Annotated in this window: 54 protein-coding genes (1 of these 54 running past the window's edge); 37 read left to right on the plus strand and 17 right to left on the minus strand. The window is 40.6% G+C overall.

All coding sequences use genetic code 11. The features are described 5' to 3' along the window. Positions 1 to 201 (plus strand): hypothetical protein (locus B879_RS23140; RefSeq protein ID WP_238542084.1); only part of this gene is annotated, 201 nt, incomplete at its 5' end. Between the two features lie 17 nt (positions 202 to 218). Here B879_RS23140 and B879_RS22580 read toward each other — a convergent pair. Further along, positions 219 to 386: a hypothetical protein gene (locus B879_RS22580; protein WP_157231537.1), complete on the minus strand. Its 168-nt coding sequence runs from the start codon at positions 384 to 386 to the stop codon at positions 219 to 221. Positions 387 to 743: 357 nt separating this feature from the next. On the opposite strand from B879_RS22580, the gene B879_RS22835 reads away from it, so the two are divergent. The 10 genes from B879_RS22835 to B879_RS05325 all read left to right on the plus strand — a co-directional run bounded on the left by B879_RS22835 (position 744) and on the right by B879_RS05325 (position 12,878). Further along, positions 744 to 902 (plus strand): hypothetical protein, encoded by a 159-nt coding sequence (locus B879_RS22835; RefSeq protein ID WP_009184119.1) that lies wholly within the window; start codon positions 744 to 746, stop codon positions 900 to 902. A 12-nt stretch (positions 903 to 914) separates the two neighbouring features. Next, entirely contained in the window at positions 915 to 1,109 is a 195-nt protein-coding gene (locus B879_RS05285) for a helix-turn-helix transcriptional regulator (protein WP_009184120.1), read from the plus strand. Between the two features lie 7 nt (positions 1,110 to 1,116). Then, positions 1,117 to 4,332: a site-specific DNA-methyltransferase gene (locus tag B879_RS05290; protein ID WP_009184121.1), complete on the plus strand. Its 3,216-nt coding sequence runs from the start codon at positions 1,117 to 1,119 to the stop codon at positions 4,330 to 4,332. Continuing rightward, positions 4,332 to 5,405 carry a Fic family protein gene (locus tag B879_RS05295; protein ID WP_009184122.1) on the plus strand — a complete coding sequence of 358 codons (1,074 nt, stop codon included), beginning with the start codon at positions 4,332 to 4,334 and terminating at the stop codon, positions 5,403 to 5,405. Before B879_RS05290 ends, B879_RS05295 begins: the two co-directional genes overlap by 1 nt. Beyond that, positions 5,402 to 5,614 carry a hypothetical protein gene (locus B879_RS05300; RefSeq protein WP_009184123.1) on the plus strand — a complete coding sequence of 71 codons (213 nt, stop codon included), beginning with the start codon at positions 5,402 to 5,404 and terminating at the stop codon, positions 5,612 to 5,614. Before B879_RS05295 ends, B879_RS05300 begins: the two co-directional genes overlap by 4 nt. Further along, positions 5,605 to 8,712, plus strand: coding sequence for a DEAD/DEAH box helicase family protein (locus B879_RS05305; RefSeq protein WP_009184124.1), 3,108 nt, complete (start codon positions 5,605 to 5,607; stop codon positions 8,710 to 8,712). The genes B879_RS05300 and B879_RS05305 overlap by 10 nt, the downstream gene beginning before the upstream one ends. Before the next feature lie 9 nt (positions 8,713 to 8,721). After that, the gene (locus B879_RS05310; RefSeq protein ID WP_009184125.1) at positions 8,722 to 10,389 is read left to right on the plus strand and encodes an ATP-dependent nuclease; all 1,668 of its coding nucleotides are present in this window, start codon (positions 8,722 to 8,724) and stop codon (positions 10,387 to 10,389) included. Positions 10,390 to 10,699: 310 nt separating this feature from the next. Continuing rightward, positions 10,700 to 10,915 carry a hypothetical protein gene (locus B879_RS05315; protein WP_009184126.1) on the plus strand — a complete coding sequence of 72 codons (216 nt, stop codon included), beginning with the start codon at positions 10,700 to 10,702 and terminating at the stop codon, positions 10,913 to 10,915. Further along, the gene (locus B879_RS05320; protein ID WP_009184127.1) at positions 10,905 to 11,150 is read left to right on the plus strand and encodes a putative toxin-antitoxin system toxin component, PIN family; all 246 of its coding nucleotides are present in this window, start codon (positions 10,905 to 10,907) and stop codon (positions 11,148 to 11,150) included. Before B879_RS05315 ends, B879_RS05320 begins: the two co-directional genes overlap by 11 nt. A 306-nt stretch (positions 11,151 to 11,456) precedes the next feature. Further along, positions 11,457 to 12,878: a pyridoxal phosphate-dependent decarboxylase family protein gene (locus B879_RS05325; protein ID WP_040400303.1), complete on the plus strand. Its 1,422-nt coding sequence runs from the start codon at positions 11,457 to 11,459 to the stop codon at positions 12,876 to 12,878. 208 nt (positions 12,879 to 13,086) lie between these two features. On the opposite strand, the gene dxs is transcribed toward B879_RS05325, so the two are convergent. Next, complete coding sequence (dxs, locus tag B879_RS05330; RefSeq protein WP_009184129.1) at positions 13,087 to 15,003, minus strand: 1-deoxy-D-xylulose-5-phosphate synthase; 1,917 nt, start codon at positions 15,001 to 15,003, stop codon at positions 13,087 to 13,089. Between the two features lie 185 nt (positions 15,004 to 15,188). On the opposite strand from dxs, the gene B879_RS05335 reads away from it, so the two are divergent. The 4 genes from B879_RS05335 (at position 15,189) to serS (ending at position 20,849) form a co-directional block, all read left to right on the plus strand. Beyond that, positions 15,189 to 15,938 (plus strand): segregation and condensation protein A, encoded by a 750-nt coding sequence (locus B879_RS05335; RefSeq protein WP_009184130.1) that lies wholly within the window; start codon positions 15,189 to 15,191, stop codon positions 15,936 to 15,938. A gap of 4 nt (positions 15,939 to 15,942) precedes the next feature. Further along, positions 15,943 to 17,007, plus strand: a complete 1,065-nt coding sequence (locus B879_RS05340; protein WP_009184131.1) for a lysylphosphatidylglycerol synthase transmembrane domain-containing protein — start codon at positions 15,943 to 15,945, stop codon at positions 17,005 to 17,007. Between the two features lie 23 nt (positions 17,008 to 17,030). Next, positions 17,031 to 19,499 (plus strand): bifunctional UDP-N-acetylmuramoyl-tripeptide:D-alanyl-D-alanine ligase/alanine racemase, encoded by a 2,469-nt coding sequence (locus tag B879_RS05345; RefSeq protein ID WP_009184132.1) that lies wholly within the window; start codon positions 17,031 to 17,033, stop codon positions 19,497 to 19,499. A gap of 78 nt (positions 19,500 to 19,577) precedes the next feature. After that, positions 19,578 to 20,849, plus strand: coding sequence for a serine--tRNA ligase (gene serS / locus B879_RS05350; RefSeq protein ID WP_009184133.1), 1,272 nt, complete (start codon positions 19,578 to 19,580; stop codon positions 20,847 to 20,849). 596 nt (positions 20,850 to 21,445) lie between these two features. Here the strand turns inward: serS and B879_RS05360 are convergent. Further along, positions 21,446 to 22,003 carry a hypothetical protein gene (locus B879_RS05360; RefSeq protein WP_009184134.1) on the minus strand — a complete coding sequence of 186 codons (558 nt, stop codon included), beginning with the start codon at positions 22,001 to 22,003 and terminating at the stop codon, positions 21,446 to 21,448. 74 nt (positions 22,004 to 22,077) lie between these two features. Beyond that, positions 22,078 to 23,601, minus strand: coding sequence for a 2,3-bisphosphoglycerate-independent phosphoglycerate mutase (gene gpmI, locus B879_RS05365; protein ID WP_009184135.1), 1,524 nt, complete (start codon positions 23,599 to 23,601; stop codon positions 22,078 to 22,080). Between the two features lie 181 nt (positions 23,602 to 23,782). Here gpmI and B879_RS05370 point away from each other — a divergent pair, with 181 nt between their 5' ends. Together B879_RS05370 and nadC are read left to right on the plus strand one after the other, a co-directional pair. Next, positions 23,783 to 24,190 carry a DUF4783 domain-containing protein gene (locus B879_RS05370; RefSeq protein WP_009184136.1) on the plus strand — a complete coding sequence of 136 codons (408 nt, stop codon included), beginning with the start codon at positions 23,783 to 23,785 and terminating at the stop codon, positions 24,188 to 24,190. Between the two features lie 27 nt (positions 24,191 to 24,217). Then, complete coding sequence (gene nadC / locus B879_RS05375) at positions 24,218 to 25,078, plus strand: carboxylating nicotinate-nucleotide diphosphorylase (protein ID WP_009184137.1); 861 nt, start codon at positions 24,218 to 24,220, stop codon at positions 25,076 to 25,078. A gap of 90 nt (positions 25,079 to 25,168) precedes the next feature. Here the strand turns inward: nadC and B879_RS05380 are convergent, their stop codons facing one another. Together B879_RS05380 and B879_RS05385 are read right to left on the minus strand one after the other, a co-directional pair. Next, positions 25,169 to 26,401 carry an ammonium transporter gene (locus B879_RS05380; protein WP_009184138.1) on the minus strand — a complete coding sequence of 411 codons (1,233 nt, stop codon included), beginning with the start codon at positions 26,399 to 26,401 and terminating at the stop codon, positions 25,169 to 25,171. A gap of 85 nt (positions 26,402 to 26,486) precedes the next feature. After that, complete coding sequence (locus B879_RS05385; protein WP_009184139.1) at positions 26,487 to 26,825, minus strand: P-II family nitrogen regulator; 339 nt, start codon at positions 26,823 to 26,825, stop codon at positions 26,487 to 26,489. Between the two features lie 294 nt (positions 26,826 to 27,119). Here B879_RS05385 and B879_RS05390 point away from each other — a divergent pair, with 294 nt between their 5' ends. Then, positions 27,120 to 28,025 carry a nucleotidyltransferase family protein gene (locus B879_RS05390; RefSeq protein ID WP_009184140.1) on the plus strand — a complete coding sequence of 302 codons (906 nt, stop codon included), beginning with the start codon at positions 27,120 to 27,122 and terminating at the stop codon, positions 28,023 to 28,025. A gap of 52 nt (positions 28,026 to 28,077) precedes the next feature. Here the strand turns inward: B879_RS05390 and B879_RS05395 are convergent, their stop codons facing one another. Then, the gene (locus tag B879_RS05395; protein WP_009184141.1) at positions 28,078 to 29,199 is read right to left on the minus strand and encodes a TlpA family protein disulfide reductase; all 1,122 of its coding nucleotides are present in this window, start codon (positions 29,197 to 29,199) and stop codon (positions 28,078 to 28,080) included. Positions 29,200 to 29,316: 117 nt separating this feature from the next. Between B879_RS05395 and B879_RS05400 the strand changes: the two genes are divergently transcribed. Then, positions 29,317 to 29,736 (plus strand): DoxX family protein, encoded by a 420-nt coding sequence (locus B879_RS05400; protein WP_009184142.1) that lies wholly within the window; start codon positions 29,317 to 29,319, stop codon positions 29,734 to 29,736. On the opposite strand, the gene recF is transcribed toward B879_RS05400, so the two are convergent. Then, entirely contained in the window at positions 29,733 to 30,839 is a 1,107-nt protein-coding gene (recF, locus tag B879_RS05405) for a DNA replication/repair protein RecF (RefSeq protein ID WP_009184143.1), read from the minus strand. The genes B879_RS05400 and recF overlap by 4 nt on opposite strands. A 105-nt stretch (positions 30,840 to 30,944) precedes the next feature. On the opposite strand from recF, the gene pdhA reads away from it, so the two are divergent. The 4 genes from pdhA (at position 30,945) to B879_RS05425 (ending at position 34,710) form a co-directional block, all read left to right on the plus strand. Next, positions 30,945 to 31,964 carry a pyruvate dehydrogenase (acetyl-transferring) E1 component subunit alpha gene (gene pdhA, locus B879_RS05410; protein ID WP_009184144.1) on the plus strand — a complete coding sequence of 340 codons (1,020 nt, stop codon included), beginning with the start codon at positions 30,945 to 30,947 and terminating at the stop codon, positions 31,962 to 31,964. Between the two features lie 117 nt (positions 31,965 to 32,081). Continuing rightward, the gene (locus tag B879_RS05415) at positions 32,082 to 32,792 is read left to right on the plus strand and encodes a tetratricopeptide repeat protein (RefSeq protein WP_040400305.1); all 711 of its coding nucleotides are present in this window, start codon (positions 32,082 to 32,084) and stop codon (positions 32,790 to 32,792) included. A gap of 85 nt (positions 32,793 to 32,877) precedes the next feature. Beyond that, positions 32,878 to 33,354, plus strand: coding sequence for a 6,7-dimethyl-8-ribityllumazine synthase (gene ribH, locus B879_RS05420; RefSeq protein ID WP_009184146.1), 477 nt, complete (start codon positions 32,878 to 32,880; stop codon positions 33,352 to 33,354). A 36-nt stretch (positions 33,355 to 33,390) separates the two neighbouring features. Then, positions 33,391 to 34,710 carry an aspartate kinase gene (locus B879_RS05425; protein ID WP_009184147.1) on the plus strand — a complete coding sequence of 440 codons (1,320 nt, stop codon included), beginning with the start codon at positions 33,391 to 33,393 and terminating at the stop codon, positions 34,708 to 34,710. Positions 34,711 to 34,749: 39 nt separating this feature from the next. Here B879_RS05425 and B879_RS05430 read toward each other — a convergent pair whose 3' ends face one another. Both B879_RS05430 and B879_RS05435 read right to left on the minus strand, forming a co-directional pair. After that, entirely contained in the window at positions 34,750 to 35,256 is a 507-nt protein-coding gene (locus B879_RS05430; RefSeq protein ID WP_009184148.1) for a hypothetical protein, read from the minus strand. 58 nt (positions 35,257 to 35,314) lie between these two features. Then, entirely contained in the window at positions 35,315 to 35,815 is a 501-nt protein-coding gene (locus tag B879_RS05435; protein ID WP_040400307.1) for a regulatory protein RecX, read from the minus strand. Between the two features lie 74 nt (positions 35,816 to 35,889). Between B879_RS05435 and tpiA the strand changes: the two genes are divergently transcribed. The 3 genes from tpiA to B879_RS05450 are packed head-to-tail and all read left to right on the plus strand — an operon-like array spanning position 35,890 to position 37,685. Then, the gene (gene tpiA / locus B879_RS05440) at positions 35,890 to 36,651 is read left to right on the plus strand and encodes a triose-phosphate isomerase (RefSeq protein ID WP_009184150.1); all 762 of its coding nucleotides are present in this window, start codon (positions 35,890 to 35,892) and stop codon (positions 36,649 to 36,651) included. 18 nt (positions 36,652 to 36,669) lie between these two features. After that, positions 36,670 to 37,500, plus strand: coding sequence for a 50S ribosomal protein L11 methyltransferase (gene prmA, locus B879_RS05445; RefSeq protein WP_009184151.1), 831 nt, complete (start codon positions 36,670 to 36,672; stop codon positions 37,498 to 37,500). Beyond that, positions 37,497 to 37,685, plus strand: coding sequence for a hypothetical protein (locus B879_RS05450; RefSeq protein WP_009184152.1), 189 nt, complete (start codon positions 37,497 to 37,499; stop codon positions 37,683 to 37,685). The genes prmA and B879_RS05450 overlap by 4 nt, the downstream gene beginning before the upstream one ends. Positions 37,686 to 37,693: 8 nt before the next feature. Here B879_RS05450 and B879_RS05455 read toward each other — a convergent pair whose 3' ends face one another. From B879_RS05455 to B879_RS05470, 4 genes are all read right to left on the minus strand, one after another. Further along, a complete protein-coding gene (locus tag B879_RS05455; protein ID WP_009184153.1) occupies positions 37,694 to 38,356 on the minus strand; it encodes an FAD-binding oxidoreductase in 663 nt (220 codons plus the stop codon). 109 nt (positions 38,357 to 38,465) lie between these two features. Continuing rightward, positions 38,466 to 39,836 carry a dicarboxylate/amino acid:cation symporter gene (locus tag B879_RS05460; protein ID WP_009184154.1) on the minus strand — a complete coding sequence of 457 codons (1,371 nt, stop codon included), beginning with the start codon at positions 39,834 to 39,836 and terminating at the stop codon, positions 38,466 to 38,468. Between the two features lie 12 nt (positions 39,837 to 39,848). Beyond that, positions 39,849 to 40,931 (minus strand): chorismate synthase, encoded by a 1,083-nt coding sequence (gene aroC / locus B879_RS05465; RefSeq protein WP_009184155.1) that lies wholly within the window; start codon positions 40,929 to 40,931, stop codon positions 39,849 to 39,851. Further along, positions 40,924 to 42,372, minus strand: a complete 1,449-nt coding sequence (locus tag B879_RS05470; protein ID WP_009184156.1) for a BatD family protein — start codon at positions 42,370 to 42,372, stop codon at positions 40,924 to 40,926. The genes aroC and B879_RS05470 overlap by 8 nt, the downstream gene beginning before the upstream one ends. A gap of 120 nt (positions 42,373 to 42,492) precedes the next feature. Between B879_RS05470 and B879_RS05475 the strand changes: the two genes are divergently transcribed. Continuing rightward, positions 42,493 to 42,684 carry a hypothetical protein gene (locus B879_RS05475; protein ID WP_009184157.1) on the plus strand — a complete coding sequence of 64 codons (192 nt, stop codon included), beginning with the start codon at positions 42,493 to 42,495 and terminating at the stop codon, positions 42,682 to 42,684. 30 nt (positions 42,685 to 42,714) lie between these two features. Here the strand turns inward: B879_RS05475 and B879_RS05480 are convergent, their stop codons facing one another. The 3 genes from B879_RS05480 to ruvB all read right to left on the minus strand — a co-directional run bounded on the left by B879_RS05480 (position 42,715) and on the right by ruvB (position 46,022). Beyond that, the gene (locus B879_RS05480) at positions 42,715 to 43,887 is read right to left on the minus strand and encodes a hypothetical protein (protein WP_009184158.1); all 1,173 of its coding nucleotides are present in this window, start codon (positions 43,885 to 43,887) and stop codon (positions 42,715 to 42,717) included. Positions 43,888 to 44,041: 154 nt separating this feature from the next. After that, positions 44,042 to 44,983 carry a tRNA epoxyqueuosine(34) reductase QueG gene (queG, locus tag B879_RS05485; protein WP_009184159.1) on the minus strand — a complete coding sequence of 314 codons (942 nt, stop codon included), beginning with the start codon at positions 44,981 to 44,983 and terminating at the stop codon, positions 44,042 to 44,044. A 4-nt stretch (positions 44,984 to 44,987) separates the two neighbouring features. Continuing rightward, complete coding sequence (ruvB, locus tag B879_RS05490) at positions 44,988 to 46,022, minus strand: Holliday junction branch migration DNA helicase RuvB (RefSeq protein WP_009184160.1); 1,035 nt, start codon at positions 46,020 to 46,022, stop codon at positions 44,988 to 44,990. A 158-nt stretch (positions 46,023 to 46,180) separates the two neighbouring features. On the opposite strand from ruvB, the gene B879_RS05495 reads away from it, so the two are divergent. The 10 genes from B879_RS05495 to B879_RS05545 all read left to right on the plus strand — a co-directional run. Further along, entirely contained in the window at positions 46,181 to 47,242 is a 1,062-nt protein-coding gene (locus tag B879_RS05495) for an FAD:protein FMN transferase (RefSeq protein WP_009184161.1), read from the plus strand. A gap of 23 nt (positions 47,243 to 47,265) precedes the next feature. Continuing rightward, positions 47,266 to 48,051, plus strand: a complete 786-nt coding sequence (locus B879_RS05500) for a ZIP family metal transporter (RefSeq protein ID WP_009184162.1) — start codon at positions 47,266 to 47,268, stop codon at positions 48,049 to 48,051. A 132-nt stretch (positions 48,052 to 48,183) separates the two neighbouring features. Further along, complete coding sequence (locus tag B879_RS05505; protein ID WP_009184163.1) at positions 48,184 to 48,606, plus strand: transposase-like zinc-binding domain-containing protein; 423 nt, start codon at positions 48,184 to 48,186, stop codon at positions 48,604 to 48,606. A 139-nt stretch (positions 48,607 to 48,745) separates the two neighbouring features. Continuing rightward, positions 48,746 to 50,191, plus strand: coding sequence for a hypothetical protein (locus B879_RS05510; RefSeq protein ID WP_009184164.1), 1,446 nt, complete (start codon positions 48,746 to 48,748; stop codon positions 50,189 to 50,191). Between the two features lie 21 nt (positions 50,192 to 50,212). Then, positions 50,213 to 50,476: a DUF4212 domain-containing protein gene (locus B879_RS05515; RefSeq protein WP_009184165.1), complete on the plus strand. Its 264-nt coding sequence runs from the start codon at positions 50,213 to 50,215 to the stop codon at positions 50,474 to 50,476. 20 nt (positions 50,477 to 50,496) lie between these two features. Next, complete coding sequence (locus B879_RS05520) at positions 50,497 to 52,182, plus strand: sodium:solute symporter family protein (RefSeq protein WP_009184166.1); 1,686 nt, start codon at positions 50,497 to 50,499, stop codon at positions 52,180 to 52,182. Between the two features lie 307 nt (positions 52,183 to 52,489). Next, a complete protein-coding gene (locus tag B879_RS05530) occupies positions 52,490 to 55,234 on the plus strand; it encodes an ATP-binding protein (RefSeq protein ID WP_009184168.1) in 2,745 nt (914 codons plus the stop codon). Next, the gene (locus B879_RS05535; protein ID WP_009184169.1) at positions 55,227 to 55,583 is read left to right on the plus strand and encodes a response regulator transcription factor; all 357 of its coding nucleotides are present in this window, start codon (positions 55,227 to 55,229) and stop codon (positions 55,581 to 55,583) included. The genes B879_RS05530 and B879_RS05535 overlap by 8 nt, the downstream gene beginning before the upstream one ends. A gap of 34 nt (positions 55,584 to 55,617) precedes the next feature. Next, a complete protein-coding gene (acs, locus tag B879_RS05540; protein WP_009184170.1) occupies positions 55,618 to 57,510 on the plus strand; it encodes an acetate--CoA ligase in 1,893 nt (630 codons plus the stop codon). 74 nt (positions 57,511 to 57,584) lie between these two features. Then, positions 57,585 to 57,671: the beginning of a DUF294 nucleotidyltransferase-like domain-containing protein gene (locus B879_RS05545; protein WP_009184171.1), read on the plus strand. It continues 1,860 nt past the right edge of the window; the window shows 87 of its 1,947 coding nt (coding positions 1–87); it begins with the start codon at positions 57,585 to 57,587; the stop codon falls past the right edge of the window.

Here is a 57,671-nt window from a genome sequence, read left to right on the forward strand (position 1 = left end):
CCTTCTGCAGACAGGTTTTCGCTTCACCTGATGATCGGTCCCCGTCCGACTGGTCATCCGGGCGGGCTTCACTACCTAGTAAGTCTTCCCTGTATTTCTTTTCCAGTAGCTACTATGAGCTCTGCTGACTTCTTGGTACATAGAAACCGAGTCTATTCCAAGACCTCCCCAGAGCCTGTCCCGATTTTTTTATCGGGATAAGAGCATATTCCTTATTGCTACCCACAAACCTGGCCCAAAGCTCCCGCTTTGTCCTCTGCGGCATCTACCAAAAAGGGATTTTTGGTTACGGGCTTTACAATGATGTGCTTGCTTACCCTCCCTAATTGGCCTCCGTATGCCGTTTCCCGATGTTCGGGACAGGCCCTGTTCGTCAGTAAAGACACCGCAGTCTGGCTTACTTCCTACCCTACATCCTGGCCCCTCGCTAAAGACTTCCACAGGAAGTCTTCTTTACGCTCAGTCCTCTCGCGGCAACCAGCTTGCGACTTGCTAACAGGCTTCACCATCTTGTCCGCCAGTTGGCGGAGACTTTCACCCTCTGGAATAATTTGGTATCTTCGATACCATATGCCCATGCTGGGCACACACAGCAGCTATACGCAAGTAGGGGTTTCGTGCTTCGCAGGACAGGAAAGTGGTATATTTGAAGCTCAGTTCTTCGTAGGAAGTTCAGTGGTGAAAATCCCTGCCTGCGTATAGCTGAGAAACGTTAGGGCACATGCTAAAAACCCACCGCACAAATGGCACATTTGGTTTTTGCCGACACACAAGCCAAAGCTCAAAAAACCAAAAGAGCCATTTTTTGCCAACGCACGGAAAGACAGAACGACAATATTTCAAACACTTTTTATCTTGAAAAACGATATAATCAAAATATAAAACCTATTTTAGCAGCCTGACTCTTTGACGACATGAACAGAATAAAGGAAGTACTTGAAGAAAAAGGAATTAAACAAACTTGGTTGGCTGAACAGCTTGGCAAAAGCTACAACATGGTGAATGGTTATGTTCAAAACCGACAGCAACCGAGACTTGAAGTACTTTACGAGATAGCAAGGATTCTTGATGTTGAAGTCAAAGATTTACTAATAGAAATTAAGAAATAAAGGCACAATGGCTAATAACAATACACCGCTTGACCAACTAAAAGGCTTTTTAAACCAACTGTTCCAGTTTGACTCTCAGGATCTGGACTTTGGCGTGTACAAAATCCTTCACTACAAAAGAAAGGAAATCGCCAACTTCATTGACCAGCTATTGGTGGATAAGGTAAAGGAACAACTCCAAACACTATCCGCTGATGAATCCAAGCAGATCAAAGAACAAATTGCCGATCTCGAAAAGGACGACATCATCAAAGGTTGGTTGGAAGCTGAAGCGGATGAAAAGAAGACACTAGAGAAGTTTGGGAAGGATAAAATCAATCAGTACGCAGCACTCAAAGCAAAAGCCACAGAAGCCACCGTTTCAGTAGAAACCGAAAATCAGATTTACAACCACCTGACCTTGTTCTTCTCACGATACTATGACAAAGGAGACTTCATCAGCAAGCGCAGGTTTGGCAAGAACGAGAAATACATGGTTCCCTATAATGGCGAAGAAACCCACTTCCATTGGGCAAACCATGACCAGTATTACATCAAATCATCTGAGACGTTCAACCATTATGCATTTAAAGTACAAACTTTAGATGGTAATCTGGTAGTCAACTTCAAGCTGCACAATGCGCAGCTTGAGCAAGGTAACGTGAAGGCTGACGAACCTAACTTCTTCCTATTGGCAGACAAAGCCCCTGAAATCAAAGAAAAAGATGATAGTGAACTCAACTTCGTTTTAGCCAATAAGCAACCGGATGTAAGCGAAAAAGAAATTACCATCTACTTTGAATACCGACCTCTGGCAGATGATGAAAAGAAAAAGGTAAAAGGCAACAGCAAACAAGACAACCTGGATGAAATAGCCTTTGAGTATTTGAAGAAGGAACTTAGCACCAATCCGCTCTTTGCCAACCTTTGGAAAGAACAGGAAGGAAAGCCCCTACTACTCAAAAAACTACAACACTACACCCGTAAAAACAAGCACGATTTCTTCATCCATAAAAACCTAAAAAGCTTTCTGGAAAGAGAGCTGGATTACTACATCAAAAGTGAATTGGTCAATGTAGACGACCTCTATGTAACGGATTCTGACACCCACTTTGACCGACTCAAGCACAACCTGAAAACCATCAAGGTATTCAAGTCCATTGCCGATACCATTATCGCCTTTGTAAGCCAGATTGAAGATTTTCAGAAAAAGCTATGGGAGAAAAAGAAGTTTGTACTCAATACAGAGTGGGTCATTACCATTGACCGACTGGTGGAGTACATCGGAGAAGAAGCTGCCAAACCTATTCTCGAAGAAGTAATTAAAAACGAAAAGCAGGTAGCAGAGTGGAAGGAGTTGTTTGGGGAATATTCAAAATTTGAATCATCCAATGATTTTTTTGATTCTGAAAAAATTCATTTGAATAAGCTTCCAATTGATACAATACACTTTGATAAAGGGTTTAAAAATTCCCTTTTAAATGCAATATCAAAGAAAAATGATTTGGAAAATGTACTGGATGGACTTTTAATAAAGAGTGATAACTTTCAGGCTTTAAGTTCTGTTAGACCAAAATTTGAAGAATCAATATCTGCTACATATATCGACCCACCGTACAATACAGGTGATGATGGTTTTATATATAAAGATGCTTTCAAATCATCGACATGGGTAACTATGTTTCAACCACTTCTTGAATCAAATAAGGATCTATTGAATGATTTTGGGGCTCTTTTTATCAGTTGTGACGAACATGAAGAACTTGCACTAGGTCAGTTACTGAATAAAACTTTTGGGGAGAACAACAGAACAGAAAAGATTACATGGAATAAACGAATACCAAAGAATGACAAAGGAATTGGAAATATCCATGAATATATCTACTTGTATTGCAAAAGTAAGGAGCACAGGAAGGCAAATGATTTGTCTTTTGTGATGCGAAAGGATTCCCTCGAAGAAGTATATGAAATTGTTAAAAAAGCGAAATCTTCAGGTAAATCGATAAGGGAAGCTCAGTCAATTTTAAAGAAGTATTACAAAAAGCAAGGATTTGATCGGGGTATTACTCTCTACTGTGAACTAGATGAAAATTATGAAATTTGGGGTAAGATTAATATGTCATGGCCTAATGCAAAAACCCAAGGGCCGAGATATGAAGTCATAAATCCTGTCACTAAAAAACCTGCACCAGTACCTAATAAAGGATGGCGCTGGAAGGAAGATACTTTTAAAGCTGCAGAAAAGAACGGAAGTGAGTTCATCTTACCAGATGGATCTATGATGAAGGGCAGAATATGGTACGCAAATAATGAAAATACTCAACCTAGCTCAATAACATATTTGAGAGAAGTTGAATCCTTTCTTCTTCGATCAATTATTAGTCAAAAAAGTGATGGTGGCATTACACTCGAAAATTTAGTCTTGCAGGATAAAGTCGACTACCCGAAACCTGTAAAACTTATCGAGTTTCTTCTCTATTCAACTGGTGTAACAAATGGTTATTTCCTAGATTATTTCGCAGGTTCCGGAACTACCTTTCACGCAATTCAAAATTTGAATAATCAAGATAATGGAAATAGAAAATGCATTTTAATTGAGCAGGGCAATTATATATACACCGTTGTTATACCAAGAATCAAGAAAATTGCACATTCCCTAGAATGGAACGTAGGTAGTCCCGTTAAGCCCGTTGGTGGCGGAAATGGAATATTCTTCAAATACCAACGCTTAGAGCAGTATGAAGAAGCTTTAGAAAACATTGCCTTCAAAGCATCAGAAGATACTTTGCAGAAAGCCCTGGAATTTGATCAGTACATTCCCAAATACTTTTTGGAGTTTGAGACCAAGGGCAGCCAAACCCTAGTAAACACAGCCGCCATGCAAGACCCTTGGGATTACAAACTCAAAGTATGGGATGGCTTCACCTACGATACCGAGCAAGCCGTTGATTTGGTAGAAACCTTCAACTACCTTATTGGCCTGCACATGCAAAAGTGCATTACCAAAGAGATTAATGGCAAAAAGTATCAGTTTGTTTATGGGCATAATAATGCCAATAAAAGCATTCTGGTGGTATGGCGTTCGGTTAAGGATTGGTCTTTGGAAGAGTACAAAGCAGATGCAGCAGCACTTAAAGAAGCGTTCAAGGCATTCGCCTATGACCTGCTTTACATCAACGATCAGGCACATATAGAAGGCTACCAGCCCATTGAAGAAGTATTCAGAAACAAAATGCTATCGTAATGGCCTTTCGATCAGATCAACCGTACAATGATTTGCCATTGCTGCCTCCCGCTAAGGAAGCATGGGAAACCTTGGCTGTTTACAAGGTTTTGGCAGAAGCCCGTGCGGCCATGGCCGAGCTAAAAGGTAGAATGCCCATTATTCCCAATCCTTTGATGCTTATCAATACCTTGGTATTGCAGGAAGCAAAGGAATCATCCTCCATTGAGAATATTTTCACTTCCTCTGATAAACTCTACAAAGCATTTGCTTCGACTACCACTGAACCTGATTCACAAACCAAAGAAGTACTCCGTTACCGAACCGCCCTGTATGATGCATGGCAAAAACAACAGGAAAGCGGTATTGACCTGCCGCTTTTAGAAAACATCTACCGAAAGATTAAAGACAAAGAAGATGGTGTAAGGGATACCCCTGTGTATATCGGCAATCGCTTTCAGGTAGTTTACACACCACCATGTTGTCATGATGTACTCACTGAGAAGTTAAGTGATTGGCTAAACTTTGCCCAGGCCGATGATGGCATAGATCCACTGATCAAAATGGCCATGCTTCATTATCAATTTGAAGCCATTCACCCTTTTACTGATGGCAATGGCCGAACCGGCAGGGTTTTGAATGTCCTGTATCTGACCCAGGTGGGAATCATTGATCAACCCGTACTCTATTTATCACAATACATCAATGCGTTTAAATCAGATTATTACAGTCTCCTTCGTGGAGTAACCGAAAATGGCGAATGGGAAGCATGGCTCGTATATATGCTTACGGCAGTCAAAGCCACAGCCAAAGAAACCCTGAATTTGATTAATCAGATTCATGAACTGCTACAAGCAACGGTAGCAAAAGTAAAAACCGAAGCAGAAGACATCTACAGCCGAGAGTTGGTGGACATGCTTTTTGTTCAACCCTATTGTAAAATCAGTTTTTTAGTTGAAAGTGGCATTGCCTCCAGAAATACAGCAAGTAAATACTTGAATCGTTTGGTGGAATTGGGCATTCTCGAATTAGAAAAGATTGGAAATGAATCGCTTTACCTAAATAAGCAACTGTATAAACTACTGAGCAAATGATACTCATTGCACAAAATATTGATAAAACTATGCGCTTGACTTTTGCTATGCACAAACCTTGTGCACAGCGAAAGGCTATTGCACAAAAAGAAGCAAATCCTGTGCGTTCAATAAAAGCAATGCACAGTGCTTGTGCATTCAAGACACCAAATGCACAAAAACTTAGCGCCTCTGCGCCTTTGCGAGAAATAAAAAAGCTATGCAATTAGAAAAACAACTTGTACTATTCAGATACATCTTGCTCCAGTTGGGTTATGAAGCCTTTGAAGACCTGCGGGATGAATTTAACAACAAAGAGTCAGGCACTAGCTCTACCGGATATACCTTTTTTGCCAGTGCTTTAATGGCCAATTCGGAAAAACTGATTGAAGATCGGGCAATCCAACAATATGATGAAGCTATTCAAGGCTATGAAAAAAAGTTAAGGGAAAACCGAGCTGAGCCTTTCCTTACCTTTAAATATTACCAGTGGTTTTCATTGCTCTTCACAGAATATTTCTTTGATGTTTACAGCAACAATCCAACGGTTTTAATCAATTCGCTCAATCAGTATGCTCAGGATAGCCAGGACTTCAAGGATATAGAAGCCTACACGGAGAAGGATTTAAAAAAATTAGCTTATTGGATGGCAACAGGCAGTGGAAAAACCCTCCTGATGCATTGCAACTATTGGCAGATCACCAAATATTTTAAGGAATGGGAAAACATCATTCTCATTACGCCAAATGAAGGTCTGAGCCGACAGCATTACGAAAGCTGCTTGGAGAGTGGCATTCCTGCAAAACTTTACTCAGGAAGTGAAGAAAGCCTAAAAACCAAAGAAGGTGAAATCCTGATATTGGAAATCACCAAGTTGGTAAAGGAAAAGGAAGGTGAAGGCGTTAGTGTGGACGTTGACTATTTCTCAGAATCCAAGAACCTTGTTTTTATTGACGAAGGCCACAAAGGGCAAAAGTCAGAAGAACGTGCCTGGAAAAACCTAAGAGAACATTTAACCCGTGGCGATGGATCATTCACCTTTGAGTATTCAGCCACCTTTGGGCAGATCATCACCAACATTACTAAGGATTTACTTCAAGAATATGGCAAGTCCATCATTTTTGATTATTCCTATCGACATTTCTATACAGATGGCTATGGCAAAGACTTCAGCGTATTCAATTTAGATGCGAAGAACGAGTACAGCGAAGAACAGAATAAATTGCTACTAACTGCCAGTCTTCTGGGCTATTACGAACAGTTAGCCCTTTACGAGCAATACGAAAAGGATTTGCGTCAATACAACATTGAAAAGCCCTTGTGGGTATTTGTAGGTAGCAGGGTAATCAGTTCATCATCAAGCACCTTAACACAAGGCGACAAAGAAAGCATTTCAGATGTATCACGAATTGTCAAATTCTTTAAGTATGCCCTATCTTCTCCTACAGCACTGCAGTCGGATATAAATAAGATTCTAAAGGGCGACACAGGCTTACGTGATGCAGATGGGAATGATATTTTTAAAGGTCGTTTTGAGTATTTGAAAAAGGAAACACCCATTGCTGAATCTATTCTCACAAAAGTTTTCAATGGCATTGGCAATATTGAAGCCTATCAGGTCAAGCAAGCAGATGGAGAAATAGCACTTAAAACAAAAACATCTGATCAATATTTTGCAGTCATCAATATTGGTGATGTACCGAAGTATGCCAAGACATTGGAAGCCGATACAGATGGAGATTTGACTATCCAAGACGACAGCTTTACTAAATCATTGTTTCAGGCTATTTCAGAAACTGACTCCACCATCAATATTCTGATTGGTTCCAAGAAGTTCATTGAAGGCTGGAACTCTTGGCGTGTTTCCAGTATGGGATTAATGAATATGGGTAAAAGTGAAGGCGCTCAAATCATTCAGCTATTTGGCCGTGGGGTTCGTCTGAAAGGAAAGAACCTTTCGCTAAAGCGTGAAGAAGCCAATGCACCCTACCATGTAAGAGCCTTGCAGACCATTTCCATTATGGGCTTAAATGCATCCTACATGAACCGATTCTTAACTGAAATTGAAAAAGAAGTTCCGGATTACACCAACTATTCCATTGAAATTAAGCTCAACCACGAAGAGCAATGGAATGGCCAGATAATGACCTTCCGCAAGCAAAACGATAAATCTTTCAAGGATGAAATCATGGAATTGGAGTACAATGCCGATGTTGCAAAGCGTGTAACAATTGATCTGCGTAACAAGATAAGCATTGCTTCAGGTGGATTCAATAGCCAGTTTGCAGAAGATGCCGCAGAGTACAATGAAAACTTTCTAAAAGGTTTCAGGGGCTTCATCGATTTCAATGCCCTTACTATGGAAGCCAATAGGTATAAACTTTTGAAGGGCTACCAAAACTTAATTATAAATAGTGAAATATTCTCCCGATTGATCGAAGAAGGGAACTTCAACCTTTTCAGTCACAAAGGTCAGTTCGAGATCAATGAAGCTATTTCAGGAAAGGTACAAGCAGTCGCAGTAAGTTTGGTTAAAGACTACATCAATAAGTTTTATGCTGACAAGGAAAAGGCATTCCTTTCAAAATACTTAACCTACGATATGCTGGATCATGCTTCCAATTCAGCCATGTTCCCTGCATCGCATACCATGATTGTGAAAGTGCCCAAAAAGCACGACACATTTATTTCAGAGTTAGAATCAAGAATAAAGGAGATATATGAAAAGGACGACAAAACACTCCCTTCTATTCATTTTGACAAGCACCTATACTCACCAATAGCTTCCTACGAAGATGGTAACAAATTCAAAGAAATAAAGACGGTTCCAGTACGGCTTAATAAAGGCGAAAGAGATTTTATCAATCACCTTCGAGAATATGCCAGGGAGTCAAAGCAATTTGAAGGTAAAAAGCTTTTTGTCCTCAGAAACTTAACTGTAAAGGGTATTGGCTTTTTCATGGAAAGCTCCTCCTTTTACCCAGATTTTATCCTTTGGGTAGTTGATGGTTCCAAGCAGTATATCTACTTCCTTGACCCAAAAGGGATTTTATTAGGAGAAACACACTTCAACAATCCAAAAGTACTTTGGTGTAAAGCCGATGCTTCCACATTGGAAGCAAAAATTCAATCAGATTTAAATAAGGATAAGAAAGAAATTGAAGTGCATATATCAGCCTTCATCTTGTCAGTTACGTCTTTTGCCAAAGTACAAAAGGTTTGGAGTGATGGGAATGTTACAAGGAATGAATTTGCTGAAAATAAAGTGCTCTTTATTGAGAACAATAAGGAGTACTTGGGAAAGATATTTGAGAATTTGAATTTATAAATCAAACTGATGCCACCAAGATTAAGACAAATAACGATTGAAGGTTTCCGATCTGTAAATGACCAGATAGTTATAAACTTTCCTGTCAATCAGCCAGTGGTTTTAATTGGTGAGAACAATTCGGGAAAATCCAATATTATTAGAGCAATAGAACTCATGTTTGGGGAGTTCCATCCAAAATATAAAAAACTAGAAGATTACGACCATTACAATCGAGATACAAATAACCAAGTCGTCATTGAAACAAGTATTTCAGGCTTTAATGGACGTTTGGGCAGGTCTTCTGAATTTTCTTGTGGTGGCTTTAATTTTCGAGCACAAAAAGGAAGTGAAAACCACTTTGCAGCTTATCAAGCAGAAAATGGTGCTGAAAACATTTATGTAAGTACTGCCCTTAGAGAAGAATTACTTTGTGTAGTGGTTAATTCTGAGCAAAATCTAAATTATCAGCTAAGCTACTCTACCAAGTTTACACTATTATCAAAAGTTACTAAAGCATTTCATGATAGACTCACCGAAGATGAAGAAAGGGTAGATCGTCTAAAAGGCTTCTTTGAAAATATAAAAGCAACATTTCTTGAAGTTGATGAATTCAACTCATTTAATACCAATATGTCATCAATAGCTGATAGCATATTGTTTAATATGACACATGCATTAGCATTTGATTTTTCAGCTTATGACCCAAGTAACTATTTCAAAACTTTAAGGGTGCATCCTACTGAAAATGGGGAAACGAGAGCATACGAAGAACTCGGCACAGGACAACAGCAAATACTGGCACTTTCTTTTGCCCACGCTTATGCCAAATCATTTTTAGGTCAAGGATTAATTTTCATTTTAGACGAACCTGAAGCTCATTTGCATCCTTTGGCTCAAAAATGGTTGGCAAAAAAGATGTTTCAAATGGCAGAAGATGGCTTGCAAATCGTTTTAACTACACATAGTCCTTATTTTGTTGATTTAAAATACATCCAAGGAATTAACCTAATTCGAAAAGAAAAAAATCAAACTTTTGCAATTAGCAATGAAGCTTCCTCGCTTTTTAATCATTGTCTGGCAACTGGTGCAAATCCATCAAAAACAAAGGAAGAAACTGTAGTTCCGTTTTATTCAAATCAGGCTACTGCACATGTTTTATCTGGATTTTTCGCGAATAAAATCATACTAGTTGAAGGACTTACTGAAGAACTGTCACTTCCTATTTATTTTGAACGCCTTGGCTTAGACCCAACAGAACATGGTATTGAAATAATTGGAGTAAGTGGTAAAGGTAATTTGGCGAAATGGTGGAGACTCTTCACTCTATATCAAATTCCAACATTCATCTGTTTCGATAACGACACTCGTTCCGGAGATGACAGAAATGGTAATCTGAGAAAAGACGCTTTAAAAGCTATAGGAATAAGAGATGAAGAATTAGAAGGGATTTTGGGAATTGAAAATTGGGCAATTTCTGAAAGGTTCTGTGTTTTCGGAGTTGATTTTGAAACTACAATGCGATCAACATTTACGGATTATGCTGTAATCGAAGAAGGTAAAAGAGAACAACTGGGAAGCAGTTCTAAACATATAGTCGCAAGAGAAACGGCAAGACAAATCAACCTAGAAGAAGAAAGCGAAGGAAGAGAAAGAATGCTTGAATTGATTGAAAAAATAAGAAACTTGACCTTATAATAATGCCAACCCTAAACAGCCACACACATTGCCAAGCCGCACAAGCCAACGCTCAAACCAAAGCTTGGCAAAGAGTGTGTCTGTCCCAACGCACCCCAAAACCGACCGAAAAACCAACGGAAGAAGAAGCACGATGCCCTAACAGCGTGTGAAGTGGTAAATCGAAGGTCTGTGCTTTTAAGAAACTTTGTGCAAAACGGACAGGAAAGCGCTTCTAATCCGCTACTGCACATACACGCAAACCGTTGTGGTGCATGACAAAACGATCTCCTATTTAAAATATTCGTATCTTTAAGAAAGATTAAAAAACATGGAAACAATTAGAATTGATATATTGAATCCTAAAGCCAAAGCCCTTTTGAAAGACTTGGCAAATTTGGATTTGATAAGGATTAGGAAAGAGGATTCTGAGAATGCTTTTTCTGAGGTATTAAAAAAATTCAGGAGTAAGTCAGATGAAGCCCCAAGTTTAGAAGATATTACTAAAGAGGTTGAAGCAGTCCGCAAAGCCCGGTATGAAAAATAGAAGGGTAATTCTAGATACTAATCTTTGGATACGTTTTTTGATCTCCCAAAGACAAAAGGAATTGGATGTCCTTCTTGAATCTGGAGCAGCAACCCTGATATTTTCCCAAGAATTGCTTGAAGAGTTTTTAGAGGTTTCTGAAAGGCCCAAATTCAAAAGATTTTTTAAAAAATCAGATATCAAAATGCTATTGACCCAAATTGAAACTTTTGGGGAATTAATAAAGGTGGAATAAAAAATCACTGCCTGCCCCGCCTTAGCGGGGACACCACAACATCACCTTGGATACATGCCTTTGTCGGCAGAAAGGCTGAATCCCGTGAGCTATCAGGCTGCAACAACCGAACCTGAAAAGAAAATAGACTAACAAAAATGACAATGTAGGACAAAAAAGAAGACCGGACCACTAACCCGGGTTTTGGGTCAAGCGGGGTAATGTACAAACTTGGAGCTTTCTGCTTCTATTAAAGTGTAGTTCTGTTTGATCAGACGCGGCGGATGCTCCGAGACTGTTACCAGAAGCATAAATAACCATGCTAAAATGAACGAACACTTAAAAAATGATTTAATAGCGCTTGACAATTTACTTGAAAAAGTCAAAGAGCAAGGACTTGAATATTTGAACAATATTTCGGAAAGACGAACATCCACTAAAAACATAACAAGTGGAATACTGACTTTATCTGTAAACGGCTTAGGGACAGCAGAAACGCTTAAACAATTTAATAGTAGATTTGATCAGATAATTGTATCTAGTTCAGGACCTCGCTTTTGGGGCTTTGTTACTGGTGGTTCTACACCTGCTTCAATTGTTGGTGACTGGCTAACGACAATTTATGACCAAAATACTTTTGCAACACAAGGACAAGGGGATATTTCTGCATCAATAGAATTAGAAACTATACAATTACTGCTTGACCTTTTTGAATTACCCAATGACTTTTTGGGTGGATTTGTTACGGGTGCAACTATGTCCAACTTTACTTGTCTAGCAGTTGCAAGGCAATGGATAGGAAAAGAAATAGGCAAAGATTTTGCAAAGGAAGGTGTTTCTGAAAATATAAATATTTTAACTGCGATTCCACATTCTTCTGTTGTAAAGTCACTTTCACTATTAGGAGTTGGCAGTAATAATATAATAAAAATTAAAGTATTAAATGACAATAGAGAAGCAATAGACATATCTGATTTAGAGAAGAAGATTGATGAACTCCGTGGAGAACCATTTATACTTATTTCAAGTGGTGGAACAGTAAACACGGTTGATTTTGATGACTTTGTAGCAATAGCAAAACTTAAGGAGAAATATAATTTTTGGTGGCATATTGATGCCGCATTTGGGGGATTTGCTGTGTGTTCCAAAGCTCATAAGTACCTTGTTGAAGGCTGGGAAAATGCGGACAGCATAACAATTGACTGTCATAAATGGCTAAACGTTCCTTATGAAAATGCTGTATTTTTCGTAAAAGAAAAACACAAGCATTTACAAGTTGAAACCTTCCAAAATTCAAATGCACCTTATTTAGGAAATCCACTTGAAAATTTTAGCTATTTAAATTTTTTACCTGAAAATTCAAGACGGTTAAAAGCATTACCTGTTTGGTTTTCCCTTCTGGCTTATGGAAGAAAGGGGTATCAAGATATTGTAGAAAATTGTATTTTGTTAGCTAATCAATTTGGAGAATTTATCAATAACAGCAACTACTTTGAGCTTTTAGCTCCAATAAGATTAAACACTGTTTGTTTTACATTGGCAGGTAAAGAAAATCAACAAAAAGTAATTACTTTTTTAACATTGCTTAACGACACAGGGAAAGTGTTTATGACACCAACTATTTACAATGGAAAAAATGGAATTAGGGCTGCATTTGTAAATTGGAGAACAACTGAAAATGACATAGAAATAGTAACTAAATTAATGACAGAAATAATTAATAAAATAATGCAGCAGGTGATTGAGTAGACGGCCAAGCCAAATTACGCTGACGAGGTGCGCACACGCGGTAGCACACACGATCTAATAATTTACCCCAAGACAGGACAACTTATACCATAACCCACCAGCAAAATTCAAAACCCAAATCCTTCCCAAAAAAAAAGCCCTGATAGGTCTTATATCTACCAGGGCATTTTATTTCGATCAAATGGTATATATGCTGTAGAAGGGAAATTTACTTCTCCACCTTCACTGCTGCCATATCCCTAACTGCTGCAGCTATCCCCTCAGGATCAAAACCACATTCTCTGTGCAGCTCCAATTGATCCCCATGCTCAATGATCGCATCAGGAATACCCAGACGCTTCACTTGGGCGGTATAACCCTGATCAACCATCCATTCCAGAACAGCCGAACCAAAGCCTCCCATCAGACAACCGTCTTCCACTGTAATCACTTTCTTGAACTTACCGAAAACTTCATGCAACAAATCCTCATCCAAAGGCTTCACAAACCGCATGTCATAATGCGCAGGATTGAGCCCATCGTTAGCCAACTGTTCACAGGCAGTCACGGCATAGTTACCGATATGACCTATGGAAAGGATGGCGATCTCTTCACCTTCTTTTACAATCCTTCCTTGTCCTATAGGGATCTTACGCATAGGAGTTCTCCACTCTGGCATAACGCCCTGACCCCTTGGGTATCTAATGGAGAAAGGTCCATTGAACTGTGTCGCTGTATACATCAGGTTCCTCAGCTCCTCTTCATTCATAGGAGCGGAAACCACCATATTGGGGATGCATCGGAAATAAGCAATATCATAGGCGCCATGGTGCGTAGGACCATCAGCTCCTGCAAACCCGGCCCTGTCCAAGCAAAATACTACCTGAAGGTTTTGAAGGGCTACATCATGTATTACCTGATCATAAGCCCTCTGCATAAAGGAACTATAGATATTACAAAAGGGAATCATGCCCTGGGTGGCCAAACCTGCAGAGAATGTGACAGCATGTTGTTCGGCAATACCCACGTCAAATGCCCTATCCGGCATTTCCTTCATCATAATGTTCAAGGAAGATCCCGATGGCATGGCGGGCGTAATACCCATGATTTTCTCATTCTCTTTTGCCAGTTCCACCAAGGTATGACCAAAAACATCCTGGTATTTAGGTGCTTGCGGCGCACTTGGGGTCTTTTTATAAATCTCACCGGTTACTTTATCAAATAAGCCCGGTGCATGCCAAGTAGTTTTGTTACCGTTTTCGGCTGGAGCATAGCCCTTACCTTTAACGGTCACACAGTGAAGAATTTTTGGACCAGGAATATCCCTCAGATCCGCAAGGATTTCCACTAAGTGATTTACATCGTGTCCATCTACAGGACCAAAATACCTCAGGTTGAGGGATTCAAACAAATTGCTTTGCTTCAACACAGCTGACTTGATGGCGCCTTCCACTTTGGAAATTACCTCCTGCGCAGATGTGCCAAACTTGCTGAATTTACCCAGCAGGTTCCAAACCTCGTCCTTTACCTTATTATAGGTATGAGAGGTAGTTATATCAGTCAAATAGTCCTTTAATGCCCCTACATTGGGGTCGATGGACATACAATTGTCATTGAGAATAATAAGCAAGTTGGTATCTGAAACCCCGGCATGGTTCATGGCTTCAAAAGCCATTCCTCCGGTCATGGACCCATCACCTATGACAGCCACATGTTGCTTGCGCTGATCGCCTTTGTATTTGGAAGCCATGGCCATTCCTAACGCTGCCGAAATAGAAGTACTGGAATGCCCAACTCCAAAAGTATCATATTCGCTTTCTTTTCTCTTCGGAAAACCGGATAAGCCCCCATATATCCGGTTGGTGTGGAATCTTTCTTTTCTGCCTGTCAGGATTTTATGCCCGTAAGCCTGATGCCCTACATCCCAAACCAATTGGTCATCAGGGGTATTCAACACATAATGCAGCGCAACAGTAAGTTCTACTACGCCCAGGCTGGCGCCAAAGTGGCCTCCATATACAGAAACATTATCAACAATGAACTGACGGAGTTCATCACAGATTTGTACCAGCTGGTCTTTTGAAAATTTTTTCAGATCTTCCGGGCAGTCGATCTGAGCGAGTAATTTACCGGGTTTGATTACCATTTGCGATAAGTTTCTTTATAAAAGTAATTAACAGCTAAGTTTCCTGAATGTTTTTCAAAAATCCAACTTTTACGTAAACAATAACTTCAGCACGTCTTTTTGACTTTCAGGTACGTTAATTACCTTAATTTAAATATCTTTGGGTTTGAATCTGCAGCAAATTTAACATAAAAAAATTCTTTCCGGTGAGTTTTGAGATCAAATTGCCATTATTTGAAGGTCCTTTCGATCTGATGCTCTTTTTCATAGAAAGAGATGAGCTGGATATTTATGATATCCCCATTTCCAAAATCACCCAGGATTTCCTTGATTACATCCATCAGTTGGAGAAAATGGAGATCGAAGTAGCCAGTGAATTTATCCTCTTTGCGGCTACTTTGATGAAGATCAAATCCAAAATGCTTATTCCAAGGCCTGATCTTGATGAAAATGGGGAAGAAATAGACCCCAGAGAGGAACTGATAAGACATTTACTTGAATACAAAAAATACAAATCGGTTATTGCTGATTTGGCAAATATGGAAGCTGTAAGACTTTCCAAGGAAAAACGTGGAAATTTAGCGGCAGAACTTAAGGAACTTTCCAAAGCGGATAATGTGGAAGCAGAAATACAGGACATAGAACTTTACAAATTGCTGAAAGTTTTCCAAAAGGTCATGTCCAAATATTCTGCAAGAACAGATGAAACCAAACACACAGTAATTCAGTATCCCTATACCATAGAACAACAAAAAGATTTTGTGCTTCAGAAAATCAGCTTCAAGGACCGTATCCCTTTTTCCGATTTTATCAGTTATAAGCCAGATAAGATTTTCGTGATCTATACATTTCTGGCAATTTTGGAACTTCTACAGCTCTCTATGGTTACCATTACCATTGGCGATGGATTCAATAATTTTTGGGTAGAAAAAACAGAACCCGTGCCAACCACCTAAAATTATGAAATTAGATAATAAGAAGATTTTTGCCACCCTTAATCCCAATAAGGTATGGGTTCCAATATTAATTGGTGTAGGCATTGTTTTCTTGATGTTTTACCTGGATCCAAACGTCAATGCCAAAACCTTGAGAGGTATCTTTGATGCTTCTGCCTGGGGGATTGTGCTAGCTATTTTTGTCATTCTGTGTCGTGACGTGGGCTATATATACCGAATCAGGGAAATTACCGACCGTCAACTCACTTGGATGCGGGCGCTGTATGTGATCATTCTTTGGGAATTTGCCTCTGCTGTAACGCCATCCATCGTAGGTGGTACTGCGGTGGCGGTATTTATTTTGAATAAGGAGGGGATAAAATTAGGAAAGGCCATTGCTTATGTGATGGTTACCGCCATTTTGGATAACCTGTTCTTTGTGATTGGGGCACCCATCATCCTGTTTTTTGCACAAGGAAATATTTTTCCGGAAAGCAGGCTGATGGAAATGAGGCTTGGAAGAAGTTTAGAAGTTTTATTCTGGACCAGTTATGGACTCTATGCATTTTATTCATTGGTCATGGCTGCCGCCTTGTTTTTCCGTCCCAGGGTATTCAAATGGGTCTTGCTTAAAATTTATTCCATCAAATGGCTCCGAAAGTGGAAACATGCTGCCAATGAATATGGCAACCAAATTATTGAGGCTTCCAAAGAACTCGTGGGGAAAAATTACAAATATTGGCTGCCCATTATTGCCGCTACGATATTCATCTGGAGTTCGCGTTATTTGATGTTAAATGCCTTGATAGGTTCTTACCAAGGACTGAGTGTTTTTGAGCATGTCATTATATTTGCCAGACAGGTTATCATGTGGATTGTCATGATGATATCTCCGACTCCAGGAAGTAGTGGTACAGCTGAATTTTTCTTTGCCCAATTCTTCTCCCAATTCCTACATGGCTACACTTTCGTTACCAGCATCTTGTGGAGGTTGCTTTCTTATTATCCTTACCTTTTACTGGGAGCCATATTCCTTCCCCGATGGATTAAACAAGTTTTTTTCAAAAAGAAAGAACAGAAAAAAAAGTAAACACTATTCTGTATTTTTAGACTATGATGCAACGTCTTACTCAAGAGGAATTGGCCAGTTTACTTCAAGCCAAAATTGAAGGCATACAGAGCAGTACACCGCTTACAGATGTAGTAATAGATTCCCGGAATATCCTGCAACCTGAGCAAAGTCTGTTTGTTGCTTTGAAAGGTGCAAAATTCGACGGCCATAATTTTGTGCGCGAAGTATTTGATAAAGGTATCCGAACATTTCTTGTTCAGGAAGATTTCAGTCCAACAGCCTCTATATCAAAAAAGGCCTGCTTTCTAAAAGTAAATAAACCGCTTCAAGCACTCCAAAAGTTAGCTTCGCATCAAAGAAGTCTTTTTAAGGGACCAGTAGTAGCAATCACCGGAAGCAATGGGAAAACTATAGTCAAAGAATGGCTCGGGCAGGTTTTGTCCCAAAAATTTTCTGTTGCCAAAAGCCCTAAAAGTTATAATTCTCAGGTCGGGGTTCCTTTATCTATTTTTGGAATGGACCCCATGCATCAGGTAGCTGTCTTAGAGGCAGGAATTTCTACCACCAATGAAATGGATGCCCTTGAAAACATGATGAAGCCAAACTTGGGTATTTTCACCAATATAGGCACTGCCCATGAAGAAGGCTTTGTGTCTAAAAATCAAAAATTGGAGGAAAAGGCCAGGTTATTTCAAAACTGTGAATATATCATTTTCAGAAAAGAGCATGCGATGATCACCGAGTACCTTGAAAAGAGGTTCCCAAAGAAAAAATTGATCATTTGGTCTGATGGCGTAGGAGCAGATTACACCCTGACAGTAAAAAAAGAGCTGTCTAAGTCAAAGATCCTCTTGATGCGGCCGGATTTAAGTCTTTGTACCTTTATGGTGCCTTTTTCAGATGAAGCTTCTCTTGAAAATATCCGTCATGTCATTGTGGCCGCGTTGACCTTAGGCCTGGATACAAAAACCATACAGGAAGGTTTGAATCACCTAAAGGCAATTGATATGCGCCTCACTTTGAAGCCGGGCACCAATCAAAGCTTGATCATTGATGATACTTACAACAATGATCTGGCGGGCTTAAGGTTGGCCCTGGAGTTTATGAATGCCCAAAGGCCTAAAAAAAGAAAAATACTGATCATATCCGATCTGCTACAAGTGGGCAACACAGATCAAGTATATGAAGAAGTTGCCCTATTGTTGACCTTTTATAAAATTGATTATCTATTGGGTGTGGGCAAGGATATCAGCTGTCTTAAAGAGAAATTGATGATTCCCATGCGCTTTTTTCAGGACACGGAGCATTTGCTGGAAAGCTTGCATGATGAGTTCTTTGACAATGACATTATTCTGGTAACCGGAGCCAGAAAATTTGGCTTCGAGGCAGTTGTCAACCGCCTTCAGCAACGTATTCATGGCACCAGCCTAGAGATCAACCTCAATGCCCTGACGCATAATTACAACTTTTATAAAACCAAGCTCGATGCAAAGACCAAAGTAATGGTCATGGTAAAAGCTTTTGCCTATGGCGGTGGGGCAGATGAAATTGCCAACCACTTACAGCAACTCAAGGCCGACTATTTGGCGGTTGCCTATACGGATGAAGGCCTGGCCCTGAGATCGGAAGGAATCCGCCTACCCATTATGGTTCTCAACCCTGTGCAGGAATCCTTTCCCCATCTCCTGCAGCATGATTTAGAACCTGTGGTGTATAGCTTACAATTTTTCAAAGAATTGGCTATTTTTTGTAAAGGGCAAGATAAAAGGATGAAGATACACCTGGACCTGGACACAGGGATGCACCGATTAGGATTTGAGGAACAGGATATGTCTCAATTGCTGTCCATGGTCCAAGAAAATCCTCAACTTGAAATTGCCAGTCTTTATACCCATTTGGCTGCAGCAGATGAGTCCAGGCATGAGGATTTCACAAGGTCACAACTTCAAACTTTTACCGACATGTGTGAGCGCATCATGGCAAAGCTGAATTATAGACCCCTTCGCCATGCATTGAATTCTGCCGGTATAGCAGCCTATTCTGAATTCCAATTGGATATGGTGCGTCTTGGGATTGGATTGTATGGAGTGGAAGTCACAGGGCTTTATGACCAACATTTGCGTGTTATCAGCACCCTTAAGACAACCGTTTCACAAGTGAAAAAACTTAAAAAAGGGGATTCAGTCGGCTACAGCCGAAAAGGAATAATGGAAAAAGACGGACAGATAGCTACTATAGCCATTGGTTATGCTGATGGCTATGACCGACGCTTCAGCAATGGTAAGGGATTTGTACTGATCCATGGAAAAAGGGCCCCTGTTATCGGAAATGTCTGCATGGATATGGCGATGATAGATGTAACAGACATGGAGGTTAGAGAGGGAGATGAAGTAATAATTTATGGCCCGGGCATTTCACTCAAAGAATTGGCAGAAAATATAGGAACCATCCCTTATGAGCTCCTGACCAATATCAGCAGTAGAGTCAAAAGGGTTTATTATTTGGACTGATCAAATAGACCCGGTAAGAAGTGTGGTTTTCATCAACATGCTTATCTTTGTCGGAAACATTTATTTGAGATAGAGAATATGCTACTTGTCAATACCATCAGGGATAACTTTGAAACCGTATTGGAGGGTTTACAGAAACGTAACTTTCCCCATGCAGAGGCGGTACTTCACCAAGTTTTGGAAATTGATAAAAACCGGAGAGATACCCAAGCCCAAAGAGATGGCCTGCAAGCAGAATCCAATAGCATCTCCAAGGAGATAGGGATGCTGATGAGGGATGGGAAAAAAGAACAAGCTGAAAAAATCAAAACGAGAACAACTGAAATAAAAGAGCAGATCAAGACCTTGGAAGAGGCCTACAGCACTTATGAGGAAGACTTAAAGCAGCTTTTATATTCCATCCCAAATGTCCCACATTACTCAGTGCCTAAAGGGAAATCAGCGGAAGACAATGAAGTAGTATTGAGTCATGGAACCATACCCGAGCTCCCTGATGACAAACTGCCGCATTGGGAGTTGATCAAAAAATACGACATCATTGACTTTGAACTGGGTGTAAAAATAACGGGTGCAGGATTCCCTGTTTATAAGGGCAGAGGTGCAAGGTTGCAACGGGCTTTGGTCAACTTCTTCCTGGACGAGGCCATCAAAGCAGGATACACAGAGGTACAACCACCTATCTTGGTTAACGAAGATTCTGGCTATGGAACCGGACAACTTCCCGACAAAGAGGGACAAATGTATGAAGCTACGGCTGATAAATTGTATTTAATCCCAACAGCAGAAGTCCCCATTACCAATATGTACAGGGATGTAATTTTAAATGAGTTGGAGTTTCCTATTAAAAATGTAGGATATACACCCTGTTTCAGAAGAGAAGCTGGTAGCTGGGGTGCCCATGTACGTGGTTTGAACCGTCTGCATCAATTCGACAAAGTAGAAATTGTGCAGATAGCCCATCCTGAAAATTCTTACGATGCGTTGGAGGAAATGAGCGCCTATATTCAGGGTCTTCTCCAAAAATTAGAATTGCCTTATAGGGTATTAAGGTTATGTGGTGGGGATATGGGATTTACTTCTGCATTGACCTACGACATGGAGGTATTTTCAGCTGCACAGGAAAGATGGTTGGAAGTAAGTTCTGTGAGTAATTTTGAATCTTATCAGGCCAATAGACTAAAATTGAGATACAGGGAAGAGGACAAAAAAACACAATTGGCTCATACGCTAAATGGAAGTGCGTTGGCTTTGCCAAGAATTGTAGCTGCCATTTTAGAGAACAATCAGACCGAAGAGGGCATAAAAATGCCGAAAGTATTGATTCCTTATTTAGGCTTTGATGTGATTTAACCCGGATTATGCATTAGAGTTCGTTGTGAGAGCTCAAAACACAAAAGAATCAAGCATTTGGCGAATGAAGCACAATCATCTCTTTGGTGAGTGAGCTAAATGCAGTGAAACGATTGATTATGTCCGCCGCGGCGGATGAGCTCGTAATAACGTGTGGCCGTGGCGTAGAAATTCTAATGCATATTTCAGGTTTAAGGTAGGGCTTGCTGAAAAAGCCTCAGGTATGCCAGCTTCAAAGCGGGCGAGTGAAGATGTATGCTTATACTTCGAATGAGCCCAATGAAGAAGATGGTATGCCTGAGGCTAGCCTGAAAATTTCGAATTTTGAAATTTTCAGGTGCACGCAAATCAAACTGGATCATTGAATAAGTTTGCACCTGCTTAAAAAGACAACGCTTAATAAATGGGGTATTCATCAAAATTTAAAGAAATTATTCTCCAATTGGCGTTTTTCAGCATGCCCTAAGGTACTGCTTATAAAAAAAGAGGCTGTCTCATAAATTAGGACAGCCTCTTTTTTATTCGGGAAGATATCTGAATCAAATTTCAAATGACCAAATCTCAGGGCCTTCATTTGACTAATGATACAACCTCTTTTATTCCCGAAAATGTCCAGAAATGATGATCCTATTGGGTTTTGAAAAAATCACTTCCTGTAAAGTTTCCACAGCAAAATTATCTATCAAACCCGTTACGTCATGTATGATCACAATTCCTCTGGTTTTTGAAGAATAAAATGGGTTTTCTGTAACCGACTGAAAGCTGACTTGCTTAACATCGCCTCTTAAATACTCCACAACTATTTTTTTTATCTTACCCTTCTCCCCTTCTTTTATCTCATGTATCAAAAACCTTTCACTCCTTTGGGTTTCATAGGCATTTGTCAGTGCAGGCTTATTAATATCGGCCTGAATAAAGAAATCTAATTCCTTTAATATCTCCTCAAGGTCGGGAGTACTGTTACTATTCTCCGTCTCCCCATTTACATTTACCGTTTTTACAAGGTTTTTACCAACCAATTTCTCCGCATGAACTTCAATGTACTCCTTGATCGGAAAATAACCGGGCTCCTCGCCTTTAACCCCTGAATTTTCGGAACAGCTCCAAAATACAGCTAATACTAAGACTTGAAATAGGTAAAATTTAACTTTCATGGTGCATAAGGGCTACTATAGTATAGATTAACAGAAAATAAGCCGGTTTACTAGGAAAACCGGCTCCAAATATATCACTTCAAAAGAATTTCTCCAGTCATTTCTTTGGGTATTTCTACACCCATCAACTTCAGGATAGTTGGAGCAAGGTCTCCTAATTTACCATCCTTCACATGAAGTCTGTCCTGCTTATCTACCATTATAAAGGGAACAAGGTTAGTCGTGTGTGCGGTATTCGGACTGCCATCTTCATTGATCATCACATCACTGTTACCATGATCTGCAATGACGATGGTCGTATATTCATTGGCGAGCGCTTGCTCAATCACTTCTTTTGCGCAGGCATCTACTGCTTCACAAGCTTTTACAGCTGCTTCAAAAACACCCGTATGCCCTACCATATCCGCATTTGCGAAATTCAAACAAATGAAATCAACTTCCCTTTTTCTAAGCTCAGGACCTATTTTATTGGAAATTTCATGGGCACTCATTTCCGGTTTAAGGTCATAAGTGGCCACTTTTGGTGATGGACACAAAATCCTGCTTTCTCCATCAAAGACTTTTTCTCTTCCTCCTGAAAAAAAGAAAGTAACATGGGGATATTTTTCAGTTTCAGCGATTCTGATCTGCTTTTTGCCGTTCGCAGCCAATACCTCTCCCAAGGTATTGCCCAAGTTGTCTTTCTCAAAAAGTACTTTCACATCACGAAACGTCTCATCATAATTGGTGAAAGTGATGTAATGCAGTGGTAACTTCTTCATGTTGAAATCTTCAAAGTCCTGTTGAGTAAGCACTTGAGTGATCTCTCTACCACGATCTGTCCTGAAATTAAAATTGATCACCACATCGCCTTCCTCAATTACAGCGAGTGGCTTATTTTCTCCATTCGCTTGAATGATTGGACGAATAAATTCATCTGTGACACCATTGGAGTAGGACTTTAATACTGAGGCAATGATATCCTTAGAGCGCTCTCCCTCTCCCAAAACCAATGCATCGTAGGCAAGCTTGACACGCTCCCACCTTTTGTCCCTATCCATCGAATAGTATCTTCCCACAACAGATGCCAGCGTACCAACTGAATGTTGCAAATGCTCCCTCAACTCGTTCAGAAAATGAACTCCACTTTTGGGATCAGTATCCCTACCATCTGTGAAAGCATGAATAAAAGCTTGTTCCAGACCATTTGCTTTTGCGGCATCACAAAGGCCCTTTAGGTGGTTGATGTGAGCATGGACTCCACCATCGGAGACCAACCCAATAAAATGGACTTTCTTGCGATTAGACTTGGCATATGCAAAAGCCTCCTTAAGCACAGGATGTTCGTTCAGTTCCCCATCAACAATGGCCTTGTTAATCTTAACCAAGTCCTGATAAACCACCCTACCGGCACCAATATTCATATGACCCACTTCAGAATTGCCCATTTGTCCTTCCGGCAAGCCTACTGCCAAGCCTGAGGCATCCAGTTTGGCATGAGGATATTTTTGATATAAACTATCGATAAATGGTGTTTTGGCCTTGTCAATCGCAGAGACATTCGGATTGGTGGCTAGACCCCATCCATCCAAAATCATTAATAAAACTTTCTTTTCCATGTGTTTCTTTATTGGATGATCGTACATCCCTTTGTTAAAACCAATTGTAAAAATGAGGATTCTTTATTTAGTCCACAAAAATCACTCAATGAAATTTTAAAATACATAAATAGAAGGAAAAATACCTTCTGTAAAGACTGAGTAAAGGATTTTGGCTTAATATTTGTTTGGTAAGTTGCCAATGAAATTAATGATTTATTTAGGCATTCTTCTTTCCGTCATTATTACGGTTGCTCAGGGCAAAACCAATACCAGTCATTCTGCAGATTGGAAAGAGGAACTTTTACATGTTTTTCAGTCGGGATCAAGTAGGGATTTGGCCAGGTACTTCGACCAAGGAATTACCATAAATATTAATGGCAATCAAGGTGATTATTCTAAAAATCAGGCTGAACTGGTCATGAGAGACTTCTTCAGGAAATTTCCGCCTGTTGACTTCCAATTGCTTCACGAAGGGAACAATCAGGAACAAATGATTTATTACATAGGCATTTACAAATCGGAAGATGTTGCTTTTCGGGTATTTATTCGGGGCAAAAAGGATAATGGCCAGGTAAAATTTTACAGCATTGATATTGTAAAGTCTTAAATCCGTCTTTTTTACTATTTTTGGGTCGTGAATAGACCTAGCTACCTCAATCAGGAGAAAATCCATCTTTTTATTCAACAGGCCCTTCAGGAGGATGTGGGAGAAGGAGACCATTCAACACTAGGTGCCATTCCAAAATCCAAAAAAGGGAAAGCCAAACTTATAATCAAGGAAGCAGGAGTCATTGCTGGACTTGAGCTGGCCCAGATGATCTTTAAACAATATGATGCTTCACTTGAAGTAGAGCTGCTACTCAAGGATGGTCAGGAAGTAAAACCAGACGATATTGGCCTAACGGTCAAAGGATCTGCGGCATCCATCCTGACCACAGAAAGATTGATATTGAATTGCATGCAACGCATGAGCGGAATCGCTACTAAAACGCATCAATTGAACCAGCTCATCAAGCATACCAAAGCTAAATTGATGGACACGAGAAAAACCACGCCCAATTTTAGGCTGATGGAAAAATGGGCAGTTTGGATTGGTGGGGGAATAAACCACCGTTTTGCACTCTACGATATGGTTATGCTTAAAGATAACCACATAGATTTTGCTGGGGGCATTCCTCAGGCTATTAGGCAAACAAAAGAATACCTTAAAACCAAAGGACTGGATTTGAAAATAGAAGTCGAAACCAGAACACTGGATGAGGTAGAGCAGGTTTTGGAAGTAGGTGGTATTGATTACATCATGCTGGACAACATGGACTATGCCACCATGAAAAAAGCCGTAGACATGGTTTCGGGAAGATATCCTCTTGAAGCTTCCGGTGGGATTACAGAAGAAAACCTAAAATATGTAGCGGAATGCGGCGTAGATTATATATCTGTCGGCGCGCTTACCCACCAGGTAAAAAGCCTAGACATCAGTCTAAAAGCGTATTAGAAGCCAACAATGCTTCCAATAATCTGATAATTGATCAAAAAAAATAGCTGTTGCTTTTTGGCAACAGCTATTTTTTTAAAATCATCAGGCTCAATCTTTAGGAGCAAAATCTGGATAAGCCTGCATCCCGTGCTCATTGATATCCAAGCCTTCCAATTCTTCTTTTTCATCTACCCGGATACCAATGCTCCTTTTGAGAGAGAAAAACATGATCCAACTCGTCAGGAAACAGAAAGCTCCAACTACACCAATTCCGATCAACTGGGAAAGAACCTGTTGAAAACCGGCCAAATCTCCAAAAAGACCTACTGCTAAAGTGCCCCATATACCTCCTATCAAATGAACTGATATGGCACCGACCGGGTCATCAATCTTGATCTTATCAAAAAATACCACACCCAACACTACCAAGACACCACCAATAAAACCAATGATGGCTGCCTCCCCTACGCCCATCAGGTCCGCACCTGCTGTGATTCCTACCAATCCAGCCAAAATCCCATTCAATACCATGGTGATATCATAACTTTTGAACTTAATATAAGATGTAAAAAGTGCACCAAAAGCTCCCGACGCACCTGCAATCGCCGTAGTTACAAATACAAGGGAAACCTCTCCTGGATCTGCGCTCAACACTGAGCCTCCATTGAAGCCAAACCAGCCAAACCATAACAGGAAGACACCTATGGTAGCCAAAGGAATACTATGACCGGGAATAGCCCGCATTCCGGATTCTGTATATTTTCCCAACCTAGGACCTAAAAGAAAAGCACCAACCAATGCGCCCCATCCTCCTACAGAATGGACTATGGTAGAGCCTGCAAAATCATAAAAAGGTGTGCTTAAGGTGTCCAAAAATCCGCCACCCCACTTCCACATTCCCACAATTGGATAGCAAATACCTACGTATAGAATAGAGAAGAAAAGAAAGGGACCCAATTTGATCCGTTCAGCAACAGCTCCGGAAACAATGGTAGCTGCTGTCGCTGCAAACATTGCCTGAAAAATAAAATCCGTAAAAAAGGTATAGCCTTCGTTATATGTACTGGTATTCCATGCTTCTGGAAGTGAAATACCAATGCCTCCGAGTCCAATAAAACCTCCTTCAAAAGCATCCCCCGGATACATCAGGTTGAAGCCAATAAAGGCATAAGTCAAAAGCCCAATCGCAGGTATGAGCGTATTTTTAAATAAAATGTTAACCGTATTTTTGGCCCTGGTAAGCCCTGCTTCCAAACTTGCGAAGCCTAGGTGCATGACAAAAACCAACAAAGTGGCCACCATCACCCAAAGGTTATTGATAGTAAATAATTCTTGATTCATAGGTTTGTTAGATTTGAGATTTTTAAGAAACTGATTCTTTTCTCACGGAATTTCACCGTGATTTCCTTTCGCCTGCATGCGTATATTATAATGCGGTCTCTCCCGTATCATTGTTTCTGATACGGTAAGCACTCAGGGCTTCATATACAAATATTTTCCCATCACCAACCTCCCCGGTTCGACCCTTATTGAGAATGCATTGTATAATTTCTTCTACATGTTCATCCGCTGTCACAATTTCAATTTTTGTCCTGGGAATGTAAGCTGGCTCATAGGCTACACCCCTGTAGGTCTGCACTTTGGGATGCTCCATCCCCATTCCTTTTACTTCATAAAAGGTGAAGAACTTAACTCCAAGCCCAGCGATACATTGATGTATCTCCTCAAATTTTGATGTTCTAATAATAGCTTCTATTTTTTTCATTTTAGATAATTTTTGAAAGGGTTTAATAGGAATTCAACGCTAATCTAAAATAAATATTAAAAAAAAGTAAATTTTGGTTTTTATTTTAGCCTTATTTTTGATTTTTTATGCATAATTACAATTTTTAGGCTTATTAAAGAACCTTTTTTTTACAATCTTTAAACCTATATTGATTTATAGGCTTATTTAAAAACCTATAAGTATAAAACTTCACCTGGCATAAGATAATTCTACTTTAGTTTTTCTTAAAGAAGGAAAAACCTAATTTTGAGGTTTATTTGATGATTTGAAAATATGCACAGTAAACCTACACTTTTGGTCTTGGCAGCCGGGATGGGCAGCCGTTATGGAGGAAACAAACAAATTGACGGATTCGGACCTCATGGAGAAACCATTTTAGAATACTCTATCTATGATGCCATCAGAGCTGGCTTCGGTAAAGTGGTCTTAATTGTGAGAGAGGAAATCCTTCAGACAGCAAAAGATCTCTTAGTCCCAAAATTAGAAGGCAAAATCGAATTGGATTTTGTGCTTCAATCCTTGAATAGTTTTGTGCCTGAAGCTTACAGAAATCCGGAAAGGGTCAAGCCTTTTGGCACAGCACATGCAGTACTTTGTGCTAAAGATGCCATTGCAGAGCCTTTTGCCGTCATTAATGCCGACGATTTTTATGGTAAGGAATCCTTTGACATTCTGGGCAAGTTTCTTTCTACCGGCGTTCAACCTCACTTGCATGCTATGGTAGGCTATGCCATTGAAAATGTCCTTTCTGAGCATGGCACAGTTAGCCGTGGCGTCTGTACCATGAATGCAGCAAATCAGCTCATTGGGATGGTGGAAAGAACTTCTATTGCAAGAATTGAAGATAAAATCATCTCAAAAGGTGAAGGAGAAGAATTGGAAATCCAGGAAGGAACACCTGTATCGATGAACTTCTGGGGCTTCCACCAGTCTGTTTTCAGTGATATTGAAAAAATGTGGGAGGAATTTCTGCCCGCCAACAAAGAGAATCGCAAATCCGAATTCTTTATCCCCACAGTGGCCAATAACCTGATAAAATCAGGAAAAGCAGCCTTCGAAATTCTGGAAGGTGGTAAAACATGGTTCGGTGTAACCTACACGGAAGACAAACCTGTGGTCATTGAATCCCTCAAAAAAATGCATGAGGATGGGGAGTATCCCGAAAATCTTTGGGCGTAAGTGAACAAATTAAAATGCCGGATTTCAAATAGAAGAAATCCGGCATTTTCAATTACTGCAAAGCTATAATTTCCATCAAAGCAGCATAAGCTTCCTCTCCTGGTCTTGGCGCATTAGGGCTCACCAGTTTATTATCTTTTCCGATTATCAAATACCTGGGAATTCCCCATACTTTGAAGTACCTCATGATATCTGCCTCAAAACCCTTACCGGCAAAAAGATGTACACCTCTCATAGGGTTTTTATCAAGGTAATTTTTCCAAGGATCCTGTTTTTCGTCTACTGAAATGTACATCAAGACGATATCTTCATGCTTTCTCAATTTCTTTTCAAAGTCCGGGGTTTTGGTTTTAAAAGTATTGATGCAGGGTCCGCACCAACTTGCCCAAAGGTCCAGATAGATTACTTTGTCTTTAAACTCGGAAAGAACACGCTGATTTCCTTCCAAATCCAGAAAAGCGAAATTCTCAACCAAGGCACCTTCTCTTAACTTTTCCAAAGAAGCCAAGGTCACATTCAAATTTTCATTAAAACGGGATTCTGGATAGTCTTTTCTGTAACCCTCAGTCATGGCAAAAAGTGCATCATACGTTTCATTGAGCATGGCCATTTCATTGATAATATAGGCTGCTTGGTACAATGCTTTGATAGGTTCTTCTTCTGCGTAGATGTATGTCATCACCTGGGTATTTGGCATACCAAAAGGAATGTTCAGGGCTGAATAAATGCCCATGATGATTGCACGTGAATTATCCTCCGTCAGTACTTCGATATTTTTATCATATCCCATTTCAAGTATAAAAGTTCTGAAAAAATCCGTTCTCTCCTCAACATCCAGCGCCTCAGCCCTATCGAGGTATAATTCCCCTAACTGAATAACCATGGTTTGGGTGAACTGGGTTCCTTGTCGCTGCTCTTCCAGAGATAATCGGTTCCTAAAAGCATCCAGTATCCCGATAAAATCCTTTTCTACATCTTGGCAAAAACTGATGAAAACCTGCTGCTCCGGTATTTCTTCTGTATCATAAATCACTTCAGACACACGCCCATAAAGTTCTTCCTGTATCAATCTTTGCATCTCGCTCATGTAATCTGCAAAAGCCTGCGATGGAGCCTGAGCGAAGATTGGATAAGCCAAAAGACTAAGCAGGAGGGAAAAAAAGATCTTTTTCATAAAATTTATTGCTTTTATTGCTCTTATTCTGACGAATTAACGGACGAATATAATAAGGAGATGTATAATTCTTATTAATTTTGAGAAGCTTAATCACATAACAAACAAGACTGAATCATGAAAAAGTTATTTTTCTCTTCCTCTTCCTATGGTTCTGATATCGCTCTTTTTCTATTGAGGGTGGGTTCAGCCCTAATGATGATTACCCATGGTTGGGCTAAAATATCTGATTTCAGCGCCAGATTGTCCACTTTCAGAGACCCGATTGGATTGGGCCCGGCCTTGTCCTTACAGGCAACGATTTTCGCAGAGTTTTTCTGCGCCATTCTATTGGCCCTAGGGTTCATGACCAGACTTTCCCTCATTCCATTAATATTTACCATGAGTGTGGTAACCTTTATTGTCCATGCGGATGACCCTTTCTCTGGCAAAGAAAAAGCCTTATTATTTCTTTTGATCTTTGTCGTTCAATTCATCATGGGGCCTGGAAAATACTCCATGGACGCGCAAATAAGGAAGAGAAAAAGAGGTTATTAAGCTCCCGTCTTTAAAACACCGTCTTTGATGGAGAAAAAGGTACATTCTGAAGCTATATTCCGTAATATTGCTTTGGAACGTTCAGGTCTGGCATCGCTGATGAACAATTGCCCAAAGCGGTGATCTGCTACCAACTGCATCAATTTCTGGATCCGGTGATCGTCAAGTTTATCAAAAATATCGTCCAAAAGCAGAATTGGCTTCGTCCCTTTATGCTGTAAAAAAATTTGAAACTGTGCCAGCTTGAGTGCTATCAGGAAGGATTTTTGTTGACCCTGAGAGCCAAATTTTTTAAGGGGATAACCTTTGATTTCGAAAACGAAATCATCCTTATGGATCCCCTTGTTCGTTCTTTTGAGGATAAAATCCTTTTGCGCCATGGAAAAAAACTCCTGTTCAAAATTAACACCAAGACAATGGGTATCATAAGATATGCCAATGTCCTCTTGGTTTCCTGAAATTTCAGCATAAAATGTCCTTAGTAAAGGCTCATACTCTTTGATGAACTCGGCCCGCTTCAAAGCTATTTGTTTTGATAGGGCTATGATTTCCTTGTCATACACAGATATGTAATTTTTATCCCAACGCCCACGTTCGGAGAACTGCTTGATCAGTGCATTCCGCTGCTTTAGAAAATGTTGGTACCGAACCAAACTCTCCATGTAGCTTTTACTCAACTGGCAAAGCATATTGTCAAAAAACCGTCGCCTTTCCTCACTGCCATCTTTAATGAGCTGCGTATCATCTGGCGCAATCATCACCACAGGAAGCAGTCCTACATGGTCACTCATTTTTTCTACAGCTTTGCCGTTCTGCAACAATTGCTTTTTCTTCCCGGACTCAAAAATACATTTGATTTCAACTTCCTTACCTTCCAATTCAAAATCCCCGAAAATGGTAAAAAATTCTTTTTGATGCTGCACGTTGAGGTTATCCATCCCATTGATCGCGCTCTTGGTAAGGCAAAGATAATGTATGGCATCTAAGAGGTTGGTTTTTCCACTGCCATTGATCCCCACAAAACAGTTTATCTCTGGGGAAAACTGCACCTCAGCATGGTCATAATTTTTAAAATACTTCAGGCGGATATTTTTGAGGTACATCTTGCAGAAACTGTGGGGTTTTTGACTATTTTCGCGTTTGGCCTTAAAATTCAGCCCATTTGATTATATTTGAGGCCTAATTTAGCATATTTTATAAATAACGATATGGCAAAAAAGAGTACTCCAACCAAAGCTAAAGTTAAATATTCCAAAGAAACTTATGCATATTGGTATGAAAGCATGCTTTTGATGAGGCGCTTTGAAGAAAAAGCAGGCCAACTGTATGGACAACAAAAAATCAGAGGATTTTGTCACCTATATATTGGACAAGAGGCTTGTGCCTCCGGTGCAATCACTGCGCTGGAAAAAGATGACAAGTGGATCACTGCTTACAGAGACCATGCGCATCCACTAGGCCTTGGAACAGACCCAGGTGCAGTGATGGCAGAATTGTATGGTAAGGCCACTGGAACTACCAAAGGTAAAGGTGGTTCTATGCACATTTTTGACAAGGAAAGGAACTTCATGGGAGGTCATGGTATCGTTGGCGCGCAAGTTCCTATGGGACTGGGTATTGGCTTTGCCGAAAAATACAAAGGTACCAAAAACCTATGTATCTGCTATATGGGTGATGGAGCCGTCAGACAAGGGGCTGTACACGAAGCCCTAAACTTGGCCATGCTTTATAAGACTCCTGTCATTTTTGTCATCGAAAACAATGGCTATGCCATGGGTACTTCGGTCGCTAGGACTTCCAATGTAACAGAGCTTTATACCATTGGTGAGGCCTATGACATGCCTTCATTCCCGGTAGATGGCATGAATGTAGAAGAAGTACATGAAGCCGTAGCAGAAGCTGCAGAGCGTGCCAGAAAAGGTGATGGGCCAACACTTCTTGAATTCAGAACATACCGCTATAAAGGTCACTCCATGTCCGATCCGCAGAAATATAGGACCAGAGAAGAAGTGGAAGAATACAAGATGCGTGATCCTATTGAACAAGTGAAAAAAACCATTTTGGATAATAAAATCCTTACTGAGGATGAAATTTCTGAAATCGACGCAAGGGTTAAAAAGCAAGTGGCAGATGCAGTTCAGTTTGCCGAGGATTCACCTTGGCCAGATGGTCAGGACGCCTTTAAGGATGTATACATCCAAGAAGACTATCCTTTCGTGCTGGAATAATTAAAAGAAAATACAAAATCAGCCATGAATTTGAGTAAAAACATTCATGGCTGTTTTTTTATCTCTATTTGTGAATTAATTAAAAGCCTTATATTTGCGGGCGAAAAATTTAATAGAATGGCTAAGAAACAAACGAAAAAAGCTCCTGAAGTTGAGTATGAGCTTTTGGAAAAACCGGAAGAGATTGCAAGCAGACTGGAACGGGGCGAGGCCTTTGTCAAAAAGAATGCTAAAGTATTTGGAGGTGTTCTCATTGCCGGCATTTTGCTAATGGCAGGAGTGCTTTATTTCCAGATTGACAAGCAAAATAAAAATAAAAAAGGCCAAGCTGAAATGTTTCAGGCTGTCTATTACTTTGAGCAGGACAGCATTGATTTCGCGTTGAACGGCGATGGTTCAAATCCTGGTTTCCTAAAAATAATAGATCAGTATAAAGGAACAGAGGCAGCCAATCTTTCCCATTTTTACTTAGGTTCAATTTACCTTTCTGAGGGACAATTTCAGAAGGCAGTAGATCACCTGAAAAAATTCTCCGCCAATGATTATTTTGTGCAAGCAAGAGCTTTTGCCCTATTGGGAGATGCTTATCTGGAACTGGGAAACACCAAAGACGCTATTGCTGCTTATAAAAAAGCAGTCGATCATAAAGAAAACAAACATTTCGCGCCCAGGTATCTGAACAAATTGGCCATTGCTTATGAAGAAGCAGGAGACATTGCCAATGCCATTAAAACCTATCAGATCATAGAAGACAAATACTTCGAGTCTTTTGAATTTACCAACGCACGAAAGCACAGAGCTCGCTTGGAAGGCCTTGCCTCTAAGTAATGCTTTGTCACTTGCAAGCATTCTTATAGAAGTAAGGCCGTGAATGGCCTTACTTTTTTTATTTGTTACCCTAACCACTCAAATTATGGCAACATCATTAAAAAGTCTGAGCCAATACTCAGACAAAAACATCTTGGATATTTCTAATAAGAAATTTGGCATTGTGGTATCTGAATGGAACGATCAGGTTACCGAATCCCTTTTTTCCGGAGCTTTGGACACATTATTGAAGCATGGTGCCAAAAAAGATAACATTTTCAGGAAAAATGTCCCTGGATCATTTGAGCTGACCCTTGGTGCCCAGTGGTTGGCAGAAATAGAGGAAATTGATGCGGTCATCTGTTTGGGCTGTGTCATACAAGGAGAAACTAGACACTTTGATTTTATCTGTGATGCGGTGGCGAATGGCATCACTCAAGTAGGACTCAAATATAACAAACCTGTCATCTTTGGTGTTTTGACGCCAAATACCATGCAACAAGCCTTAGACAGGGCTGGAGGCAAACATGGTAATAAAGGCGATGAAGCAGCCATTACTGCTGTGAAAATGCTTGGATTCTAGTCCTTCCACAACTCAAACCTTAAACCAAAGTCCATTATGAAAATAATGAAGTTCGGGGGTACCTCAGTAGGAAAACCCGAAAGAATGCACCAAGTAAAAGATTTAATTACCCGTGACAACGAAAGAAAAATTGTAGTTCTATCCGCGCTATCAGGAACCACCAATGCTTTGGTATCCATAGGAGATGCTTTGGCTACTGCCAATAAAACACTGGCCAAAGAGCGTATTGATGCACTACATCAACATTATCTGGAATTTTATAAATCCCTTTTAAAAACAGAAGCTGGTAGATCAAAAGCTGAAAAAATCATCAAAGAACATTTTGAATTTTTAAACATCATCCTCAAAATTTCTTTTAATGAAGCCATTAACAGGGATATTTTAGCCCAAGGCGAATTACTTTCTACCAAGCTTTTTTACACTTTATTACAGGAATTGGACATTCCGGCAGTATTCCTTCCTGCATTGGATTTCATGAGTATCGATGAAAATGCAGAACCCGAATTGAAAAAGATCTCAGAAAGACTGAAAGTTATCCTGGCCAATTTTTCAGAAGACAGGATTTTTGTGACACAAGGTTATATCTGCAAAAATCACCGAAACGAAGTAGACAACCTAAAAAGAGGAGGTTCAGATTACTCGGCCTCTTTAATTGGGGCAGCGCTGAGTGCAGATGTAGTAGAAATTTGGACGGATATAGATGGCATGCACAACAATGACCCAAGAGTAGTAAACAAAACAAGGCCAATCGCCCAACTTTCGTTTGATGAAGCAGCAGAGCTGGCCTATTTTGGGGCTAAAATTCTGCACCCTGCTTCTATCTGGCCAGCACAGCAATACAATATACCGGTTAAATTACTCAATACCATGGAGCCTGATGCAGCAGGAACTACCATAACCAAGAAAGAGTTGGGGACTGGAGTTAAGGCCTTGGCAGCCAAAGATGGTATCACTGCAATTAAAATTAAGTCCAGCAGAATGCTATTGGCCTATGGTTTTCTGAGAAAAGTTTTTGAAGTCTTTGAAAAATATAAGACCTCTATAGATATGATTACCACCTCAGAGGTAGCCGTCTCTGTAACCATTGATGACCTAAGCCATTTGGACGATATCGTTAAAGAACTGGAAGCCTATGGATTGGTTGAAGTTGATAAAAACCAAACCATCATATCCATTGTAGGCAACCTGATTGCAGAGTCTAAAGGCACTATGGCCAAAATTATGAATAGCCTGGAAGCAATCCCGATACGAATGGTTTCATATGGAGGTAGTAGACATAATGTTTCTATTCTGGTGGAAGCCAAATATAAAAATGATTCATTACAAGCCTTGAATGAAGGGCTTTTTGAGTGGTAAAAAAAACAGGGCCTTTGAAATTTCAAAGGCCCTGTTTTTTTATGCAGTCTTGAGTAACCTCAATTCTCCTTTTCGTTTGACAATTCTCAGTTCAAAAAACTGATTGATAAAAGCCTTGCATTGATTTTCAGACCATTCTGCCCTGGAATCCGAATCAAATAACAAAGTCATGCGCAACATATTCTTCACATAAGGTTCATAATTGCCCATCTCCCTTAGCCAATGGGACAATTGCATGTACCAGTCTTCTTTAAACTTATCCACATGACTCCGTCCATCAAATAGAAGCTCTAACTGGTTATTGCCATTTTTATACCGATATACCCCACACAACTGCCTATAAATCATACGTAATCTCTCTTTGGGATATTCATGGCTATCCAGGATTTTTTCAAAAGTCTCATCCATTAACATCAGTGGATTATATAATAAGGTATATGACTTTTTCAATTCAAAAACCATCAACTCCAGCATCTCCTCTTCCATCACTGTCTGTGCCTGGCGCAGGATATAGTTTTTGTCCAATGGAAATAATTTCTGAATCATAGCGCATGAAATATGTTGCAAATTACTCTTTTCTTCTCTGTTTCTAAAAATTTTCTTCTCAAATCATCTCCTGAATGGCCATTTGGACCAGGTCAGGCTCAAAGCCCCTCCCAATAAGGTATTGCTGCAATTTGTACTTCTTTTTGATAAGTACTGTTTCTTTTAATGTCTCCCACTTTTTGGAAGCCAGGCGCAATAGTACCTCCCAATATTCATCCTGGTCAATTTCCTTCATACCTGCTTTGATACAATTAGGGCTAACTTTTTTCATTTTCAACTCCATCAGTATCTTATTCCTCCCCCATTTCTTAAGGCCAAATTTGCCCCTAACAAAAGCACAGGCAAACCTTTCCTCGTTGAGAAAGCCTTCTGTGATCAAAGTAGCAATCAAATCTTCCCCCTCGGCCCCAAAAATACCCCGCTCGGCTAATTTTGTCCTCACTTCCTCCTGGCATCGCTCCTGATAAGCACAATATGCCGCAATTTTGACCTTGGCTTCTGCCAAGGACCAAGGCTTTTTGGTATGTTCGGCACCATAATCTTTTCGTGCGTAGGACATTTTATGTATTTTTGACCACAAAGTAACCGCTATGGTTATTTTTTTCAAATACATTCATCAAACCTTTAAACAACATGCGCAAAAAAATTGTAGCCGGAAACTGGAAAATGAACCTGAATTTTGAGGATGGTCAAAAACTTACCTCAGAAATTGTCAATATGCTGAAGGACGAAAACGATAAAGATGTAACCGTAGTCCTTAACCCTCCATTTGTCCACCTTTACCCTGTCAAAAAACTGATTGGCAATACGCCAAACCTTTTTCTAGGAGCTCAAAACTGCTCTGATAAAGGATCAGGAGCTTTTACCGGGGAAGTTTCTGCTAGCATGTTGGCTTCCTTCGGTGCTGATTACGTCATCCTAGGGCACAGCGAAAGAAGAGAGTATTTTGGAGAATCCAACGAATTGCTGACAACCAAAACCAGGCAAGCCTTGGAAAATGGATTGACCCCAATATTTTGTTGCGGAGAACCCTTGGAAATCAGAGAAGCTGGTACACATGAAGCATATGTCAAAAACCAATTGACTGAGAGTCTATTTGGGTTTTCCGATGAAGAAATTTCAAAAATTGTCATAGCTTATGAACCTATTTGGGCGATCGGGACTGGCAAGACTGCTTCTTCTGATCAGGCTCAGGATATGCATGCAGCATTAAGGGCTCACTTTGCTTCCAAATATGGACAAATTATAGCGGATAACCTTTCTATCCTTTATGGTGGTAGCTGTAATCCCGGTAATGCGAAAGATATCTTTTCCAAAGCCGATGTGGACGGTGGACTGATAGGAGGGGCTTCACTCAAATCCAGAGACTTTGTAGATATCATTAAGTCGTTCTAAGTTTCAGGAACCAGTGCTATGCAATACTTAGAATTTAAAGTAAGCTGCTCAGAAGTTTTCAGGGAAATCCTTATAGCTGAATTGGCAGAAGTAGGTTTTGATTCATTTTTGGAAACAGATGAAGGCTTTGATGCTTATATCCAAGAAAACACCTTCGTGAGGGCTGACTTCGAAGAGGTAATTCAAAGGTACCAGAACCAGGCCAACATCAAGGTGAAGGAGGGGAAAATGGAAAAGGTAAACTGGAATGAGGAATGGGAAAAACATTATGATCCCATCATGGTAGATAACCAAGTCTATGTTAGGGCTTCTTTCCATGAGGCAAAATCAGATTTCCCTTATGAAATTCTGATCAATCCAAAAATGTCCTTTGGCACAGGTCACCATGCCACTACCTATCTGATGATTTCCCATCAACTGGAAATAGACCATACCAATAAAAGGGTTTTAGATATCGGAGCAGGCACTGGTATTCTGGCGATTATGGCCAAGAAATTGGGGGCATTTTCAGTGGAAGCATTTGATATTGATGAATGGTGTGTGGATAATGGGAATGAAAATTTTGACCTCAATGGAATGACAGCGGTTAGAATGGGCAAGGGAACCATAAGAGAAGTTAATCCACAAGGGAGTTTTGATATTGTACTGGCCAATATCAATAAAAATGTTCTTCTAGATGAAATGGAAGTATACAGCTCCCTTCTAAAATCCAATGCTTACTTGCTCTTAAGCGGCTTTTATGAGCATGATGCTGCCGATATTGAACAACGGGCCAATGGTTTTGGCCTTAAACTTATACAAACTAAAGTTAAGGAAAACTGGGCAGCTATGTCCTTTCAGAAACCATGACAGAACTGATTATCTATGCAATCATCTTTCTATTGCTGATTGCACATACGCTCATGGCAGCCAAAATGTATAAGAAAATTCACGAAAATAAAACCTTGAGTTTACAGGAAAGAAATGACTGGAAACTCAAGGCGCTTATTTTTCCAGGTTATTTCTGGTTCAAATACAAAGAAGGACTAAAATGATACCTTTCCTATTTTTCAAAAACAATTCCCTCAGGATCAGCTCCTAAATTTTCTAGAAATTTGTAGATATCCTTGACCATTTGATCCGGCCCACAAACATAAAAGGCTTGTGAAAAGTCATTGATGTGTTTTTTAAGGAACTCCATATTAATCATGCCATGCTCATGACCCTCTAAGTTTTCTTTCTCCAAAACTGAAATGAAATCCTCATCTAAAATATCAAAAAAATAGGGTTCCATGATAACATCTTTCCGAGTCTTATTCGCAAAAATCAACTTGTTACCTTCAATTTCACCTTTTTTAACCAAGTCTTTAAAAATTGGAATAAAAGGGGTTATTCCAGCTCCCCCGGCAATAAAAACCCCCTTTCCTTTATATTGAATGGCACCCCACGGGTCATCAATCAATAAACTATCACCAATTACCAAGTTATCAATATGGTTGGTTACCCCATCATGATCTCTGTAGGACTTGATGACAAACTCCAAAAAATCATCCTCAGGCAAAGAGGTAAAGGTAAAAGGGCGCTTTTCATTCTCCCACTTCTCTTGTTTGATAGCCACTTCGGTGGCTTGACCAGGAGAAAAATTGTAGTTTTTGGGCTTCTCGGTAATGATCCTTTTTACATCATGGGTCAAAGAAAACAGGTCATTTATTTTTACTTCATACATTATCAATAATACATTTGGTTATATAAATACATACGTAAGACAGAGAATATGTTTAGTTTTCTGTCAAATGCATGAATGATATCAACATTATTTTTATTGTATGAAGGGGTCAATTCACCTCTTGCTCTTTTGTAGGCTCCACATCCTCCAAGCCTTCATTGGATGTAAATGGATTGGACTTTCTGATCAGGCCAGCTGGAAGTTCTCCCTCTGTTGAAGCCACTGTGACACAGACGGCGGCATCACCCGTTACATTGACTACAGTCCTGAACATATCCAAGATTCTATCAGGGGCAATGATTAGGGCTACACCCGCACCAGGTACTCCGATAGCTTCCAATACAATTATCAACATGATCAAGCCAGCCCCGGGAACCCCTGCCGAACCAATTGCAGCCAAGGTAGCGGTCAATACGATGGTCAACTGCTGAGATATCGTCAGATCCATACCCAATGCCTGCGCAATAAACACGGCAGCCACTGCCTGATACAAACTCGTACCATTCATATTTATTGTGGCACCCAAGGGCAGCACAAAACTGGAAACCTCCTCAGAGACGCCGATTTCCTCCTCTACCAATTTCATGGTCACCGGAAGGGTAGCTGAACTGGAAGAAGTAGAAAAACCCAATAACATCGCCGGTCTCAATGACTTTATAAAATCCCGGAATGAAATTTTAGTGAAGGATTTCAACATGAGGGCATATACACCTACTATTACCAAAATCAAACCACCTAAGACAACCAAGGTATATTTCAGTAAGGCAAGCAGTAGCTCTACTGCTGATTCTGGATTATCTCCGGCTATTTCCACAATTAAGGAGGCCATCAGGGCAAAAACACCATAGGGAGCAATCAACATGATATACTCCACTATTTTGATGATTACATCATTGAGCGCATCAAAAAAGGCTATAAAGGTCTTGGCTTTTGCCTTTTCAATCTGCAGTAGGGCAATACCTGCAATGATGGCAAAGAATACCACTTGCAGCATGCTTCCATTATCCGCAGCAGCAGCAAAAAGATTTTCTGGAACAATATCTACTAAGGGCTGTAATGGACCCTGATCCCTAATATCCGCTGCTTTGGTCGCCTTTGATCCTGCCTGATCGTCAAACTGGGTCATCAATTTATCCCGGGTATCTTGCGGCAACTGCTCCCCTGGCTCGAAAAAATTTACCAATAACAAACCTATACTTATGGCAATGACGGTTGTCAATAGATACGCCAATATAGTTTTACCCCCAATTCTTGAGAGTTTGGATATATCCCCCAGATTAGCTACCCCAACAATTAGTGATGCAAGCACTAAGGGCACAGCGATCATTTTCAAGGCATTGATAAAAATCGTACCTGCTGGTTTGATATACTTTACTGTAAAGTCTGGCGAAAACCCAAATTGAATCACGACCAAACCAAATATCAAGCCGAGGACCAAACCAATAATGATTTGGGTGTGTAAAGGTATCTTTTTAAGCATGTTGTATAATTTTTATATCAATAACTTATTTGTACGGCCAATCAATAAGTAGTCAGCCAAAACCAAGGCTGCCATGGCTTCTACTATAGGAACTGCTCTGGGTACTACGCAGGGGTCATGCCTGCCTTTCCCGGATACCGTTACCGCTTCTCCGGCCTCATTCACTGAATCCTGATCCTGCATAATGGTAGCTACAGGTTTGAAGGCCACATTAAAATAAATGTCTTCTCCATTCGAGATACCTCCCTGGATTCCTCCTGAATAATTAGTCTTAGTCCTCACCTTGTCTCCATCCTGATAGAAGGCATCATTATGCTGCGATCCCCTCATGGTGACCCCTTTAAATCCGCTACCATATTCAAAGCCCTTCACCGCATTGATGCTCAGCATGGCTTTTCCCAACTCTGCATGCAATCTGTCAAAAACGGGTTCTCCAAGTCCTGCAGGAACACCTTTGGCCACGCAAGTGATCACACCTCCAACGGTATCCCTACTCTTTCTTACTTCATCAATGTAGGAAATCATTTGCTCCGCCATGGCGGGATCAGGACAGCGCACTATATTGTCTTCTGCCTGTGACAATCCCATTTCCTGATATGGCTTATCAAGTTTTAATTCTCCAACTTGAGAAACATAGGCGTGAACAGTGATTCCAAAATGCTGCAATAACATTTTGGCAACAGCTCCTCCAGCAACTCTGGCAGCCGTCTCCCTTGCACTGCTTCTTCCTCCACCTCTGTAATCACGAATGCCGTATTTTTCAAAGTAAGTGAAATCAGCGTGTGAAGGTCTGAATTTATCCGATATGTGGCTATAATCTTTACTTTTTTGGTCGGTATTCATGATAACCATACCAATGGGAGTTCCTGTGCTCTTACCCTCAAATACACCAGACAAGATCTTGATCTCATCCTCTTCTTTCCTTTGGGTAGTAATTTTTGATTGTCCAGGCTTTCTTCTTTGCATTTCGCTTTGAATAAACCCTTCATCAATAGCCAACCCGGCTGGACAGCCCTCTATCGTAACACCCAAGCCCAACCCATGGGATTCTCCGAAGGTGGTGATTTTAAATATTTTTCCGAAAGTATTACCCATTTCCTCTTCTGATAATCAGTATGGCCAACAAAACCAATGAGCCGACCAATAATAAATTGATAAATAGCGAAAAATAGTATTTATATCGCTGGTATGAAAGTTTATTGTTCTCTACTTCGATCAAATCGTATATGCCGCCCAACCTCTGCTTAGAAATAGCCTGGTTCACCTTGGATTCTCCTGTAACGCGGATGACTGCATTCGGTTTCAAGGTATCGTACTTGGCCAATACAGGGTTGAAATAAATCCATTCAAAATGATCGGCCAGCTTAACCTCTCCCGGTTCATTGATCGTAAGGTAATAGTTGAATTCTTTAACACCTCGGATTTTACCCATTCCCCGATTGATCTGCTGTCGGACATTAGGGTCAAAGGTGTTCAGCTTTTGGATCTGTCTCGTTCTGGGAGCAGATATGGAATTGATGTTGCCTTCTCCACTAATGCCGAAGTTATATGTAAAACCCTCTCCGGTCTCAACCTCAAAAGTACTGATGTTTTCTCTTAGCTGGTACACCCCCACACTGACTTCATTCCGCAAAGGATGCTGCGGTAAAGGCTTTACATTTACCGATTTTGCCGATGAATAGAAAGTCTTGAAATCCTCTAACCTGTTGCTCCCAAAAAATGTGGGGTTTCTGGCTACCCTGTATTTTATCATTTCCCAAGCAATCGGTGGAATAACAATTTCCCCATCAGAAAAAGGGAAAAAAGTAGCTTCATAGACCTTATACTTAATCCAGTTTTTCCCATTTAGAGTGATTCTTTCAGGTTGAATATTAGTAATATTGAAGTTTTCTTCCCATGCATTGGAGGGCTTCATTTTTTTCAATATTTCATCCAACTGTCGGCCAGGTTCATAAAATTGAAAGGGAGCCTGATTGGTTTCTGACATGTAAAACGCCAGGCTTACATTGAACCCTTCCCCAACAAATACTTCTGATTTATCTACCGAGGAAGCAAAAAAGGCATCATCCTCTATTTCTATGAATTCCGGTTCCTCACGGGTTCTGCTGCCAAACAAATCATCAAAAGGATCAAACACACCCGGCCTCTGACTGGTTCTCGGCTCTAATACCGTAATTTTTTTACCGGGAGAACTATATGATGAACCATTGATTTTTACGGAGAATGGCTCTAATGAAAACTCTCCCCTTCTGTTTGGCTTATAATATTGTATGACACTGTTCGTACTGGTTACTTGACCATTGATGATGTTCATAGAAGAAGATTGAGAAATGCCTTGTTTCTGAAAACCTAAAATATCGGGAAACTCATCATAAGACTTAATCCGGTCATTGGAAATGGTGACTTTTATGCTGAAAGTTTCATTAAGGCCTATTTCATCAGGTCCAAGTTCTATGTTCACTTCCTGAGCCATAAGGGAGGAAGAAATAATTGCCAAAAAAGATACCAAGAAAAGGGTGACTTTCGTTTTAAACATACTGTGATCTGATCTTAATGACCGCAAATTAACTTTATATTTTAAACGCAACAAACCTTTGATAGTATCGTATTCAAGGATGTAGTTGTTTTACATTAAACCAGTAAAATTCTTTGAGATATGTTAGAGTACGTAAAAACAGTTTTGATGAAGGTAAGCTTTGATGGAAGGCTCTTCGAAAAAGAATTGAGGAAGGCCTTGAATTTGTTGCTTCCAGCAGAAATTCAAGAATTCAAAGAATGGTGTTATCGCAAGTTCTCCAACAACTATGAACCGGTACTGAACAAGTACTTCATAAGTTTAGCAGGTTAAACCTTAGCCCCAATATTGGGGCTTTTTTGCTCAAGACAAAATGGGATGCCTTTCAAATTTTTGATACCTATCAAATAAATACCTGTAAGTAACCATCCTCCTACTTTGTTTACCACCCAGATTTTTAGAAATATTTAAGATTTTTGGATTAAAGTCACCCTGCCAGTACAATTCTAATTTCTTGTAATGTCTGGTTTTTTTGATTTCTTTTTCTGCTTCGACAATCAGGTAATAATCCAAACCCTTCCCCTGAAATTCAGGTACTATGCCAAAAACAATCCCTACAAAATTCCGGTTTTTCCCAAAGGTCTTGAAAAATAAAAACTTTAATTTTTCCCAGAGTCCAAACTTCCCATTCAGGTGTTTGATGACCTGATTGATGTCTGGTAAATTAATCCACATCACTATTGGCTCACCCTTGTGATAAGCAAACCAAATCAATTTTTCATCCAAAATCGGTTTCATGCTTTCCAAAAGCTTCAACGCATGTTGATGACTGATTTCTTTGTTGCCTTCATGCTTAGCCCAAGCCTTATTGTAAACTGTACTTAAGTCTTTGGCAAAATCGACCAGTTTATTCTTTTTGAGATACTTTACTGTAAAATCAGGGTCATAGAAGTACTTGGCATGACTTTCATAAAATTTCGCCGAAAGTTGGTTTTGTTCACTGGCCACTTCAAGAGCCCAACAAATCTGGTTGTAAAAAACCTGAAATCCATACCCTTCAAAAAGGCTTTGATAATAGGGTGGGTTGTAATTCATGTTATAAATGGGCTCATGAAAACCATCAACCAAAAGTCCCCACCACTTGTCTCTATCTCCAAAATTAATCGGTCCATCCATGGCCTTCATGCCTTTTTCTGCCAACCAAATTTTAGCCTTTTCAAATAGCAGATCCGCTGCTTTTTGGTCATTGATGCAATCAAAAAAACCTATTCCTCCAACTGGAAAAGTATCGCCTTTATTTTTGTACCTTTTGTTAACAAAGGCAGCAATCCTTCCAATGGATTCACCCTTTTCGTTTTGTAGGAACCAACGTACGGCTTCTCCATGTTGGAGATGTTTGTTCTTGGACTTATCAAACACCTCAAGCACATCTTTGTTTAATGGCTTAATCCAATTGGGATTTTCGCAGTTCATGGCATCATGAACTTTCAAAAACTCCAACTCCAATGCTGGGGAATTGACTTCGATAAACTTCATAAGTGTAGGTTTAGGTCAAATTTAAGAAGAAGTATTCATGATTTTGAAATTGTATTGTTATAAAAAATATTCCCCTTAAACCAATGAAAACAAGAAACTTAATTTGTATCAATCTGAAAAGGGAACTTCTGACACTTGAAAGGAATGTTCAAAATTATTTTTTTACCAAAAAATCAATATTTCTTTTCAAACCATCGAATTTAGCCCGCTTCAGAGGTGAATTCTTAAATACTTTTTGAAAGGTCTCTAGGGTTATCTCTTCCCAGTCTTTCCGGGTAAATGCTGCCAGGTCGGGATGAGGCAAAAACCTTTGTTCTTGATGAGGTTTAGAAAATCTGTTCCAAGGGCAGACGTCTTGACAGATGTCACAACCAAAAACCCAATTTTCAAATTTCCCCTTAACCTCTTGAGGTATTTCTTCTTTCAGCTCAATGGTAAAATAGGATATGCACTTGGATCCATCAACAACCCCTGCTTGGACAATGGCATCCGTAGGACAAGCATCTATACATCTTGTGCAAGTGCCACAGTAATCTTTAACCATTGGCGGGTCCGGACTTACTTCCAAGTCTATAATCAGTTCAGCTAAAAAGAAAAAACTGCCCATGGTACGGTTCAACAAAAGGCTGTTTTTCCCCTGCCAGCCTAAACCGGCCTTCTGCGCCCATTGTCGCTCCATGACTGGAGCAGAGTCCACAAAAGCCCTACCATCTATTTCTCCTATTTCTTCCCGCAGGTGCTGAAGAAAGGTTTTAAGCTTATCTTTTATTACAAAATGGTAATCTTCACCATAAGCGTATTTTGCCAACTTGAGATCTTCTGGACCCGAAGGTATTTCTTTTACAGGAAAGTGGTTATAAATCAGACTTACTACAGTTTTGGCTCCATCGACCAGTAACCTTGGATCTAGCCTTTTATCAAAATGATTGGCCAGATAGCCCATCTTGCCATGGTAATTTTGATTTAACCAGGCTTCCAGCTTTGGGGCTTCTTCTTCCAAGAAATCTGCTTTGGCAATACCACAAAAATCAAATCCCAAGCTTTTGGCCTGGGTTTTAATAATGTTTGCATATTTATCTGCCTTTTCCGTATTCATGGAATCATTCAAATAAAGTCCCTGTACTGCCTCCGAAATTAGGTTTGATATTCAAATGCTTAAAAGCAAGTTCTGTAGCCATTCTCCCTCTGGAAGTTCTTTTGAGGTATCCCTCCTGAATAAGAAAAGGCTCATAAACTTCTTCTATGGTCTCTGCCTCTTCTCCGCAAGCTGTTGCGATGGTTCCAAGGCCTACAGGCCCACCCTTAAACTTATCAATGATGGTAAGCAGAATCCTATTATCCATTTCATCCAAACCATTTTCATCTACATCCAAAGCATTCAAGGCCATTTTTGAAATCTCCAAATTGATCCTGCCATCTCCTTTGATCTCCGCAAAATCTCGGGTCCGCCTCAACAACATATTGGCAATCCTGGGTGTACCCCTGCTCCTTCTTGCAATTTCAAAGGCAGCTACTTCGTCAATTGGGGTTTGCAAAATATGGGCCGAACGACTGACAATATCTGTCAGCAATTTAGCATCATAATACTCTAAGCGGGAGTTAATACCAAAACGTGCCCTTAGCGGTGAAGTCAACAAACCAGAACGGGTGGTTGCACCAATCAAGGTAAAAGGGTTGAGGGAAATCTGTACAGACCTGGCATTGGGACCTGAGTCCAACATGATGTCAATACGAAAATCTTCCATTGCTGAATATAGATATTCCTCAACTATAGGATTTAGCCGGTGGATTTCATCAATGAACAAGACATCACCCTCCTCCAAATTGGTCAGTAATCCAGCCAAATCTGATGGTTTATCCAAAACTGGCCCAGAAGTGATTTTTATACCTGCTTCCAGTTCATTGGCAATGATATGGCTCAAGGTGGTCTTACCCAAACCCGGAGGCCCATGCAAAAGCACATGGTCCAAAGGCTCATTTCTCCTTTTAGCAGCAAGCACGAAAATTTTTAAGTTCTCTACAATTTTGAATTGACCAGTAAAATCATCAAAACTCAAAGGTCGCAGGGCCTTTTCAATTTCTCTATCCGAGGAATTTAACTTTCCTTTGTCACCACTCAAATAATCTTCTCTCATAGCTTCTGCTTCAGCAAATACAAAGATATAAATTTAGCCCAAGGCGTAAAGCTCAAAGACAGAAAGGAAATATTTTATGCAACCTTGTTGCATATTTTGTTTCCTGGGAACTTTATTTGGAAAATAACCATTAACTTGCGAGAAAATTACGAGGATACATGGGAGGCAACGCCAAAAAAAACATAATTTATTCCATCGTTCTGCTTTTAATGGTGGCTATTGTCTATTTATACAGACAAAGTACTACCGCCCCACTTCTTGAAACAGAAACCGTTGATTCAGGCAGAATAGTTTTATCCGGAAATACTATGGGTACCAGCTACCGCATAGTTTACCTGGATGAGCTGGGAAGAAACTTTCAAAAAAGTGTTGATTCTTTATTGCTCGTTTTCAACGAGTCCTTATCTACATACATTCCTGATTCAGAAATCAGCAGATTCAATCAAGGTGATTCTTTGGTCTATGAATCTCCATTTTTTCATCCTGTGCTCCAATCAAGTAGAGAAATCTTTAATTTGACTGGAGGAGCATTTGATCCTACAGTTGGGCCCTTGGTCAATTTATGGGGCTTTGGCCCGGAAGGACCTCAAGCCAAGGACAGTGCCAGGATTGCACAGCTTTTACCATTGGTAGACTTTAATAACGTCATTTTTGATGAAAAGCAAGTTAAAAAAACCAAAGCAGGGGTTTATTTGGACTTCAGCGCTAATGCTAAAGGGTATGGGGTGGATGTGCTTGCTGAATTCTTGCTGAAAAAAGGCATAGCAAATCTTCTTGTAGAAATCGGTGGTGAACTTGTCGCAAGAGGAGTCAATGATAAAGGGGAGTTGTGGAAAGTTGGTGTAAGCCGACCTGAAGAGGAGGGAAGAGCAGAAGATCTGTTCAGTGTGATTGCCCTAAATGACAAAGCGATGGCTACCTCTGGAAACTACCGTAATTATTATGAGGAAGGTGGTATGAAAATTTCGCATACCATTGATCCTACAACCGGTAGGCCTGTAAGGCATGGCTTACTCAGTGCTACTGTTATAGCGGATGATTGTATGACAGCAGATGCACTGGCCACTGCTCTAATGGTTATGGGGACAGAAAAAGCCATAGAACTGCAAGAAAAGCATGGAGGCTTTGAAATATTTTTAATATACAATGACGGAGCAGGAAATCTGAGATCTTTCGTAAGTGAAGGACTCAAAGCCTACCTATCCTTTATCAACGAATAATGATACAAAAGCGCAGCTAAGAGATGTTATTAAATTTTACCCTTTTGTTTGCCACTGCGATGCTAGCAGGCGGTTTGGCCTATTTTATTCCAAGTTGGGAAGAAAGATACTTCAAGTTGGTTCTCGTTTTTGCAGGGTCTTACTTGTTTGCCATCACTGTATTGCATATCCTCCCTGAGTTGTTTGTTGACTCAGCAAATGCACCAAGGATGGGACTTTATATCCTGGTTGGTTTTTTTCTTCAGCAAATACTTGCCCTTTTCTCAACCGGCGTTGAACATGGACATATACATCATCCCAGTCATCAACATGCTGCTAATGCCGGTGTATGGACCATTATGATTGGATTATTCATGCATGCTTTCCTAGAGGGTACTCTGTTGGGTAATGATGGAGCCTTATCCGCGCACTTACACGATCATGCAGGTCACGACCATCACCACCATCATCACCATCATCATAGCAACCATAACTTACTTTTCGGAATACTCCTGCACAAAGGCCCAGAAGCATTTGCCTTGGTAGCAGTACTTATGAGCTCTTTAAAGAAAAGATGGATTTTTATCCTTTTGACCATTTTTGCCCTTGCTTCCCCAATGGGTATGTTATTAAGCAACTACCTTTATGAAAGCCGCGTCCTAGGAGGAGAGACACTGAATATATTTTATGGTATCGTCGCCGGCAGTTTCCTCCATATTTCTACTACCATATTCTTTGAAAGTAGTCCAGATCACCGTTTCTATTTGAATAAAGTTATCGTCAGTATGATCGCATTTGCCTTAGCTATTTCTCTGGAGATGCTACTGTAGGTTTTTCACGGGCCGTTTTGGAAAAAAGCGCAATTTTATTTTGTTTTAGCATTGAATTAAAGAAAGCCAATCTCTTTTTGCTAATATAATATACTTTCGCTAATTTTATATACAAAACCCAAATCTGCCTATATGGAAAAGCCTATATGCCCAAAATGCGAACATTCAAAAATTGTTAAAAGTGGGATAGTAGGCGGTAGACAACGGTTTAAATGTAAGAAATGCAGTTATCATTTCACGGTTAATAAACTGGGGAAATCCATCGATAAGTATTACGTTGTAAAAGCCTTACAACTTTATGTGGAGGGTATTTCATACAGGGAAATCGAAAGAATATTGGGTGTGAGCCATGTTTCCGTCATGAACTGGGTCAAACAATACAAAATTAAAGCCCCTGAAAATTACGATTACCGTCCTACCTATAAGGTATTGAACCACACTGAATTGGTCAAATACATGGCACAGAAGGAAAATTTGACGGATACCGGAATGCTGATCACTGAGTTGGGCGATAAATTCATGATCATCAAATGGGAAAGATTCAGAAACCGATAATCCAAATAAAATTTTTTAACTATAATTAATTAACAATTATCTACCCTTATTTTTTCATTCTACCATCAAGTTCTCAAATTAGATTCCACTTGTTGTTCGGGCCCGACTGCAAAAGTCAAAAACAACAAACCCAAAAACCATGAAATCTAAATTGAAGAGGCTAGGTAGTCTTCTAATTTTATTTTGTCTGCAGTTCCCCCTATTTGGTCAGGATACCCTAGCCAATTACAGGGCTGCCAAGGATGAGATGTTTGTAGATCACTCTTACAAGCCTCTTACACTCAAACTTTCTGATGATGGCGGGAAATACATCCGGTTTCTGGTATGGAACCAGTTATGGGTGCGCGCCACCGAAAACAACCCGGGCACCTTAGGTGTGGACGGCCAACCCAGTAACAATTCCTTTGACATTGGAATCAGGCGTGCAAGGTTTTTAGCTTATGCACAGATCTCTCCACGCTTTATGGTGCTCACCCACTGGGGCATCAATAATCAGACCTTTACCAATGGAGGTGTTCCCGGTGGCGGATTGACCGGAAACCCAGGAGGTATTCCAGTCACTGTAAACCCCGAAACAGGTATGGGCACTGCCAATGGCATGTCAGCTAAAAAACCGCAATTGTTTTTCCATGACATTTGGACAGAGTTTAAAGTTTTGGAAGAACTTTACATAGGAACAGGTTTGCATTACTGGAATGGCGTTTCCAGAATGACAAGCCATAGTACTTTGAACTTTATGGCCATAGATGCACCTATTTTCAACTGGCCTTTGATTGAACTTACTGATCAATTCGCAAGACAATTTGGAATCTATGCCAAAGGCCAGGTAAAAAAATGGGATTACAGGTTGGCTCTAAACAAGCCTTTTTCGGTGGGTGCCGGCGGCCGTTTTGACGAAAGCAGACAAGTCCCCATTGCAGCCAATATTGTCAATGACAATTGGGCCACTCAGGGTTACATCGCTTATCAATTCCTTGAAACAGAAAACAATAAGCTTCCCTTCTTTGTGGGATCTTACTTAGGTACAAAGAAAGTCTTTAATATTGGCGGAGGCTGGCACCATCATGCCAATGCCACCATGTCAAAAAGTGCGGATGGCATGTCCAATTACCATGACATCCGTCTGTTTGGTTTAGACGCCTTCTTAGACATTCCTTTAAACCCTGTATCAGGCTCTGCCTTAACCTCCTACGCTGTATTTTATAATTATGATTTTGGACCAAATTACATGCGTAATGTGGGCATCATGAACATAGGCTTTGGAGCAGGTTCTACCCAAAACGGACCTGGTAATGCACAACCTACCATTGGCACGGGTAATATTTTCTATTCCCAGACAGGTTATCTTTTGCCTAAAAGTGTACTGGAAGACCATGGTAGATTACAGCCCTTCGGTGCCCTGACCTACAAAAACTTTGAAGTATTTGATACCAGTTCCTGGCAATATGACCTGGGATTCAATTACTACATGAATGGCCACCAAGCCAAAATTACCCTTCAGTACAGCAACCGCCCCTTGTTTGAAAACTATCAGAGAAGTGGTTCTGCGGGAGAGCTGATCATTCAAACACATATCTTCTTGTAAACATGTCAAACCCAAAATACTATGTCTGAACACAAATTAAAAATGAAAGCTTACTGGAAAAAGAACCTGAAAACACTTCTTTTCCTACTTGCGATATGGTTTCTGGTTTCCTTTGGATTCGGGATCATTTTGGTTGAGCCTTTAAATGCCATTCAATTCGGGGGCTTTAAATTAGGCTTTTGGTTTGCCCAGCAGGGTTCCATTTACACCTTTGTCGTACTCATATTTGTCTATGTGTACCGCATGAACCAATTGGATAAAGAATTTGACGTCAACGAAGAATAACCAATAACCTAACATTTAACATGGATATCTTAACCTGGACATACATACTCGTGGGCGCATCTTTTGCGCTCTACATCGGAATCGCCATTTATACTAGAGCGGGATCCACCAAAGAATTTTATACCGCCGGCGGAGGAGTTTCCCCTCTCGCCAATGGTATGGCCACCGCTGCTGACTGGATGTCTGCTGCCTCGTTTATCTCCATGGCGGGGATCATCGCATTTGCTGGTTATGACGGCTCGGTTTACCTGATGGGCTGGACCGGAGGCTATGTACTTTTAGCCTTGCTTCTAGCTCCTTACTTGAGAAAATTTGGAAAATTTACTGTTCCAGATTTTGTCGGGGACAGGTATTATTCCAATAAGGCACGTGTGGTAGCAGTCATCTGTGCCTTGTTTATTTCCTTTACTTATGTAGCCGGTCAGATGCGGGGGGTAGGTATTGTTTTTTCAAGGTACTTGGAAGTAGACATCAATACTGGAGTGATCATTGGTATGTGTATTGTGTTTTTCTACGCTGTTCTAGGCGGTATGAAAGGCATCACTTATACCCAAGTGGCCCAGTATTGTGTATTGATTTTTGCATACATGGTACCGGCCATCTTTATTTCCATGCAGTTAACTGGTAACCCAATTCCTCAATTAGGTCTGGGTGATACCGTAGCCGATGGAACTCCCCTTTTACAAAAATTGGATGGAGTCCTCACCGATTTGGGCTTTGCAGAATATACCTCTGGAAGAAAGGGCATGGGAGATATATTTGCCATTACCTTGGCCTTGATGGTGGGCACAGCAGGTTTACCACATGTGATCGTTAGATTCTTTACCGTACCAAGGGTAAAAGATGCCCGTCTTTCTGCCGGATACGCACTGGTTTTTATTGCCATATTATATACCACCGCACCAGCAGTAGCAGCCTTTGGAATTTACAATGCCATTGATACCGTAGCGGGACAACCTGTGAATGACCTTCCTGAATGGGTGGGTAATTGGCAAAAAACTAACCTGATCAATATCGAGGATAAAAACGGAGACGGCATTGTCCAATATACTCCTGTAGCGGCCACCAATGAAATGAACATTGACCGCGATATCATGGTGCTAGCCAGTCCGGAAATCGCCAAATTACCCAATTGGGTGATAGGACTTGTAGCTGCGGGCGGTATGGCGGCAGCACTTTCTACTGCTGCAGGTTTGTTGCTGGTAATATCTACCTCTGTTTCCCGCGACCTATTCAGAACATTCAAGCCAGATATGACTGAAAAAAGAGAGCTTTTAATTGCACGAATTTCGGCAGCAGGTGCTGTGGGATTAGCAGGTTACTTTGGCGTTAACCCTCCCGGTTTTGTGGCTGAAGTAGTAGCCTTTGCCTTTGGATTGGCTGCAGCTTCTTTCTTCCCGGTCATCATCATGGGGATTTTCTCAAGCAGAATCAATAAGGAAGGCGCTATTGCGGGTATGATATCCGGTCTTACCTTTACCATTTTGTACATCACTTATTTCAAGTTCATCAATCCGGAAATCAATAATGCCGATCATTGGTGGTTTGGCATATCGCCAGAAGGAATAGGCTCTATTGGTATGTTAGTAAATTTTGTAGTATGCTACGCTGTATCCAAAGCCACCCCTGCCCCACCACAGGACGTCCAAGATATGATTCAAGAGATCCGTATCCCAAGAGGTGCCGGAAAAGCCCATGCACATTAAATAAAGGTTGATTGAGTGATAAAAGGGGGCCTGACAGGAGAAATGTCAGGGCTCCCTTTTTTCCATTACACAAAAGCTGTAATTTATAATTTCATTAAAGGTCCAATGAAAGCCAAAGCAAAAAGCCAATACTTGTGGGGGTTGTTTTTATTAGGGTTATGTCTTTTGAATTACCCTTTGCTGTCTGTTTATAATATTCAGGAAAAGTGGTCGGGCATTCCTGTTCTGTACTTCTGGGTTTTCTTCTTCTGGCTTTTGATTATCATACTGACTTATTGGATTATCAAGAAAACCGATTCTTCAAAAAATGCTCAGTAAAGGTTTGATCATAGCGTTCACCTTTGGCTACTTGGCCCTGTTATTTGCCATAGCCTTCTTTTCGGAACAATCCGCAAAGAAAGGAAAAAGCTATGCTTCCAACCCCTATATCTACGCACTCTCATTGGCCGTCTATTGCACGGCCTGGACTTATTATGGCTCTGTCGGGAGGGCTGCCACAAATGGGCTTGAATTTCTAACCATTTACATTGGTCCGAGCTTAGTAGCACCCCTATGGTGGATCATCATGCGGAAAATTATCCGCATCAGTAAAGTTCAGGGCATTTCATCCATTGCTGATTTTATTTCAAGTCGATATGGCAAAAATATTACCTTGGGCGGTGTAGTGACTTTGTTCTGCTTTTTGGGCATCCTTCCATACATCTCTATTCAAATCAAAGCGGTTGCCACTTCCTTTGATATCCTCCAATATGCAGAAAGCCCAGTACAAGCATTGAATATTCCTTTTTATCAGGATACCGCATTTTACCTCGCTATTGGTTTGGCCTTTTTTACAGTCCTCTTCGGGACCAGAGATGCTGAAGCCACTGCCCAACATGAAGGCATGGTCATGGCTGTGGCCTTTGAATCTTTATTCAAATTATTGGCATTTATAGCCGTAGGTGTTTTCGTTACCTATTTCGTGTATGATGGTTTCAAAGATATTTTCGAACAAGCCAGTTTGAGAAATTTAGACCATCTCTTTGTGCTGCAGGGTGATCAGGGGCCAACAGAGTGGTTTTGGATGAGTGTCCTTTCCATGATGGCCGTTTTATTTCTACCCAGACAATTCCAAATGGCTGTTGTGGAAAACAGCAACGAAAAACATTTGGACAAGGCCATGTGGCTTTTCCCACTTTACCTTTTACTGATCAATATTTTTGTGATTCCAATCGCCTTGGGCGGCCTGGTCCATTTTTCTGATGGCAATGTTGATGCGGATACTTTTGTTCTCGCACTGCCCATTGCCTATGAAAAAAACTGGTTAACACTTTTGGTATATCTGGGTGGCTTCTCGGCTGCAACCAGTATGATCATTGTATCTACCATTGCACTCAGCAATATGATCAGCAATAACCTGATTATCCCCATCTTGTTGGTGAATGAAAAACTTAAAAGCAAATTCCAGAATGAACTGGGAGGAAGGGTTATTTGGATCAGGAGGGCAAGCATATTCGTGATCATCCTATTGGCTTATGTCTATTATAAGGAAGTATCAGGACAGTTTTCCCTGGTTTCAATTGGGCTGATTTCTTTTGTGGCCATTGCACAATTTACCCCCTCTATAATAGGCGGAATTTTTTGGAAAACTGGCTCAAGGTTAGGGGCACTATGGGGAATTATTGCCGGTTTTGGCATATGGTTTTATACTTTGGTGGTACCTACCATCATCACCGCAGGTTACCTTCCCGAAAGTTTGATGACAGAGGGCCTGTTTGGCATCTCCGCTATAAAACCTTATAGCCTTTTGGGTATGGAAGGCATGAGCTATGTCACCCATAGTCTTTATTTCAGCCTCTCCATTAATATTCTACTTTATGTGATCATCTCACTCTTTTCGGAGCAATCCTCAAAAGAACATAACCAAGCCTTGGTCTTTGTGGATATATTCAAATACAGCACCACCCTGGACAGCTCGATCGTTTGGAAAGGACAGGCTTACTTACCTGACCTGAGAGCCCTGCTGAAGAATTTTCTTGGTGAGGAAAAAACCAGTTTAGCTTTTGCCCAATATGCTGATAAATCCGGTAAAGCACTGGACAAAATACGTTTCGCTGACCCTGAATTAGTAAATTATTGTGAAAGAATTCTTTCCGGGATTATTGGCTCTGCATCTGCCAGGATCATGGTCGGATCCGTGGTCAAAGAGGAAGAAATCAGTATGGAAGAAGTTTTGGGTATCTTGAGAGAAACCCAAGAATTAAAGTCCCTCAACTTGCAATTGAAACAAAAAAGCAAGGAGCTAAAAAAAGCCTCTGACAAACTCCAGGAGATGAATGAAACCCTACGTCTGAATGATATGCTTAAAGATGATTTCATTTCTACTGTGACGCATGAAATGAAAACGCCCATTACTTCCATCAGGGCCTTTTCGGAGATTTTGCTGGATGAGGACCTTCCAGATGCAGACAAGAAAAAATTTCTCCATATTATCATAGAGGAAACAAACCGGATGACCCGTTTAATTGATCAGGTTCTGGATTTGGAACGCTTTGATTCAGGCAGACAGAAACTCAGCATGGATAGAGCAGATGCGAAAATTTTGATTCTACAGGCTGCAGAAAGTATGCTGCAGGTATTCAAGGAAAAGGGGCTGAAATTTGATATCCAACTTGATTTCGAAGACCTGGAAATCAGCATGGATGAGGACCGGATCAAACAGGTGATCCTCAACCTGCTCTCTAATGCTTCCAAATTTGCCAAGACCAAGGTGGTCTTAGAGGCAAAATATGAAAAAGAAAATCAATTACTTATACGGGTATTGGACGATGGGAAGGGAGTACCAAAGGAAGAAATCCCTTATATATTCGACAAATTCTTTCAGGCTAAAAACCAAACCAGTAAAAAGCCCATAGGCAGTGGCCTTGGATTGGCCATTTCCAAAAAAATTGTAGAGTACCACGGTGGCAGTATTCATGTCTTTAGAAAGGCAGGGATGACTTGCTTTGAATTTACCTTGCCTGTGCAGGAAGAGCTCAAGAAAAAATCCAAACTATCCAATCAGTATGAATAAAATCTTAATTGTAGACGATGAACCCAATATACTGCTATCGCTGGAGTTTCTGTTCAAAAAAGAAGGATATAAAGTCTTCATTGCGAGAGATGGGGAAGAAGCTTTGGGAATCATTGAAGAAATGGATCCAGAATTGGTGATTTTGGATGTTATGATGCCCAAGGTGGATGGGTATGAAGTTTGCCGTCACCTGAAAAGTAGGCATTTGGCTACCAAAGTGATATTCCTGACAGCCAAAAGCAAACAACAGGAGGTGCAAAAAGGACTCAACCTAGGCGCTGATCTTTATCTGACTAAACCTTTTTCCACCAAAGATCTTGTCCAAAAAGTTAAAATTTTAATGAATTAAATCAATTTACAATAACCTAATAAACAATAGCATTATGAGCGATAGGATACATACCCTTAGTGGGTACTTCTACGAATACCAGAAATCAGTAGCCGAACCTGAAAATTTCTGGGCACGTATTGCAGATTCCTTTCATTGGAAAAAAAGATGGGACAAGGTTCTCAAATGGGATTTTAAAGGCCCCAATGTGCAATGGTTTGTCAATGGCAAGCTAAACATTACAGAGAATATTTTCGAAAAAAATCTTTTTGCTTACGGAGATAGAGTGGCCCTAATCTGGGAGCCCAATGATCCCAATGAAGAAAGTAAAAAAATCACCTATAAAGAGCTATACCATCAGGTTTGCCAATTTTCCAATGCCTTAAAATCAAAAGGCATTGTCAAAGGAGACCGGGTCATCATCTACATGCCCATGATTCCAGAGGCTGCAGTAGCCATGTTGGCCTGTGCCAGAATAGGAGCCATTCACTCTGTGGTATTTGCGGGCTTCAGCTCTACAGCACTTGCTGACAGAATCAATGACTGCGAAGCCAAGGCCATACTGACATCCGATGGGAACTTCCGAGGTAACAAAAAAATCGCTGTCAAAGCAGTGGTTGACGAGGCCCTTGAGAAATCTTCTGTAGAAACAGTTATTGTATGCCAAAGAACAGGTCAGGATATAGAAATGAAATCAGGCAGGGATTATTGGTGGCATGAAGTACTGGAAGGCCAAGAAGATCATAACGTCGCTGAGGAAATGGACAGCGAAGACCCCTTATTTATCCTTTATACCTCTGGATCTACAGGTCAGCCCAAAGGTGTGGTTCATACCACTGCCGGTTATATGGTCTACACCAAATATAGCTTTGAAAATGTGTTCCAGTATGCCCCAGGAGATGTTTATTGGTGTACTGCTGATATTGGCTGGATCACCGGTCACTCTTACATTGTCTATGGCCCATTGCTGGCCGGGGCAACCACAGTGATGTTTGAGGGTGTGCCAACTTATCCTGATGCAGGTAGGTTCTGGCAAGTAGTGGAAAAACATCAGGTCAACCAATTCTACACTGCCCCTACGGCTATCAGAGCCTTACAGGCTTATGGCACTGAGCCCATAGAAAAGTATAACCTGGATTCTCTCAAGGTATTGGGCTCCGTAGGAGAGCCGATTAATGAAGAAGCCTGGAGATGGTATTACACGCACATTGGCCAATCCAGGTGCCCTATCGTGGATACCTGGTGGCAAACTGAGACTGGAGGCATTTTAGTTTCCCCTATAGCGGGCATTACCCCCACTAAACCCGCTTTTGCTACCTTACCGCTTCCTGGCATACAGTTGTGCATTGTGGATCCTGAAGGGAATGAGTTGACCGGCAACTCTGTAGAAGGAAACCTTTGTGTCAGATTCCCTTGGCCTTCCATGATCAGGACCACATGGGGAGACCATGAAAGGTGTAAGCAAACCTACTTCTCCACTTACAAGGGGATGTACTTTACAGGAGATGGGGTGAAGCGTGACCATGACGGTTATTACAGAATTCTAGGCCGTGTGGATGATGTGATCAACGTCTCCGGACACCGCATGGGCACCGCAGAAGTAGAAAATGCGATCAACGAACACCCATTGGTGATAGAATCTGCAGTGGTGGGATACCCACATGACATCAAAGGCCAGGGCATCTATGCTTATGTGATTTGCGACATGACCCATAGAACCGAAGAAAACCTGGTCAATGAAATCAAGGATACCGTATCCAAAATCATTGGCCCGATAGCGAAGCCGGATAAAATCCAAATTGTGCAGGGACTTCCAAAAACCAGGTCCGGGAAAATCATGAGGAGAATCCTAAGGAAAGTAGCAGAAGGCGTCACCGATAATATGGGAGATACCTCCACGCTGTTAGATCCTGAAGTGGTCAATCAGATCATTGAGGGTCGAAAATAAAATCAGAATCATGGAATCCAAACCAGGAGGGGAAATCCCCCACCTGGTCTCCTTCTATTTAAAATGCATCTATTATGGCCAACGTGATTGTCAATAGGGTCAAGGAATTCCTCAAACGTTTCCCCCCATTTAGTTTCCTGAATGATGATGCACTGACTTTG

The sequence above is a fragment of the Cecembia lonarensis LW9 genome (assembly GCF_000298295.1).
Taxonomy (GTDB): Bacteria; Bacteroidota; Bacteroidia; order Cytophagales; family Cyclobacteriaceae; genus Cecembia; species Cecembia lonarensis.

Coding starts and splice junctions, on each gene's coding strand:
- B879_RS22835 (WP_009184119.1), top strand. CDS start 744: ATGGCACATTTGGTTTTTGCCGACACACAAGCCAAAGCTCAAAAAACC.
- B879_RS05285 (WP_009184120.1), top strand. CDS start 915: ATGAACAGAATAAAGGAAGTACTTGAAGAAAAAGGAATTAAACAAACT.
- B879_RS05290 (WP_009184121.1), top strand. CDS start 1,117: ATGGCTAATAACAATACACCGCTTGACCAACTAAAAGGCTTTTTAAAC.
- B879_RS05295 (WP_009184122.1), top strand. CDS start 4,332: ATGGCCTTTCGATCAGATCAACCGTACAATGATTTGCCATTGCTGCCT.
- B879_RS05300 (WP_009184123.1), top strand. CDS start 5,402: ATGATACTCATTGCACAAAATATTGATAAAACTATGCGCTTGACTTTT.
- B879_RS05305 (WP_009184124.1), top strand. CDS start 5,605: ATGCAATTAGAAAAACAACTTGTACTATTCAGATACATCTTGCTCCAG.
- B879_RS05310 (WP_009184125.1), top strand. CDS start 8,722: ATGCCACCAAGATTAAGACAAATAACGATTGAAGGTTTCCGATCTGTA.
- B879_RS05315 (WP_009184126.1), top strand. CDS start 10,700: ATGGAAACAATTAGAATTGATATATTGAATCCTAAAGCCAAAGCCCTT.
- B879_RS05320 (WP_009184127.1), top strand. CDS start 10,905: ATGAAAAATAGAAGGGTAATTCTAGATACTAATCTTTGGATACGTTTT.
- B879_RS05325 (WP_040400303.1), top strand. CDS start 11,457: ATGAACGAACACTTAAAAAATGATTTAATAGCGCTTGACAATTTACTT.
- dxs (WP_009184129.1), bottom strand. CDS start 15,003: ATGGTAATCAAACCCGGTAAATTACTCGCTCAGATCGACTGCCCGGAA.
- B879_RS05340 (WP_009184131.1), top strand. CDS start 15,943: ATGAAATTAGATAATAAGAAGATTTTTGCCACCCTTAATCCCAATAAG.
- B879_RS05345 (WP_009184132.1), top strand. CDS start 17,031: ATGATGCAACGTCTTACTCAAGAGGAATTGGCCAGTTTACTTCAAGCC.
- serS (WP_009184133.1), top strand. CDS start 19,578: ATGCTACTTGTCAATACCATCAGGGATAACTTTGAAACCGTATTGGAG.
- B879_RS05360 (WP_009184134.1), bottom strand. CDS start 22,003: ATGAAAGTTAAATTTTACCTATTTCAAGTCTTAGTATTAGCTGTATTT.
- gpmI (WP_009184135.1), bottom strand. CDS start 23,601: ATGGAAAAGAAAGTTTTATTAATGATTTTGGATGGATGGGGTCTAGCC.
- B879_RS05370 (WP_009184136.1), top strand. CDS start 23,783: ATGAAATTAATGATTTATTTAGGCATTCTTCTTTCCGTCATTATTACG.
- B879_RS05380 (WP_009184138.1), bottom strand. CDS start 26,401: ATGAATCAAGAATTATTTACTATCAATAACCTTTGGGTGATGGTGGCC.
- B879_RS05385 (WP_009184139.1), bottom strand. CDS start 26,825: ATGAAAAAAATAGAAGCTATTATTAGAACATCAAAATTTGAGGAGATA.
- B879_RS05390 (WP_009184140.1), top strand. CDS start 27,120: ATGCACAGTAAACCTACACTTTTGGTCTTGGCAGCCGGGATGGGCAGC.
- B879_RS05395 (WP_009184141.1), bottom strand. CDS start 29,199: ATGAAAAAGATCTTTTTTTCCCTCCTGCTTAGTCTTTTGGCTTATCCA.
- B879_RS05400 (WP_009184142.1), top strand. CDS start 29,317: ATGAAAAAGTTATTTTTCTCTTCCTCTTCCTATGGTTCTGATATCGCT.
- recF (WP_009184143.1), bottom strand. CDS start 30,839: ATGTACCTCAAAAATATCCGCCTGAAGTATTTTAAAAATTATGACCAT.
- pdhA (WP_009184144.1), top strand. CDS start 30,945: ATGGCAAAAAAGAGTACTCCAACCAAAGCTAAAGTTAAATATTCCAAA.
- B879_RS05415 (WP_040400305.1), top strand. CDS start 32,082: ATGGCTAAGAAACAAACGAAAAAAGCTCCTGAAGTTGAGTATGAGCTT.
- ribH (WP_009184146.1), top strand. CDS start 32,878: ATGGCAACATCATTAAAAAGTCTGAGCCAATACTCAGACAAAAACATC.
- B879_RS05425 (WP_009184147.1), top strand. CDS start 33,391: ATGAAAATAATGAAGTTCGGGGGTACCTCAGTAGGAAAACCCGAAAGA.
- B879_RS05430 (WP_009184148.1), bottom strand. CDS start 35,256: ATGATTCAGAAATTATTTCCATTGGACAAAAACTATATCCTGCGCCAG.
- B879_RS05435 (WP_040400307.1), bottom strand. CDS start 35,815: ATGTCCTACGCACGAAAAGATTATGGTGCCGAACATACCAAAAAGCCT.
- tpiA (WP_009184150.1), top strand. CDS start 35,890: ATGCGCAAAAAAATTGTAGCCGGAAACTGGAAAATGAACCTGAATTTT.
- prmA (WP_009184151.1), top strand. CDS start 36,670: ATGCAATACTTAGAATTTAAAGTAAGCTGCTCAGAAGTTTTCAGGGAA.
- B879_RS05450 (WP_009184152.1), top strand. CDS start 37,497: ATGACAGAACTGATTATCTATGCAATCATCTTTCTATTGCTGATTGCA.
- B879_RS05455 (WP_009184153.1), bottom strand. CDS start 38,356: ATGTATGAAGTAAAAATAAATGACCTGTTTTCTTTGACCCATGATGTA.
- B879_RS05460 (WP_009184154.1), bottom strand. CDS start 39,836: ATGCTTAAAAAGATACCTTTACACACCCAAATCATTATTGGTTTGGTC.
- aroC (WP_009184155.1), bottom strand. CDS start 40,931: ATGGGTAATACTTTCGGAAAAATATTTAAAATCACCACCTTCGGAGAA.
- B879_RS05470 (WP_009184156.1), bottom strand. CDS start 42,372: ATGTTTAAAACGAAAGTCACCCTTTTCTTGGTATCTTTTTTGGCAATT.
- B879_RS05475 (WP_009184157.1), top strand. CDS start 42,493: ATGTTAGAGTACGTAAAAACAGTTTTGATGAAGGTAAGCTTTGATGGA.
- B879_RS05480 (WP_009184158.1), bottom strand. CDS start 43,887: ATGAAGTTTATCGAAGTCAATTCCCCAGCATTGGAGTTGGAGTTTTTG.
- queG (WP_009184159.1), bottom strand. CDS start 44,983: ATGAATACGGAAAAGGCAGATAAATATGCAAACATTATTAAAACCCAG.
- ruvB (WP_009184160.1), bottom strand. CDS start 46,022: ATGAGAGAAGATTATTTGAGTGGTGACAAAGGAAAGTTAAATTCCTCG.
- B879_RS05495 (WP_009184161.1), top strand. CDS start 46,181: ATGGGAGGCAACGCCAAAAAAAACATAATTTATTCCATCGTTCTGCTT.
- B879_RS05500 (WP_009184162.1), top strand. CDS start 47,266: ATGTTATTAAATTTTACCCTTTTGTTTGCCACTGCGATGCTAGCAGGC.
- B879_RS05505 (WP_009184163.1), top strand. CDS start 48,184: ATGGAAAAGCCTATATGCCCAAAATGCGAACATTCAAAAATTGTTAAA.
- B879_RS05510 (WP_009184164.1), top strand. CDS start 48,746: ATGAAATCTAAATTGAAGAGGCTAGGTAGTCTTCTAATTTTATTTTGT.
- B879_RS05515 (WP_009184165.1), top strand. CDS start 50,213: ATGTCTGAACACAAATTAAAAATGAAAGCTTACTGGAAAAAGAACCTG.
- B879_RS05520 (WP_009184166.1), top strand. CDS start 50,497: ATGGATATCTTAACCTGGACATACATACTCGTGGGCGCATCTTTTGCG.
- B879_RS05530 (WP_009184168.1), top strand. CDS start 52,490: ATGCTCAGTAAAGGTTTGATCATAGCGTTCACCTTTGGCTACTTGGCC.
- B879_RS05535 (WP_009184169.1), top strand. CDS start 55,227: ATGAATAAAATCTTAATTGTAGACGATGAACCCAATATACTGCTATCG.
- acs (WP_009184170.1), top strand. CDS start 55,618: ATGAGCGATAGGATACATACCCTTAGTGGGTACTTCTACGAATACCAG.